The sequence below is a fragment of the Polaribacter ponticola genome, assembly GCF_026191475.2.
GTDB lineage: Bacteria > Bacteroidota > Bacteroidia > Flavobacteriales > Flavobacteriaceae > Polaribacter > Polaribacter ponticola.
The window spans coordinates 1063358-1121028 of record NZ_JAOSLC020000003.1; the positions used below are offsets into that span (position 1 = coordinate 1063358).

Here is a 57671-nt window from a genome sequence, read left to right on the forward strand (position 1 = left end):
CTAAATTACATTCTCTAGCTTGTATACATCCTAAACTAAGCATAAAACTTCTTGCCATTCCAATAGAATCTGCCCCTAAAGCCAATAACTTTATAATATCGAAAGCATCAATTGCTTTACCAGCAGCTATAATTTTTATTTGATTTTTTAAATTATACTTTATCAATAATTTATTTATAAATACTAAACCTTCTACTAACGGAGTTCCTATATAATTTGTAAATTCCATTGGTGCAGCTCCTGTACCACCTTCTCCACCATCTATAGAAATAAAATCGGGGTAATTATTAGCTTTAGAAAATGCTTTAAACATTTCTTCAATTTCTTCATTATTACCTACACAAAATTTAATTCCTACTGGTTTTCCTTCGGATAAATCTCTTACTTTTTGAATAAAAGTAATCATACTCTCAAAATTTAAAAAAGCAGAATGGCTTGGAGGAGAATCTACTTGTGTACCAGGTTCTACTGCTCTAATTTTAGCTATTTCAGGTGTATTTTTCTTAGCTGGCAAAATTCCGCCATGACCAGGTTTTGCACCTTGAGAAAATTTAATTTCTATCATTTTTACTTCTGGGCGAATTGCATTTTCTTTAAAAATTACATCGTCAAATACTCGTTTTCCATCTACAGATTTTCCTGCACCAAAATACCCTGTTCCTACTTGAAAAATTAAATCGCCACCTTGTAAATGATATGGAGAAATTCCGCCTTCTCCAGTATTATGTGCAAAATTTGCCATTTTTGCTCCTTGATTTAATGCCATAATTGCATTTTTACTCAATGATCCAAAAGACATTGCAGAAATATTAATAATTGAGCCATTGTATTTTTGAGAGCATTTATCGGAACCAAAAATAACTCTCTCTCCTGCGATATCGTGATGATTTTTAGGAAATAGTGAATGTTTTACAAATTCGTAACCTTTTGCATATACGTTATGTTGTGTTCCAAAAGGAACCGTATCTTTTTGCAATTTTGCTCGTTGATAAACTACACTTCTTTTTTCTCTATTTATTGGAGTTCCATTTAAATTGTCTTCTATAAAATATTGCTGAATTTTATCTCTCTCTTCTTCAAACAACCAACGTAAGCGTGCTACTAATGGAAATGCTCTTAATAAAGAATGTTTTGTTTGAAAACTATCATAAATTGCAATTAAACTTAAAATTACACTGATTGATAATAGAATTATAGTACCTATTTGTGGCACAAAATAAACCAAAGATCCACATAAAAGTGTTATTACAAATAATACTGAAAGTATAGTATTTCTCATTTTTTTTAACGTTTTAACGAACTATCAAAAATAATCTATTCCTTTGAAATGATGAAAATAGTTTACAAGTATGTTGCGTTAAGGATTGAAACGGCATCCTTTTTGTTTTTCGCAAAAAGATATAGTGTAAAGCCTGGCCTGAAAGGGAACGCTCAAATAAAAAAAGTCTTAAATAATTTCATTGAGATACTGAAACAAATTTAGCAGATTCCGAAATAAATTAAAAGCAAAGAAAAACTCCAACAAATTAATGTTGGAGTTTTAAATATGTTGAAAATTCTAAAAAGATTACTTTTTGAATTTTGCGTATTTGTTTTTGAACTTGTCAATACGACCTGCAGCATCGATAAGTTTAGATTTACCAGTGTAAAATGGGTGAGATGTTCTTGAGATCTCTAGTTTTACTAAAGGATACTCTACACCGTCTACTTCTAAAGTTTCTTTAGTGTCTACTGTAGAACGAGTTAAAAACACATCTTCGTTAGACATATCTTTAAATGCTACCATTCTATAATTTTCTGGATGAATTCCTTTCTTCATTGTTTTATATTTTAATACTTTAATGTTATGTTTGTATACGTAAAATTGGTAAAGTTTTTCGCAATGTTCTAAATAGTTAATAATTAACCATTTTGAGGATGCAAATTTAACCTTATTTTTTAATTTACAAATAAAAAAATGTTTTTATTTGATGTTTAAAAATTATTAATAAGAAAAACTAATAATTTTACCCCAAAAACGAGCTAACATGTCTCATAATTACATGTTTAATACTAAAATATAAAATCCATAAAATGAAGAAAATTGCTTTTCTTATCCCTTTTTTAGCTACTCTATTATTCACATCTTGTAATGAAGAATATAAATTTACTTTAGAGGTTGCAAAAAAAACAACTTTAAACTCTAAGGTAAAGGTAACTTTAAAAGAAAAAAATAATAATAAGGTTGATAAAATTCAATTTTTTGTGAATGGTAAAGAAATAATTGCTGATGGAAATACCGCAATAATAAATACTGCCTCTTTAGGTGTAGGTAAACATATTGTTTCTTCTCTTGCATTTTACCCAGGAAAAACAAAAAAAACGAACAACTCTTTTGAGGTTTTTGCAAATATTCCTTATCAAGCTTACTCTTATAAAATAATTAACACCTATCCGCATGATACAAAAGCTTATACACAAGGCTTAGAATATTATAATGGTTTTTTATATGAAACTACTGGAAGAAGAGGGCAATCCACTTTAAGAAAAGTAGATATTAAAACGGGGAAAGTATTACAAAAAATTGATTTAGATAAGAAATACTTTGGTGAAGGTATGACTATTGTTAATAATAAAATTTATTGGTTAACTTGGGAAAACAATAAGGGGTTTATTTATGATTTAAAAACCTTTAAACAGAAAGGTGAATTTAAGTATAATAAAAGTAAACAAGGTTGGGGTTTAGCGAATAGCACAACTGAGTTAATAAAATCTGACGGAACTAATAAGATTTGGTTTTTAGATGCAGAAACTCAAAAAGAAAAAAGATATATTCAGGTTTATAATCATAAACAAAAAATATCTCAACTAAATGAATTAGAATACATTAATGGTAAAATATATGCTAATTACTGGCAAAAACCTTTAATATCTATAATAAACCCGAATAATGGGGTTGTAGAAGGTATTGTAAATTTATCTGGCTTGGTTAAAGAAATGGAAAAAACTCAAAAATTAGTTGATCAGGATGATGTTTTAAATGGTATTGCTTTTGACAAAGAAAACAACAGACTATTTGTTACTGGAAAAAACTGGGGTAAACTCTTCGAAATAGAATTAGTAAAAAAATAATAAACCTTACATTTTAAAGTTCTACTTTTAAACAAAATTGTTTTATGCGCTATATCATCACTTCAATTATTTGTATTGCTTTAATAACTGTAAGTTCTTGTAGAAAGGATTTTTCTACGATACCTAGTTTTGGTAGTTTAGAATTCTCAAAAGATACTGTGTTTTTAGACACAGTTTTTACAAACATAGGTTCTGCAACCTATAATTTAAAAGTATATAATCGTAGTAATAAATCGATAACAATTCCTAAAATAGCTTTAGAAAACGGTACTACTTCAAACTACCGTTTAAATGTTGATGGTATACCAGGTAAAACATTTAATGATATTGATATTTTAGCAAATGATAGTGTTTACGTTTTTATAGAAACAACTATTAACGCAAGTAATATAATAAACCCACTATATACTGACAAAATATTATTTGATAATGGCTCAAATCAGCAAGAAGTAGACTTAGTAACTTTGGTGCAAGACGCTAATTTTATTTATCCTGGTAAAGATCCAATTACAATGAAAATTGATAGTTTAACAATTAACGGGGAGCCAACAAATATTAAAGGTAGATTTTTAACTGACTCAGAATTAACCTTTACCAATACAAAACCTACCGTAATTTACGGTTATGCTGCTGTTTCTTCAAACAAAACACTAACAATAGAAGCTGGAGCTCGAATTCATTTCCATGACAATTCGGGTTTAATTATAGATGATAAAGCAACACTAAAAGTAAACGGAACATTAACAGAAAAAGTAATTTTTGAAAGCGATAGGTTAGAACATGGTTTTGATAAAGTTCCTGGTCAATGGGGTACAATTTGGATGCGTGCCGGTAGTAAAGAAAACGAAATTAATTTTGCCGAAATTAGAAACGGAGTTATTGGCGTTTTAATTGATAGTATTGGCTCAACTACTACTCCTACCTTAAAACTACAAAACACAGAAATTTACAACCATTCTAATTACGGAATACTTGCAAGGGAAACTAATATTGAGGCCCACAATGTGGTTATAGGCTCTGCAGGACAAGCTTCTTTAGCCGCAACAATTGGAGGAACTTATAATTTTACACATGCAACCTTTGCAAATTTTTGGAACAATGGTATTAGACAACTACCAGCTGTTTTGATTAATAATTTTTTCGTTTACCAACAAAATGGACAAGAAATAATAGAAACTAGAGATTTACATGCTGCTAACTTTACGAACTGTATTTTTGATGGGAATAATAATATTGAATTTATTTTAGATAAAATTGAAGGAAGTGTATTTAATTATAATATTAGTAATTCTATGATTCAATTTAATGACACAGGAAACTCATTTGCAGATAATACAGAACTAAATTTTGATACCAACTCTAATTATGATAACATTATCTTAAATGGTATATCTAATTTTAGAAACTCACAAAATGAAGATTTTATTATTGGGCAAGATTCTGACGCAATAGGTAAAGCTAAAACAACTTCTATAGCTTTAGATATTTTAGGAGTAAATAGAACAACAAACCCTGATATTGGCGCATTTCAGCATATTATTTTTGAGTAATTAATTCACTTTTTAGTTTAAAATAGAAAGAATAATAGTTTTTAATAGCTACTATACTCCATATAATAGTTAAATACCATACTTTAAACTGTTGCCCAAAAATTGCTATTGAATGTTGTTTACCGTCAGAAAATTCGTAGATTAGAATTACTGTAGCTAATACTGCCCAAAATAAATTTAAATATTTCGTTTTCATAGAAAAATAATTTAAATTCAGGGGAAGCATGATCTTAAACATCTATCTAATAAGCTACTAAGATACTTCTTTTTTCTTAAAATAAAAAACTCACACTTTTAGTTTTTAGATTTTTTACTTCGTTTAAAAAAAGTTATTAAACTCCCAATTGAAATTAACAACCAAACACCTCGATATATCCAAATGTTAATTTCGACATGAAAAAGTGTCTTTGTTTTATCTCCATTTAAAAAAGTAAAAACAATAATTACGATCCCAACTAATACCCAGAGTAAATTCCAAAAATTATTTTTCATTTCTTTTATTGCTTTTTATAAACAACGCCATTTTTCATTACAAAAACAACATTTTCCATCGTAGAAATATTTTTAGTTGGATCATCATTTACAGCAATTATGTCAGCAAAAAAACCTTTTTTAACTTGCCCTATTTCTCCTTGCATTTTTAGAATTTTAGCATTCGTAATTGTAGCAGACTGTATCGTTTCTATTGCTGGCATACCCGCTTCTACCATAAAACCAAACTCTTTCCCATTTGCTCCATGCTTAAAAACTCCAGCATCTGTTCCAAAAGCAATTCCTACTCCTTTTTTATAAGCTCTAGCAAAAGTTCCTTGTATTTGAGGTCCTACTGCTAATGCTTTAGGAATAACAACATCCGGATAAAACCCTTTTATTTTTGCTTTAGCTACCACTTCTTTACCTGCTGTAATTGTAGGTACTAAATACGCATCATGTTTTTTCATAATCTCCATAGTCTCATCACCCATATAAGTACCATGTTCAATAGTTTTTACACCTCCAATAACAGCTCTTTGCATACCAACATCTCCGTGGGCATGAGCAGCTACATGCATCCCATAATCTTTTGCCATATCACAAATAGCCTTAACTTCTTCAATTGTAAATTGAGGATTATCTCCAGATTTAGCAACACTTAAAACACCTCCAGTTGCAGTTATTTTTATACAATCTGCTCCATTTTTATAACGTTGTCTTACAGCTTTTTTTGCATCTTCTACAGAATTTACCACACCTTCTTTAGGCCCAGGATTTCCTAATAACTTTCTACTACTCCCATTGGTTGGATCTGCATGACCTCCCGTTGTAGCTAAAGCACTACCTGCTGTAAATACTCTTGGCCCTGGAATTTTGCCTTCATTAATTGCATTTCTCAAAGATATATTTACTCCCGTACCTCCCAAATCTCTTACTGTTGTAAACCCATTTTTAAGAGTTCTTTTAGCAAATTTTACAGAATTATATGCAATATCTGCTTCATTTAAAATATACTCATTTATCCTTGCATTTTTATCATACTCCATTTCTAAATGCACATGCATATCTATTAACCCAGGCATTACTACCTTGTCTCGTAAATCTATAGAAATTCCAGATTTTGGCATAACATAACCGTCCATTACATCAATAATTTTATTTTTTTCAACTACAATAGTTTTTTTAGTATTGATTTTACCAGATTGTGTGTCAATCAATTTACCACATAAAATATAAGTAGTTTGTGCTGTTATATTCTGCATAAAAAAAATAACAATAAAAAGTAGAACTGTTTTTTTCATTTGTTTAAAATTAATTCTTAAATGTATGAAAATTTAAGTAGATTGCTGCTGTAAAAATTTTAGTTTTAAATGAAAAATGTAGTTATTACAGGTACTAGTAGAGGAATTGGCTTTGAACTAGCAAAACAATTTGCCAATAAAGGACATCAAGTTTTGGCTATTTCTAGAAATACAAAACCTTTAGAAGCTATAAATCGTAAAAATATTACTTTACTTTCTGTAGATATTTCTAATAATTCGGATATTAAAAAGGTAACTTCTTTTATAAAGAATAACTGGAAAAAATGTAGATATTTTAATAAATAATGCAGGTAAACTGATTAACAAGCCTTTTACAGAGTTAACTTCTAAAGACTTTTTAGAAGTTTATAAAGTAAATGTTTTTGGTGTTGCAGAAATTACAAAAAACTTAATTCCGTATTTACAAAAAGGAAGCCATGTTGTAACTGTAAGTTCTATGGGAGGAATACAAGGAAGTATGAAATTTCCAGGTTTAGCAGCATACTCTTCTGCAAAAGGCGCAGTAATTACTTTATCAGAATTATTAGCAGAAGAATATAAAGAGCAACAAATAGCTTTTAATGTTTTAGCTCTTGGTGCTGTGCAAACAGAAATGCTAGAAGAAGCTTTTCCAGATTACAAAGCACCTCTTTCCGCTGAAGAAATGGCTAATTATATTTTTGACTTTTCATTAACTGGAAATAAATATTACAACGGTAAAGTTTTACAAGTTTCATCTACAACTCCATAAAGAAAACCTTAAATTGAATTTAAGTTACCAAAATTTCATTCCCAAAAAAGCGATTCCTTATGTTCAATTTTTAATTGATGAACATTCTTTCGATTTAATAATAGTAAATCAAAGACAGACAAAACATGGTGACTTTAGACAATTACCTAATGGACGGTTTCAGATTACAGTAAATAATAACTTAAATAAATATCAATTTTTATTGACTTTAATTCATGAAATAGCACATCATGTTACTCATCAAAAATTTGGCAGAGTACAACCTCACGGAAATGAATGGAAAACAGTTTTTCAACATTTAATGCTTCCTTTCTTACGACCAGAGATTTATCCCATAACAATATTACCTCATCTAGCTAATTATTTAAAAAACCCAAAAGCAAGTACAGATACCGATGTAAATTTAGCATTAGCTTTAAAAGGGAACGAAGCTGCAAGCGGTAAAAGTTTTATTTTCGAAATCCCCTTTGAGAGTTTCTTCATTTTTAAGGATATTATCTATAAAAAAGGTAACAAACGAAGAACTAGATTTGAATGTTTAAATGTTGCTACAAAAAAATATATCTATTCAATCAGAATGTAGAAGTTAAACTTTATAAACCATAAAAAAGCATCCAATTGGATGCTTTTTTACTACTTATCTCTTTTAATAAACAAAGTGTCTAACTCCATTTCTTTTTGAAGCCAACTTCTTAACTCTCTTTCTTTAGGAGCAATTATACTATCTGGTAATTTTAAATTCCATTTAATTGTAGCTACAGGAATAGTATCAATTTTAATAAAGTCATTAGATGATAAAACACTCGCAAAACCAATTGCTTCAATATCTACATATCTAATTTTTGCATCTTTAGCAATTCTACTAAAAGCTACAATTTTTTGATTTTTATTCAAAGCATCTTGCTCAATTCTGTTATTCAATTTAGTGATATCTTCCTGAAGATCTGAGATTTGTTTATGTAAGCCTGCAATAATATTTTTACTTTCTTGCAATTCTTCTCTTTTCTCTTTATATGCAGTAGTAATCAATTCAAAACTCTTAGTATCACTTCCTTTAATTTCTATTTTAACATCTTTTAAATTTGCATACCTTGGGTCATTAATTAATTGATTTTGCAGCATATTTTCCTCGGCCTCACTAATTTCATTAAAAAAGTTTAAACTAATAATCTTAGTTTTAATATTTAAATCTTTATCTATTAATTGATATTTAGGATTAGAATCTATCTCATTTTTTACATACTTAGAAAACTGAGAATCCATTCTACTTTCATCCAAGGCACTTATAAAAGTATAAACTGCAGGTATCATAACTGCAATACCTACTACTGTTGCTACAGTTGTGTAACGTTTTCTTCTTGCAGCGTTCGCATATTTATGCATTGGAAAACTTAATAATTTTAATACTATAAAGGTTGCCAAGGCAATAAAAATAGTATTAATTGTAAACAAAAATAAAGCTCCTAAAGCATATTCGAATCCTTTAGGATTTCCAGAAAAACCATTTGCTAACCCAAAACCCGCAGTACATAAAGGTGGCATTAATGCCGTTGCAATAGCTACACCGAAAATTACAGAAGCTACAGTTCCTTTTTTAGTTCTAGCAACCATTAAGGCTAATCCCCCAAAAAAAGCAATTAAAACATCTCTAATATCTGGCTTAGTTCTTCCTAACAATTCTGAAGTTTCCTCACCAGCTCCTGGAAAAAAATAAAAATATACAAATGAAGCCAATAAGCTTAAAACTATCATTGTAGCTAAACTTATTGCGGACTTTTTAAAAATTTCAATATCATTAATTGCAAACGCACTACCAATACCTAAGATTGGCCCCATTAAAGGCGATATTAACATAGCACCAATCACTACCGCTGTTGAATCTGCATTAAGCCCTATAGAAGCCACAAAAACAGCAAAAATAAGAATCCAAGCTGTAGCTCCCTTAAAAGGAATGTCAGCTTTTATAGCATTTATAGTAGCTTCATGATCTGTATCATCTCTAAAGTCTAAAAGCTCTTTCAAATACTTTTTAATACTTTCAAATAAACCTTTGGCTTCATTTTTAATTTCAACCTTAGATTCTTCTACTGAAGTATTATTCAAATTATTTTCTCCCATTATATATTAAATTAACTGGTGAAAGATACAAAAAAAGTAGATTATTGTTTTTTTATTTTTTGTTATTAACAACAAAAAACTCTGCATATATATGCAGAGTTTTTTCAACTTGTGACCGGGCTGGGGCTCGAACCCAGGACCCTCTCCTTAAAAGGGAGATGCTCTACCAACTGAGCTACCAGGTCATACTTGTTTTAAGCGGCTGCAAATATATAATTTATTTACAAACAAACAAACTTTTTTTTTATTTTATTTCATTTAAATATGCTTCTCTTACTTTTTTAAATAAATTAGAGGAATACACAAAACTTACAACAGCCTCATTGTCAGTTTTAAATATCTCATCACTGCTACCTTCCCACGCTTTTCTTCCATTCTTTAAAAAAAGAATTTTTTCTCCAATTTCCATCACAGAATTCATGTCATGAGTATTTATAACTGTTGTAATGTTATATTCATCTGTAATCTCTTGAATTAAATTATCTATTACAATAGCTGTCTGTGGGTCTAAACCAGAATTTGGCTCATCACAAAACAAATATTTAGGGTTCATAACTATTGCTCTTGCTATTGCAACTCTTTTTTGCATCCCTCCAGATAACTCAGCAGGAAATTTTTTATTAGAATTTTCTAAATTAACTCTTTTCAACACAAAATTAACTCGATCCAACATTTCTGATTGAGACTGTTTTGTAAACATTTTTAAAGGAAACATAATATTTTCTTCTACAGTTTGAGAATCAAATAATGCGCTACCTTGAAAAACCATACCTATTTCTTGTCTCCACTGCCTCTTTTCTTCATTAGAAAATTGAGTATTAGCTTTCCCATCAAAAGAAATTGTTCCAGCTTCTGGAACATGCAACCCTATCAAAGATTTTAGAAAAACTGTTTTACCAGAACCACTTTGCCCAATAATTAAGCTTGTTTTTCCTGGTAGAAATGTAGTAGTTATTCCTTTTAAAACTTTAACGTCTCCAAAACCTTTATGTAAATCTTTAACTTCTATCATTTAGGTAAGTAACATTTGAGTTAGAAAATAATTAGCAATTACAATTAAAATAATAGTCCAAACAACTGCCTGCGTACTTGCTTTACCAACTGCTATTGAACCACCTTTTACATAATAACCATGATAAGAAGGAACCGTTGCAATTAAAAAAGCAAAAACTAATGTTTTAATCATTGCATAAGTAATTAAAAACGGATTAAAAGTTGTTTGCAATCCTTCTACATAATCTACTCCAGCAAATAAACCAGATAAAACACCTGCAACCCATCCTCCAAATATGCCTAAAATCATTGCTAGAAGAATTAAAAAAGGGTAAAAGAACACTGTAGATATTACTTTTGGTAGCACCAAATAATTTAATGAATTAATCCCCATAACTTCTAGTGCATCTATTTGCTCTGTTACTCGCATAGCTCCAATACTAGAAGTTATATATGAACCTACTTTACCTGCTAAAATAATTGAGCAAAATGTAGGTGCAAATTCTAAAATTATAGATCTTTTAGCTGCAAAACCAATTAAGGAATCTGGTATGAAAGGGCTTTCTAAATTTAAAGCAGTTTGTAAAGCAATTACTCCACCAATAAAAAAGGGAATAAACATAACAATACCAAGAGATTTTAAACCAAGCTCTTCTATTTCTTTCATTAAAGCTTCATAAAAAACCCTACCTTTTTGAGGTCTTTTAAAAACCTGCGTAAGCATTATAAAATATTTACCAATATGCTCTATGTAATTCATAGATTTAATTTTATGCTAAAGTATTAAATTTACATGAATAGACTGTTAATTTGAAGCAATCAAAATAAAAATTAATTACTTTTGATTTTATTCATAAACAATAATTTTTCATGAAAAATATATTAATATTTTTATCAGTATCTAGTTTTTTATTTTTTGGCTGTAAATCTCAAAAAAAGAATCAACAAAAACCTAAATTAGTAGTAGGCATTGTTATAGACCAAATGAGATATGACTATTTAACTCGATTTTCTGATAGATATGGAAATGATGGATTTAAAAAATTATTAAAACACGGTTTTTCTCTTGAAAATGCACACTATAATTACATTCCTACATATACCGCAGTTGGTCACACATCAATTTATACAGGTACCACACCAGATAATCATGGAATAATTTCTAACAATTGGTACGATAAATTTTTAAAAAAATCTATTTATTGTGTAGATGATACTAATTTCAAAACTATAGGTAATAATGGTATTGCAGGGAAAAAATCTCCGTTTAGAATGCAAACTACAACCGTAACAGATCAACTTCATTTAGCTCAGAATATGAAAGGGAAGACTATTGGTGTAGCTATAAAAGATAGATCTGCAATTTTACCCGCTGGTCATACAGCTAATGCAGCATATTGGTTTGATGGCAAAAAAATGGACAATGGGTTTCTTCTTCATTTTATATGGAAAAATTGCCAAGTTGGGTAGATAATTTTAACAACTCTGAAATAGTTAATAATTATTTAAAAACACCATGGAACACTCTTTATAATATAGAAACTTACACAAATAGTATTGTTGATGAGAATATATTTGAAGGAAAGTTTAAAGGTGAAACTACTTCCACTTTTCCACACGACATTCCTAATTTAAAAGCTGAAAATGGAAATTTCGATATTATAAAGGCGATACCTGCGGGTAATTCTTTTACAGCAGATTTTGCAAAAGCTACAATAATTAATGAAGACCTTGGAAAAGGAATTTATACAGATTTTTTAGCAGTAAGTTTTTCTTCTACAGATTATATTGGTCATCAATTTGGACCTACTTCTATTGAAATAGAAGATACATATTTACGATTAGATAAAGACATTGCAGATTTAATTTCATTTTTAGACAAACAAGTTGGGCAAGATAATTATACCATTTTCTTAACAGCTGATCATGCAGCTGTAGATATACCTGCATATTTACAATCTATAAAAATACCTGCACATTATTTTAGTACAAGTAAATTTAGAAAAGAAATTTTAGCAGTCACAAAGAAATATTTTAATTCTACAGAATTAATTGAAAACGTTTCTAATTATCAAATATTTTTAGACAATGATAAAATTGAATCTTTGGGGCTAAATAGAAATAAAGTTGCCGAAAAATTAGTAGACGAAATTATAAATTTTGATGGAATTTATAAAGCTGTAACTGCTAAAACCTTACAAACAACTAGATTTTCTGATGGTATTTTAAATTATTTACAAAATGGTTATAATCAAAAATATTCTGGAGATGTTATGATGATACCTTTCCCTGCAACATTAACTGGAGGTAGAACTGGTACTTCTCACGGATCTGGATATTCTTATGATACACATATACCTATAATTTTTTATGGAAATGGAATTAAAAAAGGTGTTTCTAAAAAAAAGTATGATATTATTGATATTGCACCAACAATATCAAACTTACTCAAAATTGAAGCTCCAAATTCTTCTACAGGAAAAATTATTACAGAGGCCTTAAAATAATTAATAATGAAACTTAAACATCTGATATTACTATTTTTAACTTATATCAGTTCTATTTCAGTAAATAGTCAGGTTACAGAATTTAATAAGAAATTTGAGTTACCTTCTATTGTTGAAGAAACCTCTGGTTTATTGTTTTTAGATGGAAAAATTATAACACATAATGATAGTGGAGATGAGGCTAATTTATATGAGTTAAGTAATTCATCAGGAAACTTATTAAGAACTATTAATATTAACAACGCGTCTAATGTAGATTGGGAAGACATAACTGAAGATAATACTCATATCTATATTGGAGATTTTGGAAATAATAATGGTACAAGAACAGATTTAAAGATTTATAAAATTTTAAAGTCAGATTTTAAAAAAAACAATAGTATTTCTGCGGATATAATTTCTTTCTCTTATGAAGATCAAAAAAATTTCAGCAATTCTAATAATCATAATTTTGATGCAGAAGCTTTTGTAGTTTATGATAACCAACTTCTAATCTTTACTAAAAATAGAGCTGATTTTCAAACTAATGTTTATAAAATTCCAAATATTGCAGGAGCTTATTCTGCTACAAAAGTAAGTAATGCTAATGTAGAAGGATTAATAACTGGAGCAACTTTCTGTAACAATAATTTTATGCTTTGTGGGTATAGTACAACTGCAATTCCTTTTCTAATATACATAAGTTCTAACAGAAATTCTGGAAATGATATTTTTAACTCTGGTTTTGAAAAGCATATTTTAAATAGTGAAGTAGAGCAAAGAAGTCAAATTGAAGCAATAACTAGTTTTGAAGATGGAAAATTCTATCTATCAAGAGAAAGAGTAAACAATTCTTTTGTAAATCTGCCCCAAAAACTCTATGAGTTTAAAGATGAAAGAACAAAAGTATTATCTTCAGAAAGTTTTGATATCGATAAAATTAAAATATTACCAAACCCTACCTCAAATTTAATTCGAATAAACAGTAAGAAAAAAATTAAATCTATAACTATATTTAATACTATTGGCAAAAAAGTTTTAAGTGATAACTCTCCACATCAAGAAATTAATATATCTCACCTTTTAAAAGGAATATATGTTATAAAAGTTCAGTTTAATGACACTAAAAGTTATAGTAGAAAAATAATTAAGCTTTAAACACCGAGTTTTTTTGATGTTTTTTAATCGCTTTTCTAGCAAGTGTAATTCCAATAATTAAGGAGACAATTGCTCCTATTAATGTGCCAGGGATAAAGTTTATAAAAAGAAAAAAGTCATATGCTCCATGAAAAGCAGTAGCAGTTATCAATCCAATTAAATTATACTTTAATTTATTGTTAGAAAATTTTGCTTTACCCATAAAATACCCCATTAAAATTCCGAAAGTAGCATGAGCTGGTACAGCAGTAAATGCCCTTATAATTCCTGTAGAAACTCCATATTGAAAAACGTATAAGATATTCTCTAAAGCTGCAAATCCCATAGAAACCATTACAGCATAAACAATTCCATCAAAAGGCTCATTAAATTCTTTATTACTTTGTGCATAATACTTAACAATTACATATTTAGAGAACTCTTCTACTAAAGCAACAACAATAAACGCTTTAAGCAATTGCTGAAATATACTTTTTGAATCCGTTAATGGATAGATCGTATTTAGAATTAAACTTAAAATAAAAGTTATTAAAATACTTGCAAAAGCACCTAGAAGAAAATTTTTTACTAGAAAAGAAATTGGTTCTTTTTCAAATTTATCTTTCAGATAGATAAAAATTACAATAATCATTACTGGAGCAATAGCAAGAAATAATAAATTCATTTAATAAATATAAGCAAGATATTATTCTTTAGGCAAAAAAACTTCAGCCATCATACAGCGTGCGCTTCCACCACCACATGCTTCAATAGTATCTAATGAACTAGAAATAATTTTACAATGGTTGTTAATTTGAGATTTTTGACTTTGAGTTAAACAATCATGTGCTGCTTTACTCATAACTAAAAATAGCTCATTATTAGCTCCATTAACCTGTAACATATTTCCAGCAAAATTATTTACTTGCTCTTCTGTAATATCAATAACTTGCTTACTATCTTCTTTTAAGTGTTTTAGAACATTTTTACGTTCTTTTTTATCATCAATAGAAGATAAGCAAACAATAGCAAATGTTTCTGCCAAACACATCATAACATTTGTATGGTAAATGGCTTTTCTTTTATTATTTACAGTTTGGTTTGCTGTAAAGACAACAGGTGTATATTCAAAATCCTCACAAAACTCAATAAACAAATCTTCATCAGCTCTTGGAGACAAAGCACAATATGCTTTTTTATTTACTCTATCTAGCAACAAGCTTCCAGTACCTTCTAGAAAAATTCCTTCCTCTTCTGCTGAAGTATAATCTACAATATTATCAATTAAAAAACCTTGTTTTTCTAAAGTAGTTAAAATATCTTCTCTACGCTCTAACCTCCTGTTTTCTGCGAACATAGGATATAATGCTACAGTTCCGTCTTGATGAAATGATATCCAATTATTAGGAAAAATAGAATCTGGTGTATCAAACTCATTTGTATCAGAAACTACAATTACATTTACACCATAACTTTTTAATTTTTCTACATAAGCATCAAATTCAATTTGAGCTTTATTATTAACTGTTGATGGTAAAATTCCGTCTAAAACCTTTTGGTAATAATTGTTAATTGCAGTTTGTTCGTTCATCCTAAAATTTACCGGACGAATCATTAAAATAGTGTTCGTAGTTTGTTTCATAATTCAAATATTTAGGCCTATAGCTTATAATAATAGCTAAACTTTACAACCCTAATAAAAACTTTTAATAATTTTAATCTCTAATTAATGGCATTGTAGAACAACGCAAAAGACCTTCTTGTTTGGCTATTTCTGCATATGGTACAGCTTCTACCCTAAAACCTTTATCTTCTAACCAAGTATTTAAACGGGTAAAATTTTGTTCAGAGATAATAACATCTTCAGATATTGAAAACACATTACTATTCATGTTATACATTTCATCTTTAGTTATCTCAAAAACATTTTCTATTCCAAAAAGTTTATCAACCATTCATATTCACTCTCAATTAAGAATCCGTTTTTATGAATTATCGCTTTATCTTTACCTATAGGTTGAAAACAACAATCTAAATGAAGCGCGTTTTCCTTTGCATTAGTATTTGATTTTCTTAACTCAAAAGGTTTCACAATTTTATCAGGAAACAATTTTTGCAAAGCATTCACAGCATTTACATTTGTTCTTGCAGTAATATAATCTGGATAATCTTTTCCTGAATATGTACCAATAAATATATAATCATTCCAAGGCATAACATCACCACCTTCTACATGACAATTTTCTGGTAATTCTATAATATTATTTGAAGTAACTTTAGAAATTACATGATTAATAGCATCAATTTCTTTGTCTCTGTCTGGAAGAATATTAGCTTTAATTAATTTATCATCTATTACAAAAGCTATATCTCTTGAAAAGATTTGATTATAATCTTTAATTTCTTTAGGTCTAAATACTTCCACATCATATTTTTTAAAAACTTTAGCAACAGCTTCCATTTCTAAAACCATGTCCTCTTCTTTTGGATAAGTACCTGCTAATACATGTAACCTACTTTTAGGATCGTAACAATCTTCAACATTTGGAACAGGCCCATTACTACTTGCTGTTCCTAAAATTACAGATCTTAATCTGGAAGTTTCATTTTTAATATTAAGTTGTAACATATTGTTAAATAGATAAAAAAAGCTTCATAAATTATGAAGCTTTTAGTTTTTTTGTAAAAATAACAATATTTTTTATCTTTTCTCTATTTCTACAAAAGGTCTTACATTTTCTCCTGTATAAATTTGACGAGGTCTCCCTATTGGTTCTTTCTTTAATCTCATTTCTTTCCATTGAGCAATCCAACCTGGCAAACGGCCTAACGCAAACATTACTGTAAACATTTCTACTGGAATTCCCATTGCTCTGTAAATAATTCCTGAATAGAAATCTACATTTGGATACAGTTTTCTCTCAACAAAATAAGGATCATTTAATGCTTCTTGTTCTAAACCTCTTGCAATATCTAAGATAGGATCTTCTACTCCTAATTCATTTAAAACTTCGTCTGCTGCTTTTTTAATAATTGTTGCTCTAGGGTCGAAATTTTTATAAACTCTGTGTCCAAAGCCCATTAATCTAAAAGGATCATTTTTATCCTTTGCCTTAGCCATATATTTCTTAGTATCACCACCATCTTCTTTAATAGCTTCCAACATTTCTAATACTGCTTGATTAGCACCTCCATGAAGTGGCCCCCAAAGTGCAGAAATTCCTGCAGATAAAGAAGCGAATAAACCAGCATGAGAAGAGCCTACAATTCTTACAGTAGAAGTAGAACAGTTTTGCTCATGATCTGCATGTAAAATTAATAGTTTATCAATTGCATCTTTTATAATTGGATTTATTACATATTCTTCATTTGGTTGTTCAAACATCATTTTCATAATATTCTCAACATAACCTAAAGAAGTAGAACCATAATTTAATGGAAGACCTTGTTTCTTTCGCATTGTCCAAGCTACTAAAACAGGAAACTTACCAAGAATTTTAACTATAGACCTATACATGTCTTCTTCTGAGTCTCACATTAACAGAAGAAGGGTTAAAAGCTGTAAGAGCACTTGTTAAAGATGATAAGACTCCCATTGGGTGAGCCGTTTTAGGAAAAGCATCTATAATTTTTTTAATATCATCATCAACAACAGATTTAGATTTAATATCTGCATGAAATTTTTCTAACTGTTCTTTAGTTGGTAAATCTCCAAAAATTAAAGCATATGCTACTTCTAGAAAATCTGCTTTTTCGGCTAATTCTTCAATAGTATAACCTCTATATCTTAAAATTCCTTTTTCACCATCTAAAAATGTAATAGCACTTTCACAAGAACCTGTGTTCTTATATCCAGGATCAATAGTAATAACTCCATTTGTTGCACCTCTTAACGTTTTAATGTTTATGGCAACTTCATTTTCAGTTCCTTTAACTAGAGGAAATTCATAAGAATTTTCTCCAATTTGTAATTTAGCTATATCAGACATTTATGATGATTTTTTAATATTTTTATCTGTGCACGAAGATACCAAATTAATAAGAATTTTAAATAGTGTAAAGCATAGATTTTAAATATTTAAAAATAGCTTAAGTCGATTTAACAAAATCTTAATAAACACAAAAAAACCTCGCATATAAAATGCGAGGTTTAGAATAAATAGTACTGTTTTTTATTATATTTTAAATGCCTTCTCTTTAGGAAAGTATGCAGTTTCTGCTAACTCTTCTTCGATACGCAATAATTGATTATATTTTGCCATTCTATCTGAACGAGAAGCTGAACCTGTTTTAATTTGACCACAATTTAATGCTACAGCTAAATCTGCAATAGTATTATCTTCTGTTTCACCTGATCTATGAGACATTACCGAAGTATAACCTGCATTCTTAGCCATATTTACAGCCGCTATAGTTTCTGTTAAAGTACCTATTTGGTTTACTTTTATTAGAATTGAATTTGCGATTCCGTTTTCAATTCCTCTTGATAAACGATCAACGTTTGTAACAAATAAATCATCTCCTACTAACTGAACTTTATTTCCTATTTTTTCTGTTAAGTATTTCCAACCTTCCCAATCGTTTTCATCCATACCATCTTCAATAGAGATAATTGGATACTTAGCAGATAATTCTGCTAAATAATCTGCTTGTTCTTGGCTAGATCTAATTTTACCTGTAGATCCTTCAAATTTAGTATAATCGTATTTACCATTAACATAGAATTCTGCAGCTGCACAATCCAAAGCAATCATAATTTCATCACCTAATTTATATCCAGCATTACTAACAGCCAAAGCAATGGTTTCTAAAGCATCTTCTGTACCTCCTTCTAAATTTGGAGCAAATCCTCCTTCATCTCCAACAGCTGTAGATAAGTTTCTATCGTGTAAAACTTTCTTTAAATTATGAAAAATTTCAGATCCCATTTTCATTGCTTCTGTAAAACTTTCAGCTTTTACAGGCATAACCATAAATTCTTGAAAAGCTATTGGTGCATCAGAATGAGAACCTCCATTTATAATATTCATCATTGGAACTGGTAAAGTATTTGCAGAAACACCACCAACATACCTATAAACAGGCATTCCAAGTTCATTTGCAGCTGCTTTTGCTGCCGCTAAAGAAACCCCTAAAATAGCATTTGCTCCTAATTTTGATTTATTTGGAGTACCATCTAAATCTATCATTAATTGATCTATTGCATTTTGTTCAAATACTGAAACCCCTAAAAGTTCTGCTGAAATAATATGATTAACATTTTCTACAGCTTTTAAAACTCCTTTACCCATATAATCTTTTCCTCCGTCACGCAGTTCTACAGCTTCATGTTCACCTGTAGATGCTCCAGAAGGAACAGCAGCTCTACCAAGAACTCCATTTTCTGTTGTTACATCTACTTCTACAGTAGGGTTTCCTCTTGAATCAAAAATTTGGCGGGCATGAACGCTTATAATTATACTCATTAATTTAAAATTTTATAAACTCAATAAAAAATGAGTTTTGATTATTTTTATTCCGACGCTAAATTACGAAATGTCTAAAAGATTTAATAATTTGTACTTAGTTAATTACGAAAACGTTTGCAATTAATTTTTTATCTTAAAAATAAAAAAACCCACTCAGAAACTGAGTGGGAAAATTGCTATGAAAAAGAATGTGATTTTTACATCACAGTTCTAATATAATACTATTATTAATATAAATTATATTATAATGTTTAAAAGCGTTTAAATTTCGATTAACAACAAAAAAATTACGACAAAACACTTTTAACCTTCTGAATTTCAGCGATAAACTGATCAAATAAATATTCAGAATCATGAGGCCCAGGACTAGCTTCTGGATGGTATTGAACAGAAAATGTATTTTTGTTTTTTAATCGAATTCCTGCTACAGTATGATCATTTAAATGTACATGTGTAATTTCTATATCCTCATTTGCTTCTGCATCTTCTCTATTGATTGCAAAACCATGATTTTGAGACGTTATTTCACCTTTACCAGTTAAAAGATTTTTAACAGGATGATTTATACCTCTATGCCCGTTATGCATTTTATAGGTTGAGATACCATTTGCTAGAGCAATTACTTGATGTCCTAAACAAATTCCAAACAAAGGCAAATCTTTTTTGATAATTTCTTTAGCAACTTCTTGAGCTTCAATTAAAGGTTCAGGATCTCCAGGTCCATTTGAAATAAAATATCCATCTGGATTAAAACTAGATAAATCATTAAATGTAGAGTTGTAAGGGAAAACTTTAATATAAGCTCCTCTTTTTGCTAAGTTTCTTAGAATATTTTTTTATACCTATATCTAAAGCAGAAATTTTTATTGGAGCATTTTCATCTCCAACAAAATAAGGTTCTTTAGTAGACACTTTTGAAGCTAACTCCAATCCTTCCATACTAGGTACTTCGGCAAGTTGTTTTTTTAATGAATCAATATTATCAATGTCTGTAGAAATTATTGCATTCATTGCACCATTATCTCTAATATAAGCTACTAAAGCACGCGTATCAACATCAGATATAGCAACCAAATTATGCTCAATAAACCAATCTTTCAAATTTCCATCAGAATCTTCTCTAGAATGAGTAAAACTAAAATTTCTGCAAATTAATCCCGATATTTTTATTCCATCAGATTCTACCTCTTTATTATTAACTCCATAATTTCCAATATGCGCATTGGTAGCAACCATTAATTGTCCAAAATATGATGGATCAGTAAAAATTTCTTGATAACCAGTCATACCTGTATTAAAACAGATTTCCCCAGTAGATGTTCCTTCAATTCCTACAGATTTCCCATAAAAAATTGTTCCGTCTGCTAATAGAACTAGGGCCTTTTTACGTGTTTGATACTTCATTGATAATTGTTGTGTTTGTTATTGCAAAAATATAAAAAAAGGGATAAACGTAAACGTTTATCCCTTTTATAATTATGTGTTTTTTATTGAAAAAAATAATTTACAATTATTATTAAATCCTGTTCTATATTTAATGATAAATGATTCGATTTAATAAATTCATTTACTTTTAATAAATTTTTATTTTTAATAAACTTTTTTAACTCTTTCCTTTTAAATTTAATCTTTTCAAAATTGCCATTAATTTGAAAATAATATTCTTCTTTGAGTTTCCAGTTTATAGATTCTGCTGTTATTTTATTCTGAACTTGACGCTTTTTTATCTTATAAATTTTCTTTAAAAATAAACATTCATCCTTTTTTAATAATACTTCGAAAATTTCGTTATTATTCTGAGTATAAATTCTAGAATTTATTTTTGCATAACTAATTTTATTATAAATAAAAATTGAATCTTTTTCAATTTCAGAGATAAATAAACCATTATATAAATCAATATTTATATTATTAATTATATATTCATTTCCAGAAGTTAAAATTATTCTGCCTTTATTTTTAAAATTTTTAAACAGTAAAGGACTGCCTTTTAATTCTGTAATTCGGTTATTAATTGATCTATTTTTAAAAGCAAATCTATTACCACTTAAAAGTTGATTACTGCCAAAGAAATCACCAGGATTTCCTCCTTGAGAATATAAAAATGAGTTTGCAAAACAAATTAATAAAATAATAAGGGCAAATTTATTCATAAAGGGTGAAACAAATAATATTATAGATTATTATAATATTTTAAAGTTTTAATTAAATCTTTTTCTTTTTTTGTTACTAATCTATTCGATTTTATATACTCTTTTAAAACTTTAACTTTATTATCTTTTATAAATCGAAAAAAATCTTTTTTCTTTAAATTAATTGGTTCGTAATTACCATTAAATTTGACAAAATAATCTTCTGTAAGTTTCCATTTAACTGTTTCAGCTGTTAACTTGTTTTGAACTTGTCTTTTTAAAACTTTAGATATTTTTTTTAATAAACTAATACGATTACCTGTTTCTAAAATTTCGTAAATTTTATTTTCATTTTGAGTATATACTTTAGAATTAATATTAGCCATTTTAATATTGTTAAAAATAAATATTGAATCTTTAGCTATTTCAGACACAAACTCTCCATTATCTAAATCTACATTTATATTCTTAATCTTATAAAGTTTTCCAGAAGTTAATTTTAAAATACCATTATTTTTAAAGTTATTAAATAGTAAAGGGCTCCCTTTAATTCCTATTCTACTTTTATTTATATCACTATTAACACTTGCAAAACGGCCGCCATCTAACATTTGATTACTACCAAAATAGGTTCCAGATTTCTGACCTCCTGCAGTCATGAAATTTGTATTAATACTATTTTGACTTAAAGAATTAAAAGAAATAAAAAATAATGCAGTTAAAACAATAAATGATTTTTTCATGATAAATAAATTAAATTAGTGTACTAATTGTGAACAAGTATTGTACCGTAAAACAAAAATATTATAACGTGTTATAATGTTTAAGAATAGTAATTAAATCTTTTTCCTTTTTTACTTTTAGTCTATTACTTTTAATAAATACTTTCAGATTTTTAATGTTATTTGCATCCAAATAATTGAAAAAATCTTTTTTCTTTAAATTGATTTCTTCTAACTTGTTATTAATTTTCACATAATAATCTTCGTTATGTTTCCATTTAAGTTCTTCTGCAGATAATTTATTCTGAACTTGCCTTTTTATTACTTTAGTATGTTTTATTAAAAAAGATATATTTTTACCTGATTCTAAAATTTGATATATACTATTATTAATTTGTGTATATTTCTTATTATTAATAATTGCTTTTTTAACATTATTAAAAATAAATAACGAATCTTTACCAATTTCAGCAACAAAATTTCCTTTATCCAAATTTAGATTAATATTACTTATGCTATAAGTTTCACCAGAAGTTAAAGTTAATATTGCTTGATTATTAAAATCTTTAAACATTAAGGAACTACCTTTTGCTTTTATATTTCCAAAATGGCTGTTTAAACTAGAAAAACTACCGTTTTCTAACAGTTGATTGCTACCTAAAAAAGCACCAGAAGACTGAGCCGTAAAAGCTGATGACACAAACAATATACAAATAAAAAAAATGCTTTTCATAAAATACGATATTAAATATTAAGTAACTAAGATATAAAATAAAAGGGATAAACGTAAACGTTTATCCCTTTTATATAGTTTAAAAAATTTTCATTTTTTATTCTTCAGACTTTTCTTCAGTTGAAGTCGCTTCTACTTGAGCAGAATCAGCTTTTTTGCTTTTTCCTCTACGAGTAGATTTCTTAGCTTTTTTACCTTTAGGATTGTAAATTTCGTTGTAATCAACTAATTCTACCATTGCCATAGGAGCATTATCTCCTTGACGATTTCCTAATTTTATAATACGTAAATAACCTCCTGGTCTGTCTGCTACTTTAACAGAAATTTCTTTAAACAACTCTGTTACAGCATACTTATCACGTAAGTAAGAAAATACAATACGTCTATTGTGAGTAGTATCTGATTTAGACTTTGTAATTAATGGTTCAACAAAAACTCTTAAGGCTTTTGCTTTAGCCACTGTTGTGTTAATACGTTTATGCTCTATTAAAGAACAAGTCATATTAGCTAACATCGCCTTTCTATGCGCTGTTTTTCTTCCTAAGTGATTGAATTTCTTTCCGTGTCTCATGACGTTTGTTTTATACTTTCATCTTGCATCTACCCATTATGAGGAGCAAAATATGAAAGGTTAATCTCTATCTAATTTATATTTTGTTAAATCCATCCCGAAATTTAAACCTTTAACAATAACTAATTCTTCTAGTTCTGTTAATGATTTTTTACCAAAATTACGGAACTTCATTAAATCACTTTTATTAAAAGAAACTAAATCTCCTAATGTATCTACCTCTGCAGCTTTTAAACAATTTAAAGCTCTTACAGATAAATCCATATCGATTAATCTAGTTTTTAATAACTGACGCATATGTAATGACTCTTCGTCATATGTTTCTGTTTGTGCAATTTCATCAGCCTCTAAAGTGATACGCTCATCAGAGAATAACATAAAGTGGTGAATTAAAATTTTAGCAGCTTCAGTTAAAGCATCCTTAGGATTAATTGAACCATCAGTATCGATATCGAAAACTAATTTTTCATAATCTGTTTTTTGCTCAACACGAAAGTTTTCAATTGAATATTTGACATTCTTAATTGGAGTGTAAATAGAATCAGTAAAGATTGTTCCTATAGGTGCTGAAGCTTTTTTATTTTCTTCTGCAGGTACAAATCCTCTACCTTTTTCAATTGTAATTTCAGCATTTAACTTAACAGACTTATCCATGTTACAAATAACTAAATCTGGGTTTAATACTTGAAAACCAGAAATAAATTTTTGCAAATCCCCTGCAGTAAACTGCTCTTGACCAGATACTGAAATAGAAACAGTTTCTCTATCAGTTTCATCTATTTGCTTCTTAAAACGTACTTGTTTTAAGTTTAATATAATTTCTGTAACATCTTCTACTACTCCAGGAACAGTAGAAAATTCATGTTCAACACCATCTACTCTTAATGATGTAATTGCAAAACCTTCTAATGAAGATAATAATACTCTTCTTAAAGCATTACCTACTGTTAAACCAAATCCTGGTTCTAAAGGCCTAAACTCAAATCTACCAGAAAAATCTGTAGATTCAATCATTATAACCTTATCAGGTTTTTGAAAATTTAAAATTGCCATTTTCTTCGTTTTAATTGTTACTCAGTTGCGCGGTTTATAAGTGTGAAGAAACACTTATAAACCCTTTGGCTGAATCTCAATATGATTAATTATTACTTAGAATATAATTCTACGATTAATTGTTCTTTAATGTTTTCAGGTATTTGTAATCTTTCTGGAGCTTTTACAAAAGTTCCAGTTTTAGTGTCAGAATTCCAAGTTAACCACTCAAAAACATTACTATTAGAAGCTAAAGCATTTTCAATAGCTACTAAAGATTTAGATTTTTCTCTTACAGCAACAACATCACCATCTTTTAAACTATAAGAGGGTATGTTTACTATCTCTCCATTTACAGTAATATGTCTATGTGAAACTAATTGACGAGCTCCACTTCTAGAGTTAGAAACTCCCATTCTGTAAACTACGTTATCTAAACGAGACTCACATAATTGCAATAAGATTTCACCTGTAATTCCTTGAGAAGCTGATGCTTTTTTAAATAAATTACTAAACTGACGCTCTAATATACCATAAGTATATTTAGCTTTTTGCTTCTCCATTAATTGAGTAGCATACTCAGATTTTTTCCCTCTTCTTCTTGCATTTCCATGCTGTCCTGGAGGAAAGTTTCTTTTTCGAAGTTTTTATCTTCTCCAAAAATTGCTTCACCAAACTTACGAGCAATTTTTGTTTTTGGTCCTGTATATCTTGCCATTTCTTTGTTATTATAGATAGGGATTATGAATTAAGGCTTACTCCTTCGATAATCTTTATTCCTATCAAGTTAAAATATTTAATTATACTCTTCTTCTCTTAGGTGGACGACATCCATTATGAGGAATAGGTGTAACATCAATAATTTCTGTTACCTCAATACCTGCATTATGAATAGATCTAATAGCAGACTCTCTACCATTACCAGGTCCTTTTACATAAACTTTTACTTTACGTAAACCTGCTTCTTTTGCAACGTTTGCACAATCTTCTGCTGCTAATTGAGCTGCATATGGAGTATTCTTTTTAGAACCTCTAAAACCCATTTTACCTGCAGATGACCAAGAAATTACGTCACCTTTTTTATTTGTCAAAGAAATAATGATGTTGTTGAATGATGCAGTTACATGCGCCTCTCCAATTGCATCAATAATTACTTTACGTTTTTTTGAACTTGCTTTTGCCATAATTATTAAGTTTTAGTAATTTAGTTTTCTAACTTTATAGTTATACTATTATTAGATCTTTATTACTTTATCTAGCTTATTTTTTCTTGTTAGCTACAGTTTTTCTCTTACCTTTTCTTGTACGAGAGTTATTCTTAGTTCTTTGACCTCTTAATGGAAGACCAAGTCTGTGACGAATTCCTCTTTGACATCCGATATCCATCAAACGTTTGATGTTTAACTGAACTTCAGAACGTAATTCTCCTTCAATTGTGAAAGATCCTACTTGCTCTCTAATTGCTGCGATTTGCTCATCTGTCCAATCTTGAACTTTGATGCTTTCATCAACATTTGCTTCTGATAAAACTTTTACAGCTCTGCTGTTTCCTATACCAAAGATGTAAGTTAAAGCAATAACCCCTCTTTTATTCTTTGGAATATCAATACCTGCTATTCTTGCCATTACCCTTGTCTTTGTTTAAATCTAGGATTTTGTTTATTAATCACGTATAATCTACCTTTTCTGCGAACTATTTTGCAGTCGGCACTTCTTTTTTTAACTGATGCTCTAACTTTCATCTGTTTGTTTGTTTTTAGTATCTGTAAGTAATTCTTGCTTTTGATAAATCGTAAGGACTCATTTCTAACTTTACCTTATCTCCAGGTAAAAGTTTAATATAATGCATACGCATTTTTCCAGAAATGTGAGCCGTAACTATATGTCCGTTCTCTAATTCTACACGAAACATTGCATTAGATAATGCTTCAGTTATAGTCCCGTCTTGTTGAATTGCTGATTGTTTAGCCATATTATTATTTATTCGATTTTCTATTGCTATTTCCCGCTTTCATTAACCCATCATAATGACGATTTAATAAGTACGAATTTATTTGTTGCAACGTATCAATTGCAACTCCAACCATAATGATTAATGATGTACCACCATAAAACATAGCCCAACTTTGTTGAATCCCAAATTGGAATGCAATCGCTGGTAAAATAGATAATGCTGCTAAAAATAACGATCCTGGGAACGTTATTCTAGACAATACAGAATCTAATCTATCTGCTGTGTCTTTACCTGGTCTAATACCTGGAATAAAACCACCACTTCTTTTAAATCTTCTGCCATTTTATTCGTAGGAATAGTAATAGCAGTATAGAAATAACTAAAAATAACGATTAACAATGCAAAAATAACATTGTACCATAAACCATTCATATCTTGTAGGCTTGCAATTACTGGAAATTTTTGAGCTAAAGCAACTGGTAAAAACATAATTGCTTGTGCAAAAATAATTGGCATTACACCTGCTGCATTTAATTTCAATGGAATATAATCCCTTGAACCTGCAACATTTTCTATATTTCCTGCAACTGTTCTTCTGGCATATTGCACTGCTATTTTTCTAACAGCAGTAACTAATAGCACAGTTAATAAAATTACTACAAACCAAACTATAATCTCAATTAAGATCATCATAACTCCACCTGCACCTGCATTTGTTGTTTTAGCAACAAATTCTTGTAAAAAAGCAGCAGGAAAGTTAGCGATAATACCAACAGTAATTAATAATGAAATTCCATTACCAACTCCTTTGTCTGTAATACGCTCTCCTAACCACATAGCAAAAATTGTACCTGAAGTTAAGATAATGATAGATGATACCCAAAATGTTGCACCACTAACTAAAAAAGCTTCAGGTCCAAGACCAAATTGAGTTTTAATAGCAGTAATATACGTTGGTGCTTGCACTAACGTAATACCTATAGTTAACCATCTTGTTATTTGTGTAATTTTTTTACGTCCACTTTCACCATCTTTTTGTAATTTTTGTAAATATGGAACCGCAATTCCCATTAATTGAACTACAATAGATGCCGAAATATATGGCATAATACCAAGAGCCATAACTGAAGCTCTAGCAAATGCTCCTCCTGTAAATGCATTCAATAAACCTAAAAGACCGCCTGAAGTACTTTCTTTTAATGCTGATAATTGTAATGGGTCTATTCCAGGTAAAGGAACAGCTGCCATAAAACGGTAAACAGCAATTAAACCGATAGTAAGAAGAATTTTATTCTTTAATTCTTCGATGCTAAAAATGTCTTTTAATCTATTAATAAAATTCATCATTTACGGGATGTTATAAAGTAACAGCTTCTCCTCCAGCTGCTTCAATAGCTGCTTTTGCTGATGCTGTAAATTTATGTACAGTTATATTTAATTTAGCTTTTAACTCACCATTACCTAATATTTTTACTAGGTCGTTTTTACCTGCTAATCTATTAGCTACTAAAACATCTAAACTAACTGTATCTGTTATCTTTCCACTATCAACTAAAGATTGTAATTTATCTAAATTGATACCTTGATATTCTTTACGATTGATATTTGTGAAACCAAATTTTGGTACACGTCTCTGAAGTGGCATCTGACCACCTTCAAAACCAATCTTTTTAGAATAACCAGAACGAGATTTCTGTCCATTGTGACCTCTTGTAGCGGTACCACCTTTTCCAGATCCTTCACCTCTTGCAATTCTTTTTCCTTTTTTAATGGAACCTTCTGCTGGTGTTAAATTATGTAAACTCATTTTTTATAATTTCTTATTTAATTTCTTCAAAAGAAACTAAGTGTTTAACTGTATTTACCATACCAACTATAGAAGGAGTTGCCTCATGTTCTACAGTTTGATTCATTCTACGTAAACCTAATGCCTCTAAAGTTCTCTTTTGATTCTGAAGACGCCCGATTTGACTTTTTACTTGTGTAACTTTAATTCTTGCCATCGTTCTTAGATTTATCCGTTAAATACTTTTTCTAAAGAAACCCCTCTTTGTTTTGCAATTGCAGCAGCACTACGCAACTGTAATAAAGCATTAAAGGTTGCTTTTACTGCATTGTGAGGATTAGAAGATCCTTGAGATTTTGATAATACATCATGCACCCCAACAGATTCTAATACTGCACGTACTGCTCCACCAGCAATAACCCCTGTACCAGGAGAAGCAGGCTTGATAAATACTTTCGCACCACCAAACTTACCTTTTTGCTCATGAGGTAAAGTACCTTCTAAGATTGGTATTCTAACTAAATTTTTCTTTGCATCTTCAATTGCTTTTGCAATAGCAGAAGCAACATCTTTAGATTTTCCTAATCCGTGTCCAACAACACCATTACCGTCACCTACAACAACAATTGCAGAGAATCCAAATGCTCTACCACCTTTTGTAACTTTAGTAACACGTTGTACACCAACTAACTTATCTACAAGTTCTAAACCACTAGGCTTAACTCTTTCTACGTTTTTATATCCTTGCATAATTTCTTAAAATTTTAAACCAGCTTCTCTTGCAGCGTCTGCTAATACCTTAACTCTACCGTGATATAAATATCCGTTTCTATCGAAAGCAACTGTTTCTAAACCAGCTTTTATAGTTAACTCAGCTATTGATTTACCAACTGCTGTAGCTGCCTCAGTTTTAGTACTTGCGCTTATTCCTTTATCTCTTGATGAAACAGAAGCTAATGTTACTCCATTTACATCGTCTATAACTTGAGCGTAAATTTCTTTATTACTTCTATAAACCGATAATCTTGGTTTAGTAGCAGTACCAGAAATGATTTTTCTAATTCTACGCTTAATTCTAGCTCTTCTTTGTAGCTTTGATAATGCCATATTGCTATATATTATGCAGATTTACCTGCTTTTCTTCTTAATACTTCACCAACAAACTTAACTCCTTTTCCTTTGTAAGGCTCAGGCGCTCTGAAAGAACGAATCTTTGCAGCAATTTGACCAACTAGTTGTTTGTCAAAAGAAGATAATTTAATGATCGGGTTTTTCCCTTTCTCAGATATTGTTTCAACTTTTACTTCTGGAGCAATTTCTAAAACAATATTATGAGAGAAACCTAAAGCTAAGTCTAATTTTTGCCCTTGATTAGATGCTCTATAACCAACACCTACTAATTCCAAATCTTTAGTCCAACCTTTACTTACACCTTCAATCATATTATTGATTAAAGCTCTCATTAAACCATGTTGTGCTTTATGGTCTTTACTTTCTGAAGCTCTATCCAAAATGATAACTCCATCTTCAATATTTACAGTAATTCCTTCAGAAATAGTTTGAGTTAACTCACCTAACTTTCCTTTAACTGTAATTACATTGTCTTTAATGTTTACATCTACACCTTGTGAAATGTTAACGGGATTTTTTCCTATTCTACTCATTTCTCAAAATTTAATAAACGTAACATAAAACTTCTCCTCCAACATTTTCCTGACGAGCTTTTTTGTTTGTCATTACACCTTTAGATGTAGATACAATAGCAATACCAAGCCCATTTAAGACTCTTGGCATTTCAGTAGAACCTACATACTTACGTAAACCAGGTGTACTAATACGTTGAATTTTTCTAATTACTGACTCTCTTGTTTCTTTGTCATACTTTATAGCTATCTTAATTGTCCCCTGAACATTATCGTCATTGAACTGGTAGCTTAAAATATACCCTTGATCAAACAAAATTTTAGTCATTTCCTTCTTCAAATTTGAAGCTGGAATTTCCACTACTCTGTGTCCTGCTGCGATAGCATTTCTTACTCTAGTAAGAAAATCCGCGATTGGATCTGTATACATATTTATTTAAATTGCGATTATGGTTTTCAAAATATCTCTATTTATGCTACAGATTTCTCTGTGATAATTGAACCTATAATCAGTTAAAATTCTAATACTCAAAAAAAATAGAGCGTGCAAAGATACACATACTATTTTTAATTATAAGATTTATTGTTGATTTCTACCAACTTGCTTTTTTTACACCTGGAATTAACCCTTGATTAGCCATTTCTCTAAATGTTACACGAGATAAACCAAATTGTCTCATATATCCTTTTGGACGACCAGTAAGTTTACATCTATTGTGCATTCTAATTGGTGAAGCATTTTTTGGTAATTTCTGTAATGCTTCATAGTCTCCAGCTTCTTTTAAAGCTTTTCTCTTTTCTGCATACTTTGCAACTGTTTTCGCTCTCTTACGTTCGCGAGCTTTCATTGATTCTTTAGCCATTTCTTAATTTTTTTGAATGGTAAACCTAATTCTCCTAATAATGACTTAGCTTCTTTATCAGTGTCTGCAGATGTTACAAATGTAATATCCATTCCATTGATTTTTTTCACTTGATCAATATTTATTTCTGGGTAGATGATTTGTTCAGTAATTCCTAAATTGTAATTACCTCTCCCATCAAAACCATTAGCTTTAATACCGTTAAAGTCTCTTACACGTGGTAGAGAAGCAGTAACTAATCTGTCTAAGAATTCATACATTTTATCTCCACGTAAAGTAACTTTAACACCAATTGGCATTCCTTTACGTAATTTAAATGCAGCAACATCCTTTTTAGACATCGTAGAAACAGCTTTTTGACCAGTAATTTTAGTCAATTCTTCTAAAGCATAATCTATTAATTTCTTATCTGCAATTGCAGCACCAACACCTTTAGAAAGAACAATTTTTTCTAATTTAGGTACTTGCATTACATTTTTATAACTGAATTCTTCAGTAAGAGCTTTTACAACTCTTTCTTTGTAATCCGCTTTTAATCTTGGTACGTAACTCATGATTATTATTATTTATTCGTTTTTTTAGAGATTCTAGTTTTAGTATCTCCATCAACTTTATAACCTACTCTTACAGCTACACCATCTTCTACTAACATTAAATTAGATATATGAAGTGAAGCTTCCTTTTTTACAATACCACCTTGAGGGTTTTGAGCGCTTGGTTTAGTGTGCTTAGAAATTAAGTTAACACCTTCTACCAATACTCTATCCTTATCTTTAATGATTTGTAAAACTTTACCTTCTGATCCTTTATGATCTCCTGCAATTACTTTTACAGTATCTCCTGATTTTAATTTGAACTTCTTCATTTTAACTAATGATTTAAAGCACTTCAGGTGCTAATGATACTATTTTCATGAATTGTTTATCACGAAGTTCACGAGCGACAGGTCCAAAAACACGTGTTCCTCTCATTTCCTCTGTAGGATTTAAAAGTACACAAGCGTTATCATCAAATCTGATGTATGATCCGTCTTTACGTCTTACTTCTTTTTTCGTTCTTACAACAACTGCTCTAGATACTTGACCTTTCTTAACAGTTCCGTTAGGAGTTGCAGATTTAACAGATACAACAATTTTGTCTCCAATACTTGCGTAACGTTTTCTTGTTCCTCCTAGAACTCTAATTACTAAAACTTCTTTTGCTCCAGTATTATCTGCTACTTTTAATCTTGATTCTGTCTGTAACATATTATTTAGCTCTTTCTAGGATTTCTACTAATCTCCAACGTTTAGATTTACTCATAGGCTTAGTTTCCATGATCCTAACAGTATCCCCTTCGTTGCAATCATTCTTTTCGTCGTGTGCAACATATTTCTTCGTCTTTAATACGAACTTTCCATACATTGGGTGCTTTACTCTTTTAGTTTCAGAAACAACTATAGATTTCTCCATTTTGTTACTAGAAACAACACCAATTCTCTCTTTTCTAAGATTTCTTTTTTCCATCTTTAAAACTGACTATAGAATTATTGTAATTCTCTTTTGTTAATTCTGTTGCAATTCTTGCTACAGTTCTTCTTAAGCTTCTCAATTGCAATGGATTCTCCATAGGAGTTATTGCGTGAGACATCTTAAGATCAGTATAATTCTTTTGCAACGCTCCAAGCTTCTCATTAAGATCTGCTATAGATAATTCTTTTATTTCTGATTGTTTCATTTTATTTTAGAATTATGCGTTAATATCAAAATCTCTTGCTATAATAAACTTCGTTTTTACTGGAAGTTTTTGAGCTGCTAAACGTAAAGCTTCTTTTGCTACATTCATTGGAACTCCTCCAATTTCAAACAAAATTCTACCTGGTTTAATAACTGCAACAAAATGATCTGGTGCTCCTTTACCCTTACCCATACGTACCTCTAAAGGCTTTTTAGTGATAGGCTTGTCTGGAAAAACTTTAATCCATAATTGCCCTTCTCTTTTCATATGACGAGTTGCCGCGATACGAGCTGCTTCAATTTGACGAGAAGTTAATAAGTTCTGATCTACAGATTTGATACCAAACATTCCATTAGAAAGTTGATTTCCTCTTCCAGAAATACCAGTCATATTTCCTTTCGCCTTCTGTACCTTACGGTATTTTACTCTTTTTGGCTGTAACATTTTTAATTTCTAATTTTAAAAATTATTTTCTTCTACGAGGTTGTTGACGTTTAGATCTGTCACCACCTTTACCACCTTGTTTTTTAGACAAGCCAACTAATGGAGATAATTCTCTCTTACCATAAACCTCACCCTTCATAATCCATACTTTAATACCTAATCTTCCGTATTGAGTATGAGCTTCAACAAGTGCGTAATCAATATCTGCTCTAAAAGTAGAAAGTGGAATTCTTCCTTCTTTATAATGTTCAGATCTTGCCATTTCAGCTCCGTTTAAACGACCTGAAATTTGGATTTTAATCCCTTCAGCGTTCATACGCATTGTAGCCTGAATAGCCATCTTAGTAGCTCTCTTGTAAGAAATTCTATTTTCTATTTGACGAGCCACACTAGTTGCAACTAATTTTGCATCTAACTCTGGTCGTTTAATTTCAAAAATATTAATTTGAACTTCTTTACCTGTAATTTTTTTAAGCTCTTCTTTTAACTTGTCTACCTCTTGACCTCCTTTACCAATAATGATACCTGGACGTGCTGTTGTGATAGTAACGGTTACAAGTTTTAAAGTACGCTCAATAATTACACGAGAAACACTTGCTTTAAATAATCTAGCATTTACATACTTTCTTATTTTATCATCTTCAGCTAATTTATCTCCGTAGTCATTACCACCATACCAGTTAGATTCCCAACCTCTGATGATTCCTAAACGATTTCCTATTGGATTAGTTTTTTGTCCCATTTCTACTTTGATTAATTACTTAAATTTTTACTACCTAACTCTAAAGTAACGTGATTAGAACGCTTACGAATTCTATGAGCACGCCCTTGTGGAGCTGGTCTTAATCTTTTTAACATTCCTGCGCTATCTACACAAATAGTTTTCACAAACAATCCAGCTTCTTCTATAGATGCTTCTTCATTTTTAGCTTGCCAGTTTGCAATTGCAGACAATAACAATTTTTCTAAATTGATAGATGCTTCTTTTGGACTGAATTTTAAGATTTGTAAAGCTTTTTCAACTTCTACTCCTCTAACTTGATCCGCTACTAAACGCATTTTCCTTGGTGATGTAGGACAGTTAGTAAGCTTAGCGAAAGCACGAGTCTTTCTATCCGCTTTTAACTGATCTGCCATATTTTTTTTACGAACTCCCATATCCTACTATTTTTTTCCTTTATTTTTTGCACCAGCGTGTCCTCTAAAAGAACGAGTTGGTGAAAATTCGCCTAATTTATGCCCTACCATGTTTTCAGTAACATAAACTGGTACAAACTGACGTCCATTATGAACAGCAATTGTTTGTCCAACAAAATCTGGAGTAATCATACTTGCTCTAGACCAAGTTTTAATTACTGTTTTGTTTCCAGCCTCTACATTAGCTAACACTTTTTTCTCTAATTTATAGTGAACGTAAGGTCCTTTTTTTAATGATCTTGCCATAACTTATTATTTCTTTCTACGTTCTATAATGTACTTATTACTAGCCTTAGTCTTAGATCTAGTCTTAAATCCTTTAGCAGGAATACCATTTCTAGATCTTGGATGACCTCCAGAAGCACGACCTTCACCACCTCCCATTGGGTGATCTACAGGATTCATTCTTACTGCATTTACCCTAGGTCTTCTACCTAACCATCTTCTTCTACCTGCTTTACCAGATACTAATAATTGATGATCAGAATTAGAAACAACTCCTATTGTAGCCATACAAGTTAACAAGATTAATCTTGTTTCTCCAGAAGGTAACTTTACAGTTGCATACTTACCATCTCTTGCCATTAATTGAGCAAATGAACCAGCAGAACGAGCCATAACTGCTCCTTGACCTGGGCGTAACTCTATACAAGAAATTGTAGTTCCTAAAGGAATTTCACTTAAGGTCATTGCATTTCCAATTTCTGGAGCAATTCCACTTCCTGCAACAATTGTTTGACCTACTTGTAAACCGTTTTGTGCAATTACATAACGTTTTTCTCCATCAGCATAACTAACTAAAGCAATAAATGCTGTACGATTAGGATCGTACTCTATAGTTTTTACTGTAGCAGGAATACCGCTTTTATCTCTTTTAAAATCGATAATACGATATCTTTGTTTATGACCACCTCCTATATTACGAGTTGTCATTCTTCCCTGACTGTTTCGACCTCCAGATCGTTTTTTCGGAGCAAGTAAACTTTTCTCCGGCTTATCAGTTGTTATGGTGTCGAACCCATTTACAACTCTAAAACGCTGACCTGGTGTTATTGGTTTTAATTTTCTAACTGACATTCTGTCTTTTCTTAAAGATTGTTATAAAAATCAATGCTTTCTCCTTCTGCTAATTGAACGATAGCCTTCTTGTACCCACTTTTAATACCAGTTACTAAACCTTTTTTAGTAAACTTAGTATTTCTTTGAATTGGATAATTTAAAGTCTTAACACTTGAAATAGAAACTCCATATGCTGCTTCAACAGCACTTTTAATTTCTAATTTATTAGCTTTCTTATCTACTACAAACGTGTAACGATTAAATAATTCGCTATTGTTTGTTGCCTTTTCCGTGATAATAGGTTTAATTAAAATACTCATTATGAATCCCTATTTGGTTAAATTTGTATTAATATCCTCTAAAGATCCTTCAGTAATCACTACTTTATTAGCATTTAAAACACCATACGTATTAATTTCTGAAGCCTTAACAACTTTAGACTTTTTTAAGTTACGTGATGATAAATACACATTAGTATTTTCATTACCTAGAACAAACAATGATTTTTTAGTATCTAACTCTAATGCTTTTAAAACATTTACAAAGTTTTTAGTTTTTGGATTTTCAAAATTAAAATCTTCAACTACAACTAAATTTTTATCATTTGCTTGAATACTTAAAGCTGACTTACGTGCTAAACGCTTTAAGTTTTTATTCAGTTTAAAAGAATAACTTCTTGGTCTTGGTCCGAACATACGTCCTCCACCTCTAAAAACACCAGACTTGATAGAACCTGCTCTTGCAGTACCAGTTCCTTTTTGTTTTTTTATCTTTCTTGTAGAACCAGTAATCTCTGCTCTTTCTTTAGCTTTATGCGTTCCTTGGCGTTGATTAGCCAAGTATTGCTTAACATCTAAATAAATAGCATGATCATTAGGCTCTATTCCAAATACTTCTTTAGAAAGTTCAACTTTCCTTCCAGTATCTTTTCCTGTAATATCTAAAACTGCTACTTTCATTATTTCTGAATAGTTACAAAAGCATTTTTATGTCCAGGAACTGCTCCCTTTACAACTAGTAGATTCTTTTCAGCAACTACTTTTAACACTTTTAAGTTTTGAACTTTTACTTTATCTCCTCCCATACGGCCTCCCATACGCATTCCTTTGAATACTCTTGCAGGATACGATGCAGCACCAATAGAACCAGGAGCTCTTAATCGGTTATGCTGACCATGAGTAGCTTGACCTACACCAGCAAATCCATGACGTTTTACAACACCCTGAAAACCTTTACCTTTAGAAACACCAGAAACATCTACAAACTCACCTTCTTCAAAGTGATCTACAGATATTGCATCTCCTAACTTATACTCTCCTTCAAACCCTTGAAATTCAACGACTTTTTTCTTTGCAGTTGTGCCAGCTTTTTTAAAGTGACCATCTAACGCTCTGTTAGAACTTTTTGCTTTTTTGTCATCGAAACCAAGCTGTAACGCACTATAGCCGTCAACCTCTTCGGTTCTGACCTGAGTGACAACGCATGGACCCGCTTCGATTACTGTACAAGGAATATTTTTCCCGTTTTCATCGAATAAGCTGGTCATACCAATCTTTCTTCCTATTAACCCAGACATTTAGTTAAAATTTTAGACGATAGAATCTTATCCAGCGCGTCTATTAATAATTATTTTTTTGAAACTATTGTTTCACTCTCATCTTTAAAATTTCGTTTAAAAAAAAACAGCGCAAACAAATTCAACGCTGATTTTGTTTTTTCCGTTTTTCTTTTGCGAAACGCTCCAGACATGTAACTATTTTTTAAAATAAATCAAAAAAATAGGATCACCCTACTCTATTTCGGGTTGCAAAAGTATAAAAAACTTTCGGTTTAACAAAATTAAACCGAAAGTTAATACTTTACTTAAACTTTTATTTCTACTTCAACACCACTTGGTAACTCAAGTTTCATTAGTGCATCAATAGTTTTTGAAGAAGAACTATAGATATCTAACAATCTTTTGTAAGCAGCTAATTGAAATTGCTCTCTAGATTTTTTATTAACGTGAGGTGAACGTAATACAGTAAAAATCTTTTTATGTGTAGGTAAAGGTATTGGACCATTAACAACTGCTCCAGTACTTTTTACCGTTTTTACAATTTTTTCAGCAGATTTATCTACTAAGTTGTAATCGTAAGACTTTAATTTTATTCTAATTTTTTGACTCATCTTATATAATTTAGTAGGTTATCCTTTTGCTTTTGCAATTACATCTTCAGAAACATTTGAAGGTGTCTCTGCATAATGTGAAAATTCCATAGTAGAAGTAGCTCTACCTGAAGACATCGTTCTTAATGCTGTTACATAACCAAACATTTCTGATAAAGGCACAAGTGCTTTTACAACTTTTGCTCCATTACGATCACTCATATCATTAACCTGACCTCTTCTTCTATTTAAATCTCCAACAATATCACCCATATTTTCTTCAGGAGTTAAAACTTCTAACTTCATTAAAGGCTCCATAATTTTAGCTTTAGCAGCTTTAGCAGCAGCTTTATAACCTAATTTTGCAGCTAATTCAAAAGATAATTGATCAGAATCCACAGCATGGAAAGAACCATCTTTTAAAGTAACTTTCATAGAATCCATTTCATATCCTGCTAAAGGACCATTTTTCATAGCTTCTTTAAATCCTTTCTCAATAGAAGGTACAAACTCTTTAGGAACATTACCTCCTTTAATTACAGATTCAAAAACTAGACCTTGAACACCTTCATCAGCAGGCTCCATTGTAAATACAATATCAGCAAACTTACCACGACCACCAGATTGCTTTTTATAAACCTCTCTATGATTTGCCGCAGCTGTAATAGCTTCTTTGTATTCAACTTGTGGTTGACCTTGATTAACTTCTACTTTAAATTCACGTTTTAAACGATCTACAATTACATCTAGGTGTAATTCTCCCATTCCAGAAATAATAGTCTGACCTGAAGCTTCGTCTGAACGTACAGTAAAAGTTGGATCTTCTTCTGCTAATTTACCTAAACCGATACCTAATCTATCAACATCAGCTTTAGTTTTAGGTTCAACTGCGATACCAATTACTGGGTCTGGAAAATCCATAGAACTCCAATACAATTGGATGCTCTTGAGAAGAAAGTGTATCTCCTGTTTTAATAGATTTAAATCCAACAGCAGCTCCAATATCTCCAGCTTCAATAAAATCAATTGCGTTTTGCTTGTTAGCGTGCATTTGATAAATACGAGAAATACGTTCTTTTTTACCTGAACGGTTATTTAAAACATAAGAACCAGCATCTAAACGACCTGAATAAGCTCTAAAAAATGCCAAACGACCAACGAAAGGATCTGTAGCAATTTTAAATGCCAATGCAGCGAAAGGTTCATCAACACTAGGCTTACGTAATTCTTCTTTTTCTGTATCTGGATTTACACCAACGATTCCATCTTTATCAGTAGGAGATGGCAAATAACGACATACAGCATCTAATAAGAACTGTACCCCTTTATTCTTAAATGCAGAACCACAAATCATAGGAATGATTGCCATATCCATTACAGCAGCTCTAAGTGCAGCATGCACTTCTTCTTCTGTAATAGAATCTTCATCTTCCATAAATTTTTCTAAAAGATTCTCATCATAACTTGCTACTTCTTCAATTAAAAGTGCACGATATTTACGAGCTTCTTCTTTTAACTCTTCAGGTATTTCAATAATATCGAAAGTTGCCCCTTGAGTCTCGTCATGCCAAACAATAGCACGATTTTTTACTAAATCTATAATCCCCTTAAACTCATCCTCGTCACCAATATTTAAAACGATTGGCACCGCATTTGACTTTAACATATCTTTTACCTGCTGGCAAACACCTAAAAAGTCAGACCCTTGGCGGTCCATCTTATTAACGAAACCAATTCTTGGTACTTTATAGTTGTCTGCAAGTCTCCAGTTAGTTTCAGACTGTGGCTCAACACCATCAACTGCACTAAATAAAAACACTAACCCATCCAATACACGTAATGAACGATTTACTTCAACAGTAAAATCAACGTGACCCGGTGTGTCAATAATATTAAAATGGTATCCTTTTGTATCAGGTGTTGGTTTTCCATTTTCAATTGGAAATTCCCATGTACAAGTTGTAGCAGCAGAAGTAATTGTAATACCTCTCTCCTGCTCTTGCTCCATCCAGTCCATTGTAGCTGCACCATCATGCACTTCACCAATTTTATGCGAAACACCTGTATAATACAATACACGCTCTGTAGTTGTAGTTTTACCGGCATCAATATGTGCGGCAATACCAATATTTCTTGTAAATTTTAAATCTCTAGCCATTTCTATTAAAATCTAAAGTGAGAGAATGCTTTATTTGCTTCTGCCATCTTGTGAGTATCTGTACGTTTCTTAACCGCAGCTCCTTCTTCTTTAGCCGCAGCTAAGATTTCAGCAGCTAAACGTTGTGCCATTGTTTTCTCATTTCTCTTACGAGTATACAAGATCATCCATTTAATAGCCATAGACACTTTACGGTCTGGTCTAATTTGCATTGGTATTTGAAAAGTTGCACCTCCAACACGACGAGATCTTACTTCTACGTGAGGCATCACATTAGATAACCCATCTTTCCAAATTTCTAAAGCTGATTTTTCTTCACCTTCACCCTTTTTCTCTTCTACTAGGTCTAAAGCGTCATAAAACACTTTAAACGCTACGGACTTCTTACCACTCCACATTAAGTTATTAACGAAACGTGTTACTAACTGATCGTTAAATTTTGGATCCGGCAATAAGACTCTTTTTTTTGCTGCTCTTTTTCTCATGTCTTTTACATTAAAAAAGTTAATTAATTTGTTACTAGCTATTAATTGCCAACTAAAAACTTTTGTAAAACCGCTTCCAATTCTACACCAAGTTATTAAGTTTTCAATTTATCAACTTATAACTTTTTACTTCTTTGGGCGTTTTGCTCCATACTTTGATCTACGCTGAGTTCTTCCCTCAACTCCCGCTGTATCTAAAGCCCCACGTACTACGTGATACTTTACTCCTGGCAAATCTTTTACCCTTCCACCTCTAACTAATACTATCGAGTGCTCCTGTAAGTTATGTCCTTCTCCTGGGATGTATGCATTTATCTCATTACCATTTGTTAATCTAACTCTGGCAACTTTTCTCATTGCAGAATTAGGTTTTTTTGGCGTTGTAGTATAAACACGTGTACAAACTCCACGTCTTTGAGGACAAGACGACAAAGCAGCCGATTTACTCTTCTTAGTTATTTTGGTTCTTCCTTTACGAACTAATTGTTGAATAGTAGGCATACTAAATAATTACTGTTTTACGTTTATAATAAAAACTTTTCTCTTTTTAAGAGTTTGCAAATGTAGTAATTATTTCTAATTATTCAAAAATCAGAGAGTTATTTTTTAAAAGCAGATTAAAAAGCTGTTTTTCACTTGAATTTCTGCTACTTTTGAAACACTAAAATAAAGGAAATTGAAACCAAAATTCATAACATTTTTTTTAACAATACCACTTTTATTCATTTTAAATGACTTAAACGCTCAAGATCTAACTTTAGAAATAACATCAAAGAATAAAGAAGAACGCAAAATATTAACAAATTTAGATTACAAAAAAAACATAAAAACATAAAACATCGAAACAAAGAAATAACAGAAGTAATACAAAAACTTAAAAGGGAAGGATACATCACAAACTTAATTGATAGCATAACAAAAAACAAAACAGAACACACGGTCTACATCACTTTAAACAAAAAAATTAATAAAGTAACATTAACTCTTAATAAAGCAACAAGATTATTAGTTGAGAAAAAAATATTATAGAAAAAAACAAACTAACGATACCTTTTAAAGAGGTTACAACTTTGTTTTACCAAATTAACAATAGATTAGAAAATAAAGGAAAATCATTTTCTAAGATAAAATTAAAAGACACTAAAATAAAGTCAGATACATTATTTGCTAAACTAGAAGTACTTCAATCTAAAAAAAGAATAATAAATAAAGTAAAAGTTAAAGGGTATGAAAAATTCCCAGATAAGTTTTTAGAAAATTATTTAAAAATAGATAATAATAGTATTTTCAATAAAACTAAATTAAAAACCATCTCTTCCCTTATACATAAAATAAGATTTGTGGAGCAAATAAAACCACCCGAGACCTTATTTACTAAAGATTCAACATTTTTATATTTATATCTTCAAAAAAATACCAATAATAGTTTTGACGGCACAATAAGTTTTGCTTCTCTTGAAAACGGAAACATATCTCTGAATGGAAATCTAGATTTAAAATTAAATAATATTCTAAATGCAGGTGAAAAGTTAGAGTTATTTTGGAATAGTATTATTAACGAAAAACAAGAGTTAAGAATTACATCAGAATTGCCTTATATATTTAATTCAAAATTCAGCCCAGAAATTACATTTTCAATTTTCAATCAAGATTCCACTTTCATTAACACTAAATTAAATACTAAAATCGCTTACGATTTAAACTCGAATACAAAAATAGCATTCAATTACAGTTCTGAAGAATCTAGCAAACTTAGTAACATTAATAACATTAGCAATTTCAATAATTTTTTTTTAGGTTTTGAATTGAAATACACAAAATTTAAAATGGATTTTTTTAATAATAAAAAAATAAACATAATTATCAATCCAACTTTTGGAAACAGAAAAACAAAGGAAAAAAAACAAATCAATTTAAAATTGAAACTACGATTTCATATTTATTCACAATTAATAAAAGGAATAATCTCTTTTTAAAAAACAATACTGGATACTTAAACTCAGATGACTTCTTAAATAACGAGTTATTTAGAATAGGTGGCAATAATACAATTCGAGGATTTAATGAAAGAAGTATATTTACAAACAACTACACATATTTTAATATAGAATACAGATATTTAACTTCAAAAGAGTCATATCTATATTCTATAACAGATGTAGCTAAAATTAAAAATAGATCAAAAAACAATTTATTGATAGGGCTTGGACTTGGTTATTTATTTAAAATTAAAGAATCACTTATAAACATAGGCTATGTTTTAGGGAAAGAAAAAAATAACAAATTTAATTATAATGACTCAAAATTAATTATAACCTGGAAAAGTTTTTTTTAAGAAAAAGATGGTTTTATTCAATTTACGTTAACAAGTTGTTAACTTTTTTATGTTTTTTTATGTTAAAAAGTTGGTGATTTAAGATTTATTTAAGATTTTTGGCATTAATTAATTCAAATAATTATACAATGAAAACAAAGTTTAATGGAATTTTAACGCTATTACTAGCGTTGGTCGTGCAAATTTCTTTTGCACAAGAAAAAACTATTTCCGGTACTGTGACTGAGGAATCAGGAGCTTTACCAGGAGTTAGTGTTTTAATAAAAGGTACTTCAAACGGTACGGAAACTGATTTTGATGGGAAGTTTTCTATTAAAGCAAAAACAGGAGATGTTCTTGTTTTTAGTTATCTTGGTTATAAAGCAGTAGAAAAAACTGTTAGATCATCAAGTGTTATAAACGTAACAATGGCTGTAGATAGCAATGTTTTAGATGAAGTAGTTGTTACTGCACTTGGTATTAAAAGAGCTAAGAGAGAGACAGTATACCAAACTGAATCTGTTAGTTCTGAAGAACTATTAAAATCTCAACCAACTTCTGCAGCTAGTGCATTAGCAGGTAAGGTAGCAGGTCTTCAAATTAACGTACAAAATAACGGTGTAGATCCAACTTCTCAAATATTATTAAGAGGTTTAAGATCTTTAACTCAATCTAACTCAGCTCTTATTGTTTTAGATGGTTCTGTTTCTACTCAAGGTGCATTTGATCAATTAAACCCAAATGACATTGAAAGCATTAACACTTTAAAAGGTGCAACTGCATCAGCTCTTTATGGATCTAGAGCTGCAAATGGTGTAATTATTGTAAACACTAAACAAGGTAATGGAAGTGGAAAGTTAACAGTAGGTATTAATACTACTACTACAATTGAAGAAATTGCTTATACTCCTGAATTTCAAGATGAATATGGAACTGGATGGCAAGGTGCTTATGAAGCAATTGAGAACACAAACTGGGGGCCAAAATTTGATGGGAAAATTAGAAGAATTGGACCAATTTATACTGATGGATCTTATCAAACAGCTCCATATGCTTCTTCTATAAATAACGTTGAAGAATTTTATGACAAAGGTGCTACTTACCAAAATACTATTTATTTTACAGGTGGTAATGAGAACAGTAGATACTATATGTCTATTGGAGACCAAAGAACAACTGGAATTATTCCTGGAGATACTTATAAAAAGAATACTTTTAGAGTAAATGCTAGTCAAACTTTTGGTAATGTTAAACTTTCTATGAATACAAGTTTCTTCGTAGATAATAAAGATATTGTTGGAGATGAAATTGGATCTCAAAACAGAAACCTTTATTGGTTTATTTTGAATACTTCAAACAACATTAACTTAAAAAGCTACAAAAACTGGAAAACTGATTTTTATGCTTCTCCAAATGGATTTTATAATGGTTACTACCAAAACCCTTATTGGGCAATTGACACTAACAGAGATACTGATAGAAGAAATAGGTTGACAAGTAACATTACTGCTTCTTGGGATGTTGCTGATTGGTTAAACATTACAGGTAGAGTTGGTATTAACAGATCTAGTGGAACTGGTAAAGAATGGAGAGCTGCACAACAGTATGATACTTCAGACATGATTGCAGATGTTTCTAGACCAGATGATGTAAGTTCTTGGGTACAAGATTCTGAATTTCAATCTAGTCAATACACTTCTGAATTAATTGCTTCTTCTGAATTTGAATTAAACAAAGACTTTGATCTTAAAGCATTAGCAGGTTTTACTTCTTTTTCAAGTTCATACAGAGACTCTAATTATAGAGCAAACAACTTAAGTATACCTGGTTTTTATGACTTATCAAATGGTACAGGTCAATTAGTTGGAGATTTTGTAGATGAATCACAAAAAAGAACTTTTGGTGTATTTGCTGATTTAACTTTAGGATATAAAAATTACCTTTTCTTAAACGTAAGTGGTAGAAATGACTGGACATCAACATTAGATCAAGATAACAATAGTTATTTTTATCCATCTGCAGGTCTTTCATTCGTTGCAACTGATGCTATTGAAGCTCTTAAGGAATCGGACATAATTAACTACTTAAAATTAACGTTAAGTCATACCGTTACTTATAACGATATTGGTGCATATGCTATTAATGAAACTTATGGTCAAAGTTCTGGGTTCCCTTTTGGAGATCAAAATGGATTCTTTGTAAATGGAACTGCTGTTGCTGATGAAATTAAAAAAGAGGAAGTGTCTTCTTCTGAATTTGGTTTAAATGCTGCATTTTTAAACAACCGTTTTACTATGGATTTTGCATACTATAGAACTACTACAAAAGATTTAATTACTACTGCTACAACAGCTAACTCTGCTGGTTCAACTGCTTTTTTAACAAACATTGGACAAATCGATGGAGATGGTATTGAATTAACATTAGGTGGTACACCAATTAGAACTGGTGGTGGTTTTGAATGGAATATGGATGTTAACTATACTTCAAGTAATCAAAAAGTAAATAACATTGGTGAAGGTGTAAGTGAAGTAGGTATTCGTACTCTGGGTGACTATGGTATTTATGCTGTTGTTGGTGAAGACTTTCCATTAATTAAAGCTTCTTCTTATGTAAGAGATCCTAATGGAAATGTAGTAGTAAGTGCTGTTGATGGAAACCCAATTATTGGAGGATTAAAGAACTTAGGAAAAACTACTCCTGATTACATTATAGGTTTAAATAATTCTTTTAGTTATAAAGGATTTACTTTAGGAGCTACTATGGATTATAGAACAGGACATGTATACTACTCTCAATTAGCTGATAATATGGAGTTTACTGGTAGGTCTATAGAAAGTGCTTCTGCAAATCGTCAAGATTTTGTATTTCCTAATTCTGTAATAAATACAGGTACAGATGCTGCACCAGTATACGTTGCAAATAATAATATTACTGTTACTGCTGGTAATCAAGATTTTTGGACTGGTAGATATAATGATATTAAAGAAAACTACGTTAAAGATGCAACTTCTTTAAAATTAAGAGAATTATCTTTTGGTTACACTTTCCCTGCTAAGTACTTAACAAATACTGGTTTTTCAAAAATGAGTTTTACATTAGTAGGAAGAAATTTATTTACTTGGTTACCTAAAGAAAATAGATTTTCTGATCCAGAATTTAACAACACAAATAATAACGCTATTGGTTTAGGAGGATACTTACAATCTCCACCAACAAGAACCTTTGGTTTTAACGTTAACTTAGAATTTTAATAATTAAGACTTTTATAAAATGAGAAAATTAATAATAATTTTGAATCTTGCAATACTTTCTGTATTTGCAGTTTCATGTGAATCTTTTTTGAATGTCAATGAAGATCCGAACAATCCTGTAGATGTATCTCCGGATTTAAAGTTACCAGTAGCATTAAATTATACTAATGGTATATTAAACAATAGAACTTCAACAAATTCTTTAGGGAATTTAATGTTAGGAAACTGGAGTCAAAGTGATGGTTACTCTTGGTACCTTACTGAATTTCAATACAATGTAACTACATCTTTTTATGGAGGTATTTGGAACACAACTTATGGTAGTGCTTTAAAACAATATCATTCATTAGATGTTACAACAGAGAATAATGAGTATTATCAAGCAATTGCTAAAATTATGAAAACTTTTCACTTTCAAATTTTAGTTGATACTTATGGTGATATCCCTTATACTGAGGCTTTACAAAGAGGTGCCAATACGACACCAGCTTATGATGATGCTTTAACAGTATATGAAGACTTAATAGTGCAATTAGATAATGCTATTGCATTAATAAATCAAGGTGCATCAAACTTTAATGTTATAATTCCTGGGTCTGATGACGGTGTATTTGCAGGAAATATGAATGAATGGAAAAAGTTCGCTAATACTATTAAGTTAAGAATTTTAGTTAGACAATCTAGTATGGCTGGTAGAGCTTCATATATTACTCAAGAATTTGCTAAAATAGCAAGTGAAGGTTCTGGATATATTACAGAAAATGCTGGTTCTAACATTGGATATAATAATTCAACTTCTCAGCAAAGTCCTTTCTGGGGAACTTATAAAGCGAATGTAGAAGGAACTTTATTAAATAACTTTAAAGCTACTTGTGCAACACCATTTGCATTAAATACTTTAATGAACTTAAATGATGCTAGAATTGATTACATCTATGAAATCCCTTTAAGTGGAACTCATTTAGGTGTTGAGCAAGGATTAAGCCCTTATCCAGCACCAGTTGGAACATTAGGTGAAGATAATGTATCTAATATTGGACCTGGATTATTAAAAAGTCCTGAACAAGATGTTATTATCTTTTCTTTAGCAGAAGCTAAGTTTTTACAAGCAGAAGCTGCACAAAGAGGTTTACTTAATACTATTTCTGCTAAAGTTGCTTATGAGCAAGGAGTAAAAGCTTCTTTCGATTACTTAGGAGCTAGTATGGGTGATTACTTAACACAAATTAAGCCATTAGCAAATTGGGATGCATCTCCAAACAAAATTGAAGCAATTATGACTCAAAAGTATATCGCTTTAAACGGTGTAAGTGCTGGTCAATCTTGGTTTGATTATTCAAGAACTGGATACCCTACAGGTTTACCTGTTTCTTTACAAGCTTCTACTGCAGATAGACCTGTAAGACTTGCGTATCCTTCTAGTGAAATTACTGGAAACTCTGCAAACGTTCCAGCTCAACCAAATGTTTTTACGACAAAAATATTTTGGGCTAATTAATTTTAAAATAAATATATCATGAAAAAAATATCAAAATATCTTTTACTTTTTGTTCTTTCATTAAGTATTACATCGTGTTTAGTCGATGATTCAGATTTTACTGCTGATTTTGACGAAACGTCTAACGTTGTTGGATTTACAAAATCAAGTAGTAGTATAGCTGGTGTTGCTAATGGAGACGAGTATATGTTTGAATTACCTTTAGAGGTAAAAGGACCTACTGCTGCTGCTTACACTAGTGATGTTACAATTAATATCTCTGTAGACCCTTCTTCAACTGCTGTTGAAGGAACTAACTTTACATTAGGTGCTACTAGCTTAGTATTAACTGCTGCTAATGATTATAAAGTAAATTTACCTATTACATTATTAACACAAGGTATTGCAGCTCCTTTAGCTGAGAGCCCAGTCTTAAAATTAATGGTAAGTTCTGCTGATGGTGTAGATAATATTTTACCTAATGGTAAGTCTTTAGATTTAACATTAAATTATTTATGTTTTTCTAATTTAGCTGGAAATTATGATGTAACTCTTCGTTACATAAATGCTTCTGCTGGAATAGATTCTAATTATGCTTTTACAGATACATTAACTGAAACTGGAGATGGTGAATACCGTTCTGGTAGAGTTGGACACTGGACTGCTGCACAATTAGGTGGTACACCAGGAATGACTTTTAACGATGTTTGTAATGTAGTAAGTATACCTTACCAAAACTTAGTTGATAGATATTCTAATATTGTTGAAGGTGTAGCTGGAGATAGTTCTGTAGACCCTGCAACTGGAGCAATTTCATTTCATTATACAATCGTTGTACCACCAGCTACTGATGGTAGAGAGTATTTTGTAACTTATACTCCACAATAAAAAGCTAAATAATTAATTAAAAAATACAATAAAATGAAAAAACATATTTTATACCTATTCTTAATAAGTTTAGCATTTACATCATGTGATGATGATGAAACTGGTGATGTAGCAATACAAAGTTATAGCCCAGTTACTATTAATTTATCTTTAAGCGATAATAATGTAACAATTAGTGAAAGTGCTATTGCTGGTGGTCATCAAGACTATACTGTTACTGCTACTTTATCTGAAGCACAAACTTTAGATTATGTTGTAAACTTCGAACAAGTTGGTGGTAATGCTGATGAAAATGATTATGAAACTCATAACATTATCATTAGAGCAGGTGCTACATCTGGAACAAGTGATATTTCAATTTTACAAACTGGTGACATTGAAGGTAATGAAAATGTAACTATTACAGCTACAACTTTTAAAACTGCTAAATTATCTGGAGATGTTGTTTTTAAAGCAAATATCGTTGATGATTACGTAAATGATGTTGTAAAAACTTCAGCAACATGGGCAGGTTCATATGATTATACTGTTACAGGTGCTGCAGTTTCTGTAGATTACTGTGATATTGATCTTGATGTGTTACTATTTGATGGTAGTTTTGGTTTTGTAGGTTACTTAGGAGCTACTGGTTCTTGTACTGAAACTGGTGAAATTTCTGGTTTAGCAGATGGTACTTACTATATTGCTATTGATGTTTATGACAACCCAATTGCACAGTTTGGAACAAACCAACCATTACCTATTACATTTACTTATAGTCAAGAACACTTTGATACAAGTGGTACATTTGTAATTGGTGGCTTTACTACTGATAGTTCTCCTGGAACATTTTTAGTAGCACAAGTTGATGTTGTAAATGGATATATGTATACTATTACTCCACTATAATATAATTCAATATTATTTTATAATATTTAAACCACCTCTTATGAGGTGGTTTTTTTATGCTCATAATTTAACATACATTTGCAACATGATGACAGAAGTAAAAGAAACAACAAATATATTTGGTATAAGAGCTATTATTGAAGCAATAGAAAGTGGTTCTACAATAAATAAAGTTTACCTACAAAAGGGACTTAGAGGAGAATTGTTTTATGAACTTAACAAATTAATTAAAATAAAAAACCTTACAACAAGTATGGTTCCTGTCGAAAAGTTAGACAGGTTGTCAAAAAATAGTAACCACCAAGGAGCAGTAGCACAAATATCTCCTGTAGAGTTTTATGATTTAGAAGAACTAATAGAAAAGACAATAGAAGATAAAAAAACTCCATTGTTTTTAGTTTTAGATCAATTATCTGATGTTCGTAATTTCGGTGCTATTATAAGAACTGCTGAATGTACAGGTGTAAATGGAATAATTATACAAAAAAATGGAAGCGCCCCAGTAAATGCTGAAACTATAAAAACATCGGCTGGAGCTGCATTTAAAATGCCTATTTGTAAAGTAGATCATATCAAAGATGCTTTATTTATTCTACAAGGTTCCGATATTAAAACAGTAGCTGCAACAGAGAAAACAGAAGATTCAATTTTTAATATTAACTTTAATCAACCAATTGCTATAGTTATGGGTTCTGAGCATAGAGGTGTTAATCCATCAGTTCTTAAAATGGTAGATTATAAAGCAAAATTACCATTGTTAGGTGAAATAGCATCACTAAATGTTTCTGTAGCATGTGGAGCTTTTTTATACGAAACAGTTAGACAAAGAATAACGGAAATTAAAAATTAATAGCTTAATCAAAATTTTGCTCCTTATCCATTTTCTCTTCTAAAATAGGTGGAGCAAAATTTCCATTTTCATCAAAAAGCAAATCAAATTCAGTCTCTATAAATTGATGTTCTTTTTTAACAATACCTTTTTTTCTATATAGGATTGACAATAGTAAACCTATAAGAAATCCAGATAAATGTCCTTCCCAAGACATTCCTTCTTTAATAGGAAAAACGTACCAAATCATACTACCGTATAAAAAAATTATTATAAGTGATAAAGCAACTAATCGATAGTGTTTTCTTATAATACCACTAAAGAAAATAAAACTGAATAACAAGTATACTATTCCGCTTGCACCAATATGGAAAGATTCTCTTGCAATGACCCAAGTTAAAAAACCTGTAAAAAAACCACCTAAAGTTAATACTTTGTAAGCAACATTTTTATAGAAGTAAAAAAGACAGCTTAAAAGAACGAATAAAGGTATTGAATTATTAAAAAGATGACTAGTGTTACTATGAATAAAATGTGTTAAAAAAACACCCTTAAAACCTTCTAAAGTTCTTGGATAAACACCTAATTTGTTAAAATTAAGCTCAAATTTAATTTCAATCCAATAAATAAACCAAATTATAAATACATACAAAATAGGAATAAAAAAATAGACTTTGAAATTTTTAACTGATTTTCTTCTTTCATCAATTTAAAAACAGCAAAAATCTAACCAAAAAATATTTATACAATTTCTGTCATAAAACTTTATTATTTTTACAAAATGAATGAACCTTTGGCAGAGAGAATTAGACCCAAAACACTAGACGATTATATTAGTCAGCAACATTTAGTTGGTAAAAATGGTGTACTGACTAATTTAATTAAACAAGGAATTATACCTTCTTTAATACTTTGGGGACCACCAGGAATTGGTAAAACTACACTAGCAAATATTATTGCTACAGAATCTAAGAGACCTTTTTATACTTTAAGTGCTATTAGTTCTGGTGTAAAAGATGTAAGAGATGTTATTGAAAAAGCAAAAAAAGGTGGTGGTTTATTTACTGCAAAAAATCCAATTCTTTTTATTGATGAAATTCACAGATTTAGTAAATCTCAACAAGATTCATTGTTAGGAGCAGTTGAAAAAGGTTGGGTTACACTTATTGGTGCTACAACAGAGAATCCTAGTTTTGAGGTGATACCTGCCCTACTTTCTCGTAGTCAAGTATACATTTTAAATTCATTTGACAGAAATGATTTAATTGCTCTTTTAAATAGAGCAATGGAAAAAGATGTACTTTTATCAACTAAAAAAATAACTCTTAAAGAAACTGAAGCGTTACTACAAGTATCAAGTGGAGATGCGAGAAAATTATTAAACATTTTTGAGTTATTAGTTTCTACTGAAGAAGAAATTGTTATTACTAACGCATTAGTATTAGAAAAAATACAGAAAAATGCTGTTAGATATGATAAAACTGGAGAACAACATTATGATATAGTTTCTGCTTTTATAAAATCTATTAGAGGAAGTGATCCAAACGGTGCTGTATATTGGTTAGCTAGAATGATTGAAGGTGGAGAAGATGTAAAGTTTATTGCAAGAAGGTTACTTATTGCTGCTGCTGAAGATATTGGAAATGCAAATCCTACAGCATTAATATTAGCAAATAATACATTCCAAGCTGTATCAGTAATTGGATATCCAGAATCTAGAATTATATTAAGTCAGTGTGCAGTATATTTAGCAAATTCTCCTAAGAGTAATGCATCTTATTTAGCAATAGGAAAAGCACAAAATATAGTACAGAATACTGGCGATTTATCTATTCCGCTTCATTTAAGAAATGCTCCAACAAAATTAATGAAAGATTTAGATTACGGTAAAGATTACAAATATTCTCATGATTATACGAATAATTTTATTCAACAAGAATTTTTACCTGAAAAAATTTCAGGAACAATTATGTATGAACCAGGTAGTAATACAAGAGAAAATCAATTTAGAGAATCCTTAAAAGACAAATGGAAAGGTAAATATGATTATTAAAATTTAATTAAATATTCCTTTTTAATTAATTGATTATTTTCATAAATTTCAGAATACCAAGTATTCTCATTTTTATATAGAACACCATTTTTATCTTTAATAATAAAAACATCTTTTAAATTAGTTTTTAATATTAAAAAAACAACTTCTGGTTTCATATTTACTAATTGAAATCCATTGTTTTTCGGTTGAGCATATAGTATCTCTTTTGTTTTTTCCTCAATCAGTTCTGTTTTTAAAGACGTTTTATTTATTAGATTAGCTTTAGTTACAACGTTAACTTTAGGAGTAGCATTTATAGTTTCCTTAACTAAATTAGAGTTATCATCAACAATAGAATATACATATTTAAATTTAGACATCGATTTAAAAGCACTTCTAATTGCTTGATGATAAGATTTTTTGTAATCTTTTTCTTTACTAATCCCAACTCCTGTTGTATAAACAACTTTAGAATTACAATCTTTAAATTCTATCAGACTTTTAGTTTTAAACATTCCTGAATTATCTATAACCGTAGCTTGTACTCCTAAGCATCTATTTGTATTTAATTCTAAAGGCAACTTTTCATTGCTTAAAAAAACTGTAAATCCTTTTTTTCTAATAAAAACTTAGTTAAAGAACTCGTACTATAACCATCTGTAATTTTTACAAAATCAAATTTAGCAGGTACTATTACATATTTGTAATTATTAAGTTTTTCTGCTTGACTAAATAGAGTAATACTTGTTAAAAGAAAGAAAGTGAGAGTTATGTTTTTTATCATCTTAATTAAAAATTACATTTATACCGAGTTGTAAAGATAAATTATTTGCTTTGGATAAGTTATTATACTCAAAAATATTATCAATCATGCCATAAATATTTACCTTACTAAATTGAGCAGAAATTCCTGCTCCTATATTATAATTAGATAAATCATCTATAGTATAAGTGAATTTAGTATGAATTTTACTAGTAATTGCTTTCTGATAAAAAGCTGTAAGTGCTAATTGCGGACTTAAAGGTCTAAGAATATTAAAAAGTTGAACACCTAAAGCATCTGTATAATAATCTTTATGATTATTATCGTAACAGACTTTACTCCTTCTTTCTCCGAAACTATATTTTAAAGCAGCATTTACTTTTACAGGTCTCCAAGTTGTATAAGAATTTGAATTTTCTTCTGTTGGTAATTGCTCTTTAAATAATGCATCAATTTCAGCCCAATAATTTCTAGAAGACCCGTCATAATCGAAACCAACACCATCAAAAACAAAATTACCGTTTGCTACCGTATTTTTAATGTTTTTTTTATGATTTATAAAACCAAAATCTAAAATACTCCCAGAAAACTCTAATTGCGGTGTTATATGGTAAGTAACACCAATATCCAATCCCATTCCTAAACTTCCTCCTAAAAGTGTATTATTTAAAAAAGTTTTTGGAGTATCTATATACTCATTGTTTTCTACTATACCTGAAGTTCTTAAATTAATGTTCACATTGTCTAAATAATGTCTATAAATATTGTTAGAACCTTGAATAGAAGTTACTGTACCTGAATTATTTGAAGATTCCATATTTATTGAAGAAGAGTAAATTTTAAATCTAGCTCCAAGAGTTAATTTTTCGTTTATTTTTCTTGTTATTCCAGCGTGAATTACACCAAGTAAATCTAATTTATAAAGCAATTGAGAGGCATCAAAACTTTTATTTAAATAAGCTTGGTTTCCTTCGTGCAGTAGAGTAATAAAATCTTTTGGAAAATACCCAATAGCATCAAATTCCTCATAAAAACCACCACTAATATATGTTTTATCATTTATTCTATACCCCAAGTTTAAAACTTCAATTTGAGTATTAAATTTCACATAATCTCTATTATTTAGAGTACTTAATACTTCTGATATTTTATCATTAATAGATCTACCATCAGCTAAAAAAAGATCTGAAATTGTAAAACCTTTTGACCCAAGTTCTGTAGAAAAACCAGACAATAAAGGCACACCAACATGGAACTTATGATTAATTTCTGATGCAGGGTTTAATAATAAAGTTTGAGGTAACTCTGCAAAACCAAATAATACTTGTTTATTTTGAGTATATAAGTTTGAAAACCACAAAAGGCTAATAAAAAAAAATCTTCCTCATTTTTAAATACCTTTTTCTATATATAAAGTTACTGCAGATTTAAACTCAAATTCACTTGTTCCGTTAGAATTTAAAGGACTTGTAGAGTTTTCTAATCTTGCATTGATTTTAACATGAGTCGTATTTTTTATATTTTGATTTGCCAATACATCTATTTCCTCTATATACAAGTAATTTAAATTAGAAGACTCAATATTTAAAGGAGAAAACTTATATGTTACATTATTATTATCATCTAAAAACTCAACATTAATAGTAAAATCTCTATCAAATTCATTTTTTATTTCAACATTAAAATCTAATTTTATCAAATTATTCTTTAAATAATCGTTTTCAAAAACTCGAAAACCTGATACATCAGAAATTTCTGATTGTTGAATTGTGCCTGTTTCATCAAAAAACTGAATAGGTAAGATTGTGAAATAAGCTAAAGAAGATGTATAAACGGGTGTTATTACAACATCATCTAATTGATCAAAATTAAGATTATCTGAACAGGAAGATAAAAATAACAAAAGGGTAAAATAAATTGTTTTTTGTAGGGATTTCATAAGTGTATTTATAACGAAAATAATGCTAAAGATATTGCTTTAATTCTAAAAGTGAAGTAATACTTTTAAAGTTATAATCAATATTTTTTTTATGATCAAAGTTACAATGAATAGCCTCTAATCCTATATTAATAGCTCCTAAAACATCTGCTTCAATACTATCGCCAATCATTATAGAATTTTCTTGTTTTGCGCCAGCTACTTTTAAAGCATGATGAAAAACTTTTGGATTCGGTTTTTTAACTCCAACAGATTCAGATGTTATAATGGCATCAAAATAGTGTAAGATTTTTGAAGATTCCATTTTTTTTGTTTGAACTTCTTCAAACCCATTTGTTATAATATGAAGCACATACTTATCTTTTAAATAGTCTAGAATTTCGAAAGTACCTTCAAATAAATAATTAAAATGTGGTAAAAATTCTATGTATTGATTAGCTATTTCATCAATTAAAACATCTGATATTGTATAATTAACAGCATCAAAAGTTTTTTTAAGTCTTTGATACCTTAACTCACTTTTGGTTACTTTTTCTTCTCTATATAGTCTCCAATACTGAAAATTTATTGGTTTATAAACTTCTAAAAAAATATTTAAGTTAAGTTCTATTTTTTGCTTTTTAAATATTTTTTGAAAAGTTAAGTCAGAGTTTCTTTCAAAATCCCATAAAGTGTGATCTAAATCAAAAAATACGTGTTTTATTCCCATTGCCTAAAAGTAAAAATTAATACAATACAAAACTGTCTTTAAGTTATTATATTTGTTTGAATAAAATATTTTTTTGAATAAAAGACTTCATATACTTTTTTTGTGTGGATGGTTTCCTTCTAGAGTATCTCCTACCAATGGTGATTTTATACAAAGGCATGCACAAGCTGTTTCTTTAAAACATAAAGTTACTATTTTTCATATTATATCTGATAAGAACACGAAAAAGACTATTGAAATTGATTCAAGTATTATTAATGGAGTTGAAACTCATATTGCTTATTTAAAGCAAACTAAAAATCCACTTAAAAAAGGTTTTTTATTTTTTAAAGCATATAAATCTCTATTAGACAAAATTGATTTTTTTGATTTAATTCATCTCAACGAAACATTTCCTTTTGGCGTTTTAAGTTTATATTCTAAATGGTTTCATAAAAAACCTTACATTATTTCTGAGCATTGGACTGGTTATCACTATCCTAACTCGAAAAACATTTCTTTCTTACAAAAAAAAATTATTAAAATAATTACTAAAAATGCAAGTTTTGTTTGCCCTGTTACTAATGATTTAAAAAAATCTATGACAAAATTAGGGTTTAAAGGAAACTTTAAAAGAGTGCCAAATGTTGTAGACACAAACTTATTTTATCCAATAAAGAAAACTAATTTTACATATACAATTACTCATATTTCTAATATGATAAACGAACACAAAAACATAGAAGGTGTTCTTAGAGTTTTTGCTAAAATTGAGAAACAGGTTAATGAAATAAATTTTAAAATTATTGGTAATCAATCTGATAAGTATTTAAGTTTCGCAAGAAAATTAAACATTAATTTAAAAAAGACTTCGTTTATAAACCAAATTCCTCATAATGAAATTGCAAAAGAATTACAAAACAGTAATCTTTTTGTTTTGTTTAGCAATTATGAAAACTTACCTTGTGTAATATTAGAAGCTTTTTCTTGTGGAGTACCAGTTATTTCTACAGATGTTGGCGGAATAAATGAGTTTTTTCCACAAGATTTCGGATATTTAATTGACGTTAACGATGAAACTGATTTATTTAATAAAATAATACAAATGTTCAATGGTTTTAAAGCCGATAAAAATAAAATGCATAACTATGTAGAAGAAGAGTTCTCAGAAACTAGTATTGCTAATCAATTTACTACATTGTATCAAAAAACTTTAAATAGATAACCCTGAAAACAATAAAACAATTTATAACTAATTTTTTAAACAGATCTGGGAGTTATGTTTTTCTAGCTACTATAATTGCTAGAATTCTATCTTTTGTAGCTTCTTGGATTGCCTTAAAACTAGTTTCTAATGAAGAATTAGGAGTTGTACTTTTTGCTTATAATATCATTATCTTTTTAATACCTATTAGTGGCTTAGGTCTACACCAAAGTTTAATAAGGTATGGAGCGTTAATTAAAACGGAAGTAGAAAAAAACAGCCTTTTTCTTTATGTATATAAAAAAGGAATGCTTGCTTCTTTTATTTTAATCTCTTTAATTATTAGCGTTAGTTATTTTATAAATTTTAAGTTCGACAATACGTTTACCTATATAATTATACTCTCTTTTATCATTTTTCCTTCTTTTTTATTCGAAATAATAAGAGCACAATTTAGGCTTAAACATAACAATAAAACTTTTGCTTTTACAGAGTTTGTGCATAGTGTAATTTTATTAGTTAGTATCTTTAGTTTAAGTTATTTTTTTAAGGAAATAGGATATGCAATTGCCTTATTAATAACACCACTTATAACATCATTACTTTTTTTAAGAAAATTAAATATCGATTTTAAATCTAAATTAAAGCTTACAATAACAGACTTTAGTTTTTGGAAATATGGTTTTTTCGCAAGTTTATCTAATGTGGTTACACAACTACTTTTTGTTATTGATATTTTATTAATTGGCTACTTACTAGAAGACACAGAAATGATTACAAATTATAGGTATATTTCTTTAATTCCGTTTAGCCTTTTATTTTTACCTAGAGTTTTTATGGCAACTGACTTTGTTGTATTTACAGAAAATATTTTTAATAAAGAATACATTACTAACTATATAAAAAGTTATATGTTATTTTTCTTTTTTGCAAGTATCTTTTTTGTCGTTTTTTGTTGGCTTTTCTCTACTCAGATCCTAACTCTTTTAGATCCTAATTTTACACAATTTGTTGATACTTTTCTAATATTGATGTTAGGTATTACGGGAATTTATATTTTTAGAGGATTGTTTGGAAATCTACTATCTTCAATAGGTAAAGCACACGTAAATTATTACATAGCAAGTTTTGCTCTTATTCTAAATATAATTAGTAATTATTATTTAATTCCTAAACACGGTATAAAAGGAGCTGCAATTACATCGGCAATTTTAATGTGGTTTACAGGTATTTTATCTGCTATTATTTTTGTTTTAAATTACAAAAAACTACTTCTTAAACAGTTTTAAAAACCAAGGTAAATTGCGAAACATGACTTGTTGATAAACTTCATTACTGGCTCCAAAACTTAAAAAATAA

The 57671-nt window shown here is 29.8% G+C and carries 64 protein-coding genes, 1 tRNA gene and 7 pseudogenes (2 of these 72 running past the window's edge); 17 read left to right on the plus strand and 55 right to left on the minus strand.

What is annotated here, in order from left to right; genetic code table 11:
* Window positions 1–1279, minus strand: partial view of an FMN-binding glutamate synthase family protein gene (locus N5A56_RS09835; protein WP_265725304.1) — the 5' portion only. It extends 227 nt beyond the left edge of the window; only the first 1279 of its 1506 coding nucleotides appear in the window; the start codon lies at window positions 1277–1279; its stop codon lies beyond the left edge, outside the window.
* A gap of 288 nt (window positions 1280–1567) precedes the next feature.
* Window positions 1568–1819 (minus strand): type B 50S ribosomal protein L31, encoded by a 252-nt coding sequence (locus N5A56_RS09840; RefSeq protein ID WP_068363688.1) that lies wholly within the window; start codon window positions 1817–1819, stop codon window positions 1568–1570.
* Between the two features lie 254 nt (window positions 1820–2073).
* On the opposite strand from N5A56_RS09840, the gene N5A56_RS09845 reads away from it, so the two are divergent.
* Entirely contained in the window at window positions 2074–3111 is a 1038-nt protein-coding gene (locus N5A56_RS09845) for a glutaminyl-peptide cyclotransferase (RefSeq protein ID WP_265725305.1), read from the plus strand.
* 44 nt (window positions 3112–3155) lie between these two features.
* The gene (locus tag N5A56_RS09850; RefSeq protein WP_265725306.1) at window positions 3156–4661 is read left to right on the plus strand and encodes a hypothetical protein; all 1506 of its coding nucleotides are present in this window, start codon (window positions 3156–3158) and stop codon (window positions 4659–4661) included.
* On the opposite strand, the gene N5A56_RS09855 is transcribed toward N5A56_RS09850, so the two are convergent.
* Window positions 4648–4857 carry a hypothetical protein gene (locus tag N5A56_RS09855; RefSeq protein WP_265725307.1) on the minus strand — a complete coding sequence of 70 codons (210 nt, stop codon included), beginning with the start codon at window positions 4855–4857 and terminating at the stop codon, window positions 4648–4650. The two genes, N5A56_RS09850 and N5A56_RS09855, sit on opposite strands and share 14 nt — an antisense overlap.
* Window positions 4858–5158: 301 nt before the next feature.
* Window positions 5159–6436: a metal-dependent hydrolase family protein gene (locus tag N5A56_RS09860; protein ID WP_265725308.1), complete on the minus strand. Its 1278-nt coding sequence runs from the start codon at window positions 6434–6436 to the stop codon at window positions 5159–5161.
* 69 nt (window positions 6437–6505) lie between these two features.
* Between N5A56_RS09860 and N5A56_RS09865 the strand changes: the two are divergent.
* Window positions 6506–7187, plus strand: a pseudogene (locus N5A56_RS09865) (SDR family NAD(P)-dependent oxidoreductase).
* A 13-nt stretch (window positions 7188–7200) separates the two neighbouring features.
* Window positions 7201–7770: a SprT-like domain-containing protein gene (locus N5A56_RS09870; RefSeq protein WP_337994784.1), complete on the plus strand. Its 570-nt coding sequence runs from the start codon at window positions 7201–7203 to the stop codon at window positions 7768–7770.
* Between the two features lie 50 nt (window positions 7771–7820).
* Here N5A56_RS09870 and N5A56_RS09875 read toward each other — a convergent pair whose 3' ends face one another.
* The 4 genes from N5A56_RS09875 to N5A56_RS09890 all read right to left on the minus strand — a co-directional run bounded on the left by N5A56_RS09875 (window position 7821) and on the right by N5A56_RS09890 (window position 11058).
* Window positions 7821–9305 carry a DUF389 domain-containing protein gene (locus N5A56_RS09875; protein WP_265725311.1) on the minus strand — a complete coding sequence of 495 codons (1485 nt, stop codon included), beginning with the start codon at window positions 9303–9305 and terminating at the stop codon, window positions 7821–7823.
* A 112-nt stretch (window positions 9306–9417) separates the two neighbouring features.
* Window positions 9418–9490 (minus strand) — tRNA-Lys (locus N5A56_RS09880).
* A 59-nt stretch (window positions 9491–9549) separates the two neighbouring features.
* The gene (locus N5A56_RS09885) at window positions 9550–10317 is read right to left on the minus strand and encodes an ABC transporter ATP-binding protein (RefSeq protein WP_265725312.1); all 768 of its coding nucleotides are present in this window, start codon (window positions 10315–10317) and stop codon (window positions 9550–9552) included.
* Window positions 10318–11058 carry an MlaE family ABC transporter permease gene (locus N5A56_RS09890; protein ID WP_265725313.1) on the minus strand — a complete coding sequence of 247 codons (741 nt, stop codon included), beginning with the start codon at window positions 11056–11058 and terminating at the stop codon, window positions 10318–10320. It abuts the gene before it with no gap.
* Between the two features lie 110 nt (window positions 11059–11168).
* On the opposite strand from N5A56_RS09890, the gene N5A56_RS17430 reads away from it, so the two are divergent.
* From N5A56_RS17430 to N5A56_RS09900, 3 genes are read left to right on the plus strand one after another with little or no spacing between them, the layout of a single operon-like run.
* A complete protein-coding gene (locus N5A56_RS17430) occupies window positions 11169–11768 on the plus strand; it encodes an alkaline phosphatase family protein (RefSeq protein ID WP_337994785.1) in 600 nt (199 codons plus the stop codon).
* Entirely contained in the window at window positions 11744–12805 is a 1062-nt protein-coding gene (locus N5A56_RS17435; RefSeq protein WP_337994786.1) for an alkaline phosphatase family protein, read from the plus strand. The genes N5A56_RS17430 and N5A56_RS17435 overlap by 25 nt, the downstream gene beginning before the upstream one ends.
* Before the next feature lie 6 nt (window positions 12806–12811).
* The gene (locus N5A56_RS09900; protein ID WP_265725315.1) at window positions 12812–13942 is read left to right on the plus strand and encodes a T9SS type A sorting domain-containing protein; all 1131 of its coding nucleotides are present in this window, start codon (window positions 12812–12814) and stop codon (window positions 13940–13942) included.
* On the opposite strand, the gene N5A56_RS09905 is transcribed toward N5A56_RS09900, so the two are convergent.
* The 41 genes and pseudogenes from N5A56_RS09905 to rpsL all read right to left on the minus strand — a co-directional run bounded on the left by N5A56_RS09905 (window position 13932) and on the right by rpsL (window position 40534).
* Window positions 13932–14606, minus strand: coding sequence for a PrsW family intramembrane metalloprotease (locus N5A56_RS09905; protein ID WP_265725316.1), 675 nt, complete (start codon window positions 14604–14606; stop codon window positions 13932–13934). The genes N5A56_RS09900 and N5A56_RS09905 overlap by 11 nt on opposite strands.
* Window positions 14607–14627: 21 nt before the next feature.
* Window positions 14628–15563 carry a citrulline utilization hydrolase CtlX gene (gene ctlX / locus N5A56_RS09910; RefSeq protein ID WP_274270380.1) on the minus strand — a complete coding sequence of 312 codons (936 nt, stop codon included), beginning with the start codon at window positions 15561–15563 and terminating at the stop codon, window positions 14628–14630.
* Between the two features lie 73 nt (window positions 15564–15636).
* Window positions 15637–16550: pseudogene (locus N5A56_RS09915) on the minus strand (dimethylarginine dimethylaminohydrolase family protein).
* A 72-nt stretch (window positions 16551–16622) separates the two neighbouring features.
* A pseudogene (locus N5A56_RS09920) lies at window positions 16623–17910 on the minus strand (citrate synthase).
* A gap of 186 nt (window positions 17911–18096) precedes the next feature.
* Complete coding sequence (eno, locus tag N5A56_RS09925) at window positions 18097–19386, minus strand: phosphopyruvate hydratase (RefSeq protein WP_265725320.1); 1290 nt, start codon at window positions 19384–19386, stop codon at window positions 18097–18099.
* A gap of 290 nt (window positions 19387–19676) precedes the next feature.
* Window positions 19677–20793 (minus strand): annotated as a pseudogene (carA, locus tag N5A56_RS09930) (glutamine-hydrolyzing carbamoyl-phosphate synthase small subunit).
* A gap of 83 nt (window positions 20794–20876) precedes the next feature.
* Window positions 20877–21542: a hypothetical protein gene (locus N5A56_RS09935; RefSeq protein WP_274270381.1), complete on the minus strand. Its 666-nt coding sequence runs from the start codon at window positions 21540–21542 to the stop codon at window positions 20877–20879.
* A gap of 20 nt (window positions 21543–21562) precedes the next feature.
* Window positions 21563–22264, minus strand: a complete 702-nt coding sequence (locus N5A56_RS09940; protein WP_265725322.1) for a hypothetical protein — start codon at window positions 22262–22264, stop codon at window positions 21563–21565.
* A gap of 61 nt (window positions 22265–22325) precedes the next feature.
* Window positions 22326–22976: a hypothetical protein gene (locus N5A56_RS09945; protein WP_265725323.1), complete on the minus strand. Its 651-nt coding sequence runs from the start codon at window positions 22974–22976 to the stop codon at window positions 22326–22328.
* Between the two features lie 97 nt (window positions 22977–23073).
* The gene (gene rplQ / locus N5A56_RS09950; protein WP_265725324.1) at window positions 23074–23547 is read right to left on the minus strand and encodes a 50S ribosomal protein L17; all 474 of its coding nucleotides are present in this window, start codon (window positions 23545–23547) and stop codon (window positions 23074–23076) included.
* 60 nt (window positions 23548–23607) lie between these two features.
* Window positions 23608–24600 (minus strand): DNA-directed RNA polymerase subunit alpha, encoded by a 993-nt coding sequence (locus N5A56_RS09955; RefSeq protein ID WP_265725325.1) that lies wholly within the window; start codon window positions 24598–24600, stop codon window positions 23608–23610.
* Between the two features lie 92 nt (window positions 24601–24692).
* Window positions 24693–25297 (minus strand): annotated as a pseudogene (gene rpsD / locus N5A56_RS09960) (30S ribosomal protein S4).
* An 82-nt stretch (window positions 25298–25379) separates the two neighbouring features.
* A complete protein-coding gene (rpsK, locus tag N5A56_RS09965) occupies window positions 25380–25763 on the minus strand; it encodes a 30S ribosomal protein S11 (protein ID WP_036825729.1) in 384 nt (127 codons plus the stop codon).
* A 76-nt stretch (window positions 25764–25839) separates the two neighbouring features.
* Window positions 25840–26205: a 30S ribosomal protein S13 gene (rpsM, locus tag N5A56_RS09970; RefSeq protein ID WP_265725327.1), complete on the minus strand. Its 366-nt coding sequence runs from the start codon at window positions 26203–26205 to the stop codon at window positions 25840–25842.
* A complete protein-coding gene (gene ykgO, locus N5A56_RS09975) occupies window positions 26205–26321 on the minus strand; it encodes a type B 50S ribosomal protein L36 (RefSeq protein ID WP_004568720.1) in 117 nt (38 codons plus the stop codon). Before ykgO ends, rpsM begins: the two co-directional genes overlap by 1 nt.
* A 14-nt stretch (window positions 26322–26335) precedes the next feature.
* Window positions 26336–26551, minus strand: coding sequence for a translation initiation factor IF-1 (gene infA / locus N5A56_RS09980; RefSeq protein WP_004568721.1), 216 nt, complete (start codon window positions 26549–26551; stop codon window positions 26336–26338).
* 4 nt (window positions 26552–26555) lie between these two features.
* Window positions 26556–27877: pseudogene (secY, locus tag N5A56_RS09985) on the minus strand (preprotein translocase subunit SecY).
* A gap of 13 nt (window positions 27878–27890) precedes the next feature.
* Window positions 27891–28340 carry a 50S ribosomal protein L15 gene (gene rplO, locus N5A56_RS09990; RefSeq protein WP_265725328.1) on the minus strand — a complete coding sequence of 150 codons (450 nt, stop codon included), beginning with the start codon at window positions 28338–28340 and terminating at the stop codon, window positions 27891–27893.
* 13 nt (window positions 28341–28353) lie between these two features.
* The gene (rpmD, locus tag N5A56_RS09995; RefSeq protein WP_265725329.1) at window positions 28354–28536 is read right to left on the minus strand and encodes a 50S ribosomal protein L30; all 183 of its coding nucleotides are present in this window, start codon (window positions 28534–28536) and stop codon (window positions 28354–28356) included.
* An 11-nt stretch (window positions 28537–28547) separates the two neighbouring features.
* Window positions 28548–29072, minus strand: a complete 525-nt coding sequence (rpsE, locus tag N5A56_RS10000) for a 30S ribosomal protein S5 (protein WP_265726126.1) — start codon at window positions 29070–29072, stop codon at window positions 28548–28550.
* A 3-nt stretch (window positions 29073–29075) separates the two neighbouring features.
* Complete coding sequence (rplR, locus tag N5A56_RS10005; RefSeq protein WP_265725330.1) at window positions 29076–29426, minus strand: 50S ribosomal protein L18; 351 nt, start codon at window positions 29424–29426, stop codon at window positions 29076–29078.
* Between the two features lie 11 nt (window positions 29427–29437).
* Window positions 29438–29983 (minus strand): 50S ribosomal protein L6, encoded by a 546-nt coding sequence (gene rplF / locus N5A56_RS10010; protein WP_265725331.1) that lies wholly within the window; start codon window positions 29981–29983, stop codon window positions 29438–29440.
* 10 nt (window positions 29984–29993) lie between these two features.
* Window positions 29994–30392, minus strand: a complete 399-nt coding sequence (gene rpsH / locus N5A56_RS10015) for a 30S ribosomal protein S8 (protein WP_265725332.1) — start codon at window positions 30390–30392, stop codon at window positions 29994–29996.
* A 163-nt stretch (window positions 30393–30555) separates the two neighbouring features.
* A complete protein-coding gene (rpsN, locus tag N5A56_RS10020) occupies window positions 30556–30825 on the minus strand; it encodes a 30S ribosomal protein S14 (protein WP_036825705.1) in 270 nt (89 codons plus the stop codon).
* Window positions 30807–31379 carry a 50S ribosomal protein L5 gene (gene rplE, locus N5A56_RS10025; RefSeq protein ID WP_265725333.1) on the minus strand — a complete coding sequence of 191 codons (573 nt, stop codon included), beginning with the start codon at window positions 31377–31379 and terminating at the stop codon, window positions 30807–30809. Before rplE ends, rpsN begins: the two co-directional genes overlap by 19 nt.
* A gap of 8 nt (window positions 31380–31387) precedes the next feature.
* Window positions 31388–31690: a 50S ribosomal protein L24 gene (rplX, locus tag N5A56_RS10030; RefSeq protein ID WP_265725334.1), complete on the minus strand. Its 303-nt coding sequence runs from the start codon at window positions 31688–31690 to the stop codon at window positions 31388–31390.
* A 13-nt stretch (window positions 31691–31703) separates the two neighbouring features.
* Window positions 31704–32072: a 50S ribosomal protein L14 gene (rplN, locus tag N5A56_RS10035; protein ID WP_265725335.1), complete on the minus strand. Its 369-nt coding sequence runs from the start codon at window positions 32070–32072 to the stop codon at window positions 31704–31706.
* Window position 32073: 1 nt separating this feature from the next.
* On the minus strand, window positions 32074–32331 hold the full coding sequence (rpsQ, locus tag N5A56_RS10040; RefSeq protein WP_265725336.1) for a 30S ribosomal protein S17: 258 nt from the start codon (window positions 32329–32331) through the stop codon (window positions 32074–32076).
* Entirely contained in the window at window positions 32312–32542 is a 231-nt protein-coding gene (gene rpmC, locus N5A56_RS10045) for a 50S ribosomal protein L29 (protein WP_265725337.1), read from the minus strand. Before rpmC ends, rpsQ begins: the two co-directional genes overlap by 20 nt.
* 12 nt (window positions 32543–32554) lie before the next feature.
* A complete protein-coding gene (gene rplP / locus N5A56_RS10050; protein ID WP_265725338.1) occupies window positions 32555–32986 on the minus strand; it encodes a 50S ribosomal protein L16 in 432 nt (143 codons plus the stop codon).
* Between the two features lie 22 nt (window positions 32987–33008).
* A complete protein-coding gene (gene rpsC / locus N5A56_RS10055; protein ID WP_265725339.1) occupies window positions 33009–33728 on the minus strand; it encodes a 30S ribosomal protein S3 in 720 nt (239 codons plus the stop codon).
* An 11-nt stretch (window positions 33729–33739) separates the two neighbouring features.
* A complete protein-coding gene (gene rplV / locus N5A56_RS10060; protein ID WP_265725340.1) occupies window positions 33740–34144 on the minus strand; it encodes a 50S ribosomal protein L22 in 405 nt (134 codons plus the stop codon).
* A gap of 6 nt (window positions 34145–34150) precedes the next feature.
* The gene (rpsS, locus tag N5A56_RS10065) at window positions 34151–34429 is read right to left on the minus strand and encodes a 30S ribosomal protein S19 (RefSeq protein ID WP_015482224.1); all 279 of its coding nucleotides are present in this window, start codon (window positions 34427–34429) and stop codon (window positions 34151–34153) included.
* Window positions 34430–34435: 6 nt separating this feature from the next.
* Window positions 34436–35260 carry a 50S ribosomal protein L2 gene (rplB, locus tag N5A56_RS10070; protein WP_265725341.1) on the minus strand — a complete coding sequence of 275 codons (825 nt, stop codon included), beginning with the start codon at window positions 35258–35260 and terminating at the stop codon, window positions 34436–34438.
* Window positions 35261–35271: 11 nt separating this feature from the next.
* On the minus strand, window positions 35272–35562 hold the full coding sequence (gene rplW / locus N5A56_RS10075) for a 50S ribosomal protein L23 (protein WP_265725342.1): 291 nt from the start codon (window positions 35560–35562) through the stop codon (window positions 35272–35274).
* A 9-nt stretch (window positions 35563–35571) separates the two neighbouring features.
* Window positions 35572–36201 (minus strand): 50S ribosomal protein L4, encoded by a 630-nt coding sequence (gene rplD, locus N5A56_RS10080; RefSeq protein WP_265725343.1) that lies wholly within the window; start codon window positions 36199–36201, stop codon window positions 35572–35574.
* Entirely contained in the window at window positions 36201–36818 is a 618-nt protein-coding gene (gene rplC / locus N5A56_RS10085; RefSeq protein WP_265725344.1) for a 50S ribosomal protein L3, read from the minus strand. The genes rplD and rplC overlap by 1 nt, the downstream gene beginning before the upstream one ends.
* 287 nt (window positions 36819–37105) lie before the next feature.
* Window positions 37106–37411, minus strand: a complete 306-nt coding sequence (gene rpsJ, locus N5A56_RS10090; RefSeq protein ID WP_068363283.1) for a 30S ribosomal protein S10 — start codon at window positions 37409–37411, stop codon at window positions 37106–37108.
* An 18-nt stretch (window positions 37412–37429) separates the two neighbouring features.
* Window positions 37430–39548: pseudogene (gene fusA, locus N5A56_RS10095) on the minus strand (elongation factor G).
* A 5-nt stretch (window positions 39549–39553) separates the two neighbouring features.
* The gene (rpsG, locus tag N5A56_RS10100; protein ID WP_265725346.1) at window positions 39554–40033 is read right to left on the minus strand and encodes a 30S ribosomal protein S7; all 480 of its coding nucleotides are present in this window, start codon (window positions 40031–40033) and stop codon (window positions 39554–39556) included.
* A 126-nt stretch (window positions 40034–40159) separates the two neighbouring features.
* Window positions 40160–40534, minus strand: coding sequence for a 30S ribosomal protein S12 (gene rpsL / locus N5A56_RS10105; RefSeq protein WP_018943587.1), 375 nt, complete (start codon window positions 40532–40534; stop codon window positions 40160–40162).
* Window positions 40535–41103: 569 nt separating this feature from the next.
* On the opposite strand from rpsL, the gene N5A56_RS10110 reads away from it, so the two are divergent.
* The 7 genes from N5A56_RS10110 (at window position 41104) to rlmB (ending at window position 49704) form a co-directional block, all read left to right on the plus strand.
* Window positions 41104–42009 carry a BamA/TamA family outer membrane protein gene (locus tag N5A56_RS10110; RefSeq protein ID WP_274270382.1) on the plus strand — a complete coding sequence of 302 codons (906 nt, stop codon included), beginning with the start codon at window positions 41104–41106 and terminating at the stop codon, window positions 42007–42009.
* Window positions 41982–42368, plus strand: coding sequence for a ShlB/FhaC/HecB family hemolysin secretion/activation protein (locus N5A56_RS17720; protein WP_420793205.1), 387 nt, complete (start codon window positions 41982–41984; stop codon window positions 42366–42368). Before N5A56_RS10110 ends, N5A56_RS17720 begins: the two co-directional genes overlap by 28 nt.
* A gap of 128 nt (window positions 42369–42496) precedes the next feature.
* Window positions 42497–45601 (plus strand): SusC/RagA family TonB-linked outer membrane protein, encoded by a 3105-nt coding sequence (locus N5A56_RS10115; RefSeq protein ID WP_265725349.1) that lies wholly within the window; start codon window positions 42497–42499, stop codon window positions 45599–45601.
* 19 nt (window positions 45602–45620) lie between these two features.
* On the plus strand, window positions 45621–47099 hold the full coding sequence (locus N5A56_RS10120; RefSeq protein WP_265725350.1) for a SusD/RagB family nutrient-binding outer membrane lipoprotein: 1479 nt from the start codon (window positions 45621–45623) through the stop codon (window positions 47097–47099).
* An 18-nt stretch (window positions 47100–47117) separates the two neighbouring features.
* The gene (locus tag N5A56_RS10125; protein WP_265725351.1) at window positions 47118–47966 is read left to right on the plus strand and encodes a hypothetical protein; all 849 of its coding nucleotides are present in this window, start codon (window positions 47118–47120) and stop codon (window positions 47964–47966) included.
* A 33-nt stretch (window positions 47967–47999) separates the two neighbouring features.
* The gene (locus tag N5A56_RS10130) at window positions 48000–48854 is read left to right on the plus strand and encodes a hypothetical protein (RefSeq protein WP_265725352.1); all 855 of its coding nucleotides are present in this window, start codon (window positions 48000–48002) and stop codon (window positions 48852–48854) included.
* 85 nt (window positions 48855–48939) lie between these two features.
* A complete protein-coding gene (rlmB, locus tag N5A56_RS10135) occupies window positions 48940–49704 on the plus strand; it encodes a 23S rRNA (guanosine(2251)-2'-O)-methyltransferase RlmB (RefSeq protein WP_265726127.1) in 765 nt (254 codons plus the stop codon).
* A 4-nt stretch (window positions 49705–49708) separates the two neighbouring features.
* Here rlmB and N5A56_RS10140 read toward each other — a convergent pair whose 3' ends face one another.
* Window positions 49709–50335 carry a rhomboid family intramembrane serine protease gene (locus N5A56_RS10140; RefSeq protein WP_265725353.1) on the minus strand — a complete coding sequence of 209 codons (627 nt, stop codon included), beginning with the start codon at window positions 50333–50335 and terminating at the stop codon, window positions 49709–49711.
* Between the two features lie 129 nt (window positions 50336–50464).
* Here N5A56_RS10140 and N5A56_RS10145 point away from each other — a divergent pair, with 129 nt between their 5' ends.
* Window positions 50465–51736 carry a replication-associated recombination protein A gene (locus N5A56_RS10145; RefSeq protein WP_265725354.1) on the plus strand — a complete coding sequence of 424 codons (1272 nt, stop codon included), beginning with the start codon at window positions 50465–50467 and terminating at the stop codon, window positions 51734–51736.
* On the opposite strand, the gene N5A56_RS10150 is transcribed toward N5A56_RS10145, so the two are convergent.
* From N5A56_RS10150 to N5A56_RS10165, 4 genes are all read right to left on the minus strand, one after another.
* Complete coding sequence (locus tag N5A56_RS10150) at window positions 51733–52299, minus strand: hypothetical protein (RefSeq protein ID WP_265725355.1); 567 nt, start codon at window positions 52297–52299, stop codon at window positions 51733–51735. The genes N5A56_RS10145 and N5A56_RS10150 overlap by 4 nt on opposite strands.
* A 204-nt stretch (window positions 52300–52503) precedes the next feature.
* On the minus strand, window positions 52504–53841 hold the full coding sequence (locus N5A56_RS10155; RefSeq protein ID WP_265725356.1) for a DUF5723 family protein: 1338 nt from the start codon (window positions 53839–53841) through the stop codon (window positions 52504–52506).
* A gap of 30 nt (window positions 53842–53871) precedes the next feature.
* Window positions 53872–54420, minus strand: coding sequence for a hypothetical protein (locus N5A56_RS10160; protein ID WP_265725357.1), 549 nt, complete (start codon window positions 54418–54420; stop codon window positions 53872–53874).
* Between the two features lie 25 nt (window positions 54421–54445).
* A complete protein-coding gene (locus tag N5A56_RS10165) occupies window positions 54446–55129 on the minus strand; it encodes a YjjG family noncanonical pyrimidine nucleotidase (protein ID WP_265725358.1) in 684 nt (227 codons plus the stop codon).
* A 73-nt stretch (window positions 55130–55202) separates the two neighbouring features.
* Here N5A56_RS10165 and N5A56_RS10170 point away from each other — a divergent pair, with 73 nt between their 5' ends.
* On the plus strand, window positions 55203–56333 hold the full coding sequence (locus N5A56_RS10170) for a glycosyltransferase family 4 protein (protein ID WP_265725359.1): 1131 nt from the start codon (window positions 55203–55205) through the stop codon (window positions 56331–56333).
* A gap of 23 nt (window positions 56334–56356) precedes the next feature.
* Window positions 56357–57601 (plus strand): oligosaccharide flippase family protein, encoded by a 1245-nt coding sequence (locus tag N5A56_RS10175; RefSeq protein WP_265726128.1) that lies wholly within the window; start codon window positions 56357–56359, stop codon window positions 57599–57601.
* On the opposite strand, the gene N5A56_RS10180 is transcribed toward N5A56_RS10175, so the two are convergent.
* Window positions 57581–57671 carry the end of a hypothetical protein gene (locus N5A56_RS10180; RefSeq protein ID WP_265725360.1) on the minus strand. Its footprint extends 818 nt past the window's final position, so the window shows 91 of its 909 coding nt (coding positions 819–909); its start codon lies beyond the right edge, outside the window; it ends in the stop codon at window positions 57581–57583. The two genes, N5A56_RS10175 and N5A56_RS10180, sit on opposite strands and share 21 nt — an antisense overlap.

Bases quoted from the DNA above. Each gene is read 5' to 3' on its own strand.
- N5A56_RS09840 (WP_068363688.1), bottom strand. From the start codon at position 1,819: ATGAAGAAAGGAATTCATCCAGAAAATTATAGAATGGTAGCATTTAAA.
- N5A56_RS09845 (WP_265725305.1), top strand. From the start codon at position 2,074: ATGAAGAAAATTGCTTTTCTTATCCCTTTTTTAGCTACTCTATTATTC.
- N5A56_RS09850 (WP_265725306.1), top strand. From the start codon at position 3,156: ATGCGCTATATCATCACTTCAATTATTTGTATTGCTTTAATAACTGTA.
- N5A56_RS09855 (WP_265725307.1), bottom strand. From the start codon at position 4,857: ATGAAAACGAAATATTTAAATTTATTTTGGGCAGTATTAGCTACAGTA.
- N5A56_RS09860 (WP_265725308.1), bottom strand. From the start codon at position 6,436: ATGAAAAAAACAGTTCTACTTTTTATTGTTATTTTTTTTATGCAGAAT.
- N5A56_RS09875 (WP_265725311.1), bottom strand. From the start codon at position 9,305: ATGGGAGAAAATAATTTGAATAATACTTCAGTAGAAGAATCTAAGGTT.
- N5A56_RS09885 (WP_265725312.1), bottom strand. From the start codon at position 10,317: ATGATAGAAGTTAAAGATTTACATAAAGGTTTTGGAGACGTTAAAGTT.
- N5A56_RS09890 (WP_265725313.1), bottom strand. From the start codon at position 11,058: ATGAATTACATAGAGCATATTGGTAAATATTTTATAATGCTTACGCAG.
- N5A56_RS17430 (WP_337994785.1), top strand. From the start codon at position 11,169: ATGAAAAATATATTAATATTTTTATCAGTATCTAGTTTTTTATTTTTT.
- N5A56_RS17435 (WP_337994786.1), top strand. From the start codon at position 11,744: ATGGAAAAATTGCCAAGTTGGGTAGATAATTTTAACAACTCTGAAATA.
- N5A56_RS09900 (WP_265725315.1), top strand. From the start codon at position 12,812: ATGAAACTTAAACATCTGATATTACTATTTTTAACTTATATCAGTTCT.
- N5A56_RS09905 (WP_265725316.1), bottom strand. From the start codon at position 14,606: ATGAATTTATTATTTCTTGCTATTGCTCCAGTAATGATTATTGTAATT.
- ctlX (WP_274270380.1), bottom strand. From the start codon at position 15,563: ATGAAACAAACTACGAACACTATTTTAATGATTCGTCCGGTAAATTTT.
- eno (WP_265725320.1), bottom strand. From the start codon at position 19,386: ATGAGTATAATTATAAGCGTTCATGCCCGCCAAATTTTTGATTCAAGA.
- N5A56_RS09935 (WP_274270381.1), bottom strand. From the start codon at position 21,542: ATGAATAAATTTGCCCTTATTATTTTATTAATTTGTTTTGCAAACTCA.
- N5A56_RS09940 (WP_265725322.1), bottom strand. From the start codon at position 22,264: ATGAAAAAATCATTTATTGTTTTAACTGCATTATTTTTTATTTCTTTT.
- N5A56_RS09945 (WP_265725323.1), bottom strand. From the start codon at position 22,976: ATGAAAAGCATTTTTTTTATTTGTATATTGTTTGTGTCATCAGCTTTT.
- rplQ (WP_265725324.1), bottom strand. From the start codon at position 23,547: ATGAGACACGGAAAGAAATTCAATCACTTAGGAAGAAAAACAGCGCAT.
- N5A56_RS09955 (WP_265725325.1), bottom strand. From the start codon at position 24,600: ATGGCAATTTTAAATTTTCAAAAACCTGATAAGGTTATAATGATTGAA.
- rpsK (WP_036825729.1), bottom strand. From the start codon at position 25,763: ATGGCAAAAGCAAGTTCAAAAAAACGTAAAGTAATTATTGATGCAATT.
- rpsM (WP_265725327.1), bottom strand. From the start codon at position 26,205: ATGGCAAGAATAGCAGGTATTGATATTCCAAAGAATAAAAGAGGGGTT.
- ykgO (WP_004568720.1), bottom strand. From the start codon at position 26,321: ATGAAAGTTAGAGCATCAGTTAAAAAAAGAAGTGCCGACTGCAAAATA.
- infA (WP_004568721.1), bottom strand. From the start codon at position 26,551: ATGGCTAAACAATCAGCAATTCAACAAGACGGGACTATAACTGAAGCA.
- rplO (WP_265725328.1), bottom strand. From the start codon at position 28,340: ATGAGTTTACATAATTTAACACCAGCAGAAGGTTCCATTAAAAAAGGA.
- rpmD (WP_265725329.1), bottom strand. From the start codon at position 28,536: ATGGCAAGAATTAAAGTTACACAAGTAAAAAGTCAAATCGGGCGTCTT.
- rplR (WP_265725330.1), bottom strand. From the start codon at position 29,426: ATGGCATTATCAAAGCTACAAAGAAGAGCTAGAATTAAGCGTAGAATT.
- rplF (WP_265725331.1), bottom strand. From the start codon at position 29,983: ATGAGTAGAATAGGAAAAAATCCCGTTAACATTTCACAAGGTGTAGAT.
- rpsH (WP_265725332.1), bottom strand. From the start codon at position 30,392: ATGTATACAGATCCAATCGCGGATTTTCTTACTAGAGTAAGAAATGCT.
- rpsN (WP_036825705.1), bottom strand. From the start codon at position 30,825: ATGGCTAAAGAATCAATGAAAGCTCGCGAACGTAAGAGAGCGAAAACA.
- rplE (WP_265725333.1), bottom strand. From the start codon at position 31,379: ATGAGTTACGTACCAAGATTAAAAGCGGATTACAAAGAAAGAGTTGTA.
- rplX (WP_265725334.1), bottom strand. From the start codon at position 31,690: ATGAAGAAGTTCAAATTAAAATCAGGAGATACTGTAAAAGTAATTGCA.
- rplN (WP_265725335.1), bottom strand. From the start codon at position 32,072: ATGTTACAGACAGAATCAAGATTAAAAGTAGCAGATAATACTGGAGCA.
- rpsQ (WP_265725336.1), bottom strand. From the start codon at position 32,331: ATGGAAAAAAGAAATCTTAGAAAAGAGAGAATTGGTGTTGTTTCTAGT.
- rpmC (WP_265725337.1), bottom strand. From the start codon at position 32,542: ATGAAACAATCAGAAATAAAAGAATTATCTATAGCAGATCTTAATGAG.
- rplP (WP_265725338.1), bottom strand. From the start codon at position 32,986: ATGTTACAGCCAAAAAGAGTAAAATACCGTAAGGTACAGAAGGCGAAA.
- rpsC (WP_265725339.1), bottom strand. From the start codon at position 33,728: ATGGGACAAAAAACTAATCCAATAGGAAATCGTTTAGGAATCATCAGA.
- rplV (WP_265725340.1), bottom strand. From the start codon at position 34,144: ATGGGAGTTCGTAAAAAAAATATGGCAGATCAGTTAAAAGCGGATAGA.
- rpsS (WP_015482224.1), bottom strand. From the start codon at position 34,429: ATGGCAAGATCATTAAAAAAAGGACCTTACGTTCACTATAAATTAGAG.
- rplB (WP_265725341.1), bottom strand. From the start codon at position 35,260: ATGTCAGTTAGAAAATTAAAACCAATAACACCAGGTCAGCGTTTTAGA.
- rplW (WP_265725342.1), bottom strand. From the start codon at position 35,562: ATGAGTATTTTAATTAAACCTATTATCACGGAAAAGGCAACAAACAAT.
- rplD (WP_265725343.1), bottom strand. From the start codon at position 36,201: ATGAAAGTAGCAGTTTTAGATATTACAGGAAAAGATACTGGAAGGAAA.
- rplC (WP_265725344.1), bottom strand. From the start codon at position 36,818: ATGTCTGGGTTAATAGGAAGAAAGATTGGTATGACCAGCTTATTCGAT.
- rpsJ (WP_068363283.1), bottom strand. From the start codon at position 37,411: ATGAGTCAAAAAATTAGAATAAAATTAAAGTCTTACGATTACAACTTA.
- rpsG (WP_265725346.1), bottom strand. From the start codon at position 40,033: ATGAGAAAAAGAGCAGCAAAAAAAAGAGTCTTATTGCCGGATCCAAAA.
- rpsL (WP_018943587.1), bottom strand. From the start codon at position 40,534: ATGCCTACTATTCAACAATTAGTTCGTAAAGGAAGAACCAAAATAACT.
- N5A56_RS10115 (WP_265725349.1), top strand. From the start codon at position 42,497: ATGAAAACAAAGTTTAATGGAATTTTAACGCTATTACTAGCGTTGGTC.
- N5A56_RS10120 (WP_265725350.1), top strand. From the start codon at position 45,621: ATGAGAAAATTAATAATAATTTTGAATCTTGCAATACTTTCTGTATTT.
- N5A56_RS10125 (WP_265725351.1), top strand. From the start codon at position 47,118: ATGAAAAAAATATCAAAATATCTTTTACTTTTTGTTCTTTCATTAAGT.
- N5A56_RS10130 (WP_265725352.1), top strand. From the start codon at position 48,000: ATGAAAAAACATATTTTATACCTATTCTTAATAAGTTTAGCATTTACA.
- rlmB (WP_265726127.1), top strand. From the start codon at position 48,940: ATGATGACAGAAGTAAAAGAAACAACAAATATATTTGGTATAAGAGCT.
- N5A56_RS10145 (WP_265725354.1), top strand. From the start codon at position 50,465: ATGAATGAACCTTTGGCAGAGAGAATTAGACCCAAAACACTAGACGAT.
- N5A56_RS10160 (WP_265725357.1), bottom strand. From the start codon at position 54,420: ATGAAATCCCTACAAAAAACAATTTATTTTACCCTTTTGTTATTTTTA.
- N5A56_RS10165 (WP_265725358.1), bottom strand. From the start codon at position 55,129: ATGGGAATAAAACACGTATTTTTTGATTTAGATCACACTTTATGGGAT.